The sequence below is a fragment of the Streptomyces luteolus genome (genome assembly GCF_029968015.1).
Classification (GTDB): Bacteria; Actinomycetota; Actinomycetes; order Streptomycetales; family Streptomycetaceae; genus Streptomyces; species Streptomyces luteolus.
In genome coordinates, this window is sequence record NZ_JASCIS010000058.1 from 1 (window position 1) to 44,911 (window position 44,911).

At 69.5% G+C, this 44,911-nt stretch carries 40 protein-coding genes and 3 pseudogenes; 22 read left to right on the plus strand and 21 right to left on the minus strand.

Annotated elements, in window-relative coordinates:
• The 4 genes from QIT00_RS34415 to pntB all read left to right on the plus strand — a co-directional run.
• On the plus strand, positions 1-130 hold a 130-nt coding region (locus QIT00_RS34415), incomplete at its 5' end, for an acyl-CoA dehydrogenase family protein (RefSeq protein WP_277952960.1).
• Positions 131-207: 77 nt separating this feature from the next.
• Entirely contained in the window at positions 208-591 is a 384-nt protein-coding gene (locus QIT00_RS34420; RefSeq protein WP_282539422.1) for a Zn-ribbon domain-containing OB-fold protein, read from the plus strand.
• A gap of 66 nt (positions 592-657) precedes the next feature.
• Entirely contained in the window at positions 658-2,190 is a 1,533-nt protein-coding gene (locus QIT00_RS34425) for a Re/Si-specific NAD(P)(+) transhydrogenase subunit alpha (protein ID WP_282539423.1), read from the plus strand.
• A gap of 1 nt (position 2,191) precedes the next feature.
• A complete protein-coding gene (pntB, locus tag QIT00_RS34430) occupies positions 2,192-3,661 on the plus strand; it encodes a Re/Si-specific NAD(P)(+) transhydrogenase subunit beta (RefSeq protein WP_282539424.1) in 1,470 nt (489 codons plus the stop codon).
• 45 nt (positions 3,662-3,706) lie between these two features.
• On the opposite strand, the gene QIT00_RS34435 is transcribed toward pntB, so the two are convergent.
• The gene (locus QIT00_RS34435; RefSeq protein WP_282539425.1) at positions 3,707-6,172 is read right to left on the minus strand and encodes a SpoIIE family protein phosphatase; all 2,466 of its coding nucleotides are present in this window, start codon (positions 6,170-6,172) and stop codon (positions 3,707-3,709) included.
• 137 nt (positions 6,173-6,309) lie between these two features.
• Here QIT00_RS34435 and QIT00_RS34440 point away from each other — a divergent pair, with 137 nt between their 5' ends.
• The 4 genes from QIT00_RS34440 (at position 6,310) to QIT00_RS34455 (ending at position 11,298) form a co-directional block, all read left to right on the plus strand.
• A complete protein-coding gene (locus tag QIT00_RS34440; RefSeq protein WP_282539426.1) occupies positions 6,310-8,121 on the plus strand; it encodes a helix-hairpin-helix domain-containing protein in 1,812 nt (603 codons plus the stop codon).
• 63 nt (positions 8,122-8,184) lie between these two features.
• Positions 8,185-8,643, plus strand: coding sequence for a nucleoside deaminase (locus tag QIT00_RS34445; protein ID WP_282539427.1), 459 nt, complete (start codon positions 8,185-8,187; stop codon positions 8,641-8,643).
• Between the two features lie 222 nt (positions 8,644-8,865).
• The gene (gene pruA / locus QIT00_RS34450) at positions 8,866-10,494 is read left to right on the plus strand and encodes an L-glutamate gamma-semialdehyde dehydrogenase (RefSeq protein WP_282539428.1); all 1,629 of its coding nucleotides are present in this window, start codon (positions 8,866-8,868) and stop codon (positions 10,492-10,494) included.
• A gap of 339 nt (positions 10,495-10,833) precedes the next feature.
• A complete protein-coding gene (locus QIT00_RS34455) occupies positions 10,834-11,298 on the plus strand; it encodes a subtilase-type protease inhibitor (protein ID WP_282539429.1) in 465 nt (154 codons plus the stop codon).
• 72 nt (positions 11,299-11,370) lie between these two features.
• Here the strand turns inward: QIT00_RS34455 and QIT00_RS34460 are convergent, their stop codons facing one another.
• From QIT00_RS34460 to QIT00_RS34485, 6 genes are read right to left on the minus strand one after another with little or no spacing between them, the layout of a single operon-like run.
• Positions 11,371-12,414, minus strand: coding sequence for an LLM class flavin-dependent oxidoreductase (locus QIT00_RS34460; RefSeq protein ID WP_282539430.1), 1,044 nt, complete (start codon positions 12,412-12,414; stop codon positions 11,371-11,373).
• Positions 12,411-12,659: a 2-hydroxymuconate tautomerase gene (locus QIT00_RS34465; RefSeq protein WP_282539431.1), complete on the minus strand. Its 249-nt coding sequence runs from the start codon at positions 12,657-12,659 to the stop codon at positions 12,411-12,413. The genes QIT00_RS34460 and QIT00_RS34465 overlap by 4 nt, the downstream gene beginning before the upstream one ends.
• 1 nt (position 12,660) lies before the next feature.
• Complete coding sequence (locus QIT00_RS34470) at positions 12,661-14,148, minus strand: aldehyde dehydrogenase (protein ID WP_282539432.1); 1,488 nt, start codon at positions 14,146-14,148, stop codon at positions 12,661-12,663.
• On the minus strand, positions 14,141-14,872 hold the full coding sequence (locus tag QIT00_RS34475; RefSeq protein WP_282539433.1) for an alpha/beta fold hydrolase: 732 nt from the start codon (positions 14,870-14,872) through the stop codon (positions 14,141-14,143). The genes QIT00_RS34470 and QIT00_RS34475 overlap by 8 nt, the downstream gene beginning before the upstream one ends.
• Before the next feature lie 8 nt (positions 14,873-14,880).
• Complete coding sequence (locus QIT00_RS34480) at positions 14,881-15,432, minus strand: amino acid synthesis family protein (RefSeq protein WP_282539434.1); 552 nt, start codon at positions 15,430-15,432, stop codon at positions 14,881-14,883.
• Complete coding sequence (locus tag QIT00_RS34485) at positions 15,429-16,004, minus strand: amino acid synthesis family protein (RefSeq protein ID WP_282539435.1); 576 nt, start codon at positions 16,002-16,004, stop codon at positions 15,429-15,431. Before QIT00_RS34485 ends, QIT00_RS34480 begins: the two co-directional genes overlap by 4 nt.
• A 352-nt stretch (positions 16,005-16,356) precedes the next feature.
• Here QIT00_RS34485 and QIT00_RS34490 point away from each other — a divergent pair, with 352 nt between their 5' ends.
• From QIT00_RS34490 to QIT00_RS34505, 4 genes are all read left to right on the plus strand, one after another.
• Entirely contained in the window at positions 16,357-17,961 is a 1,605-nt protein-coding gene (locus QIT00_RS34490; protein ID WP_282539436.1) for a BCCT family transporter, read from the plus strand.
• Entirely contained in the window at positions 17,948-18,373 is a 426-nt protein-coding gene (locus tag QIT00_RS34495; RefSeq protein ID WP_282539437.1) for an ester cyclase, read from the plus strand. Before QIT00_RS34490 ends, QIT00_RS34495 begins: the two co-directional genes overlap by 14 nt.
• Positions 18,374-18,480: 107 nt before the next feature.
• Entirely contained in the window at positions 18,481-18,984 is a 504-nt protein-coding gene (locus tag QIT00_RS34500; RefSeq protein ID WP_282539438.1) for a flavin reductase family protein, read from the plus strand.
• A 97-nt stretch (positions 18,985-19,081) separates the two neighbouring features.
• On the plus strand, positions 19,082-19,717 hold the full coding sequence (locus QIT00_RS34505; RefSeq protein ID WP_282539439.1) for a GntR family transcriptional regulator: 636 nt from the start codon (positions 19,082-19,084) through the stop codon (positions 19,715-19,717).
• On the opposite strand, the gene QIT00_RS39090 is transcribed toward QIT00_RS34505, so the two are convergent.
• Entirely contained in the window at positions 19,656-20,009 is a 354-nt protein-coding gene (locus tag QIT00_RS39090; RefSeq protein ID WP_408909911.1) for a hypothetical protein, read from the minus strand. The two genes, QIT00_RS34505 and QIT00_RS39090, sit on opposite strands and share 62 nt — an antisense overlap.
• Position 20,010: 1 nt before the next feature.
• Complete coding sequence (locus QIT00_RS34515; RefSeq protein ID WP_282539440.1) at positions 20,011-20,457, minus strand: MarR family winged helix-turn-helix transcriptional regulator; 447 nt, start codon at positions 20,455-20,457, stop codon at positions 20,011-20,013.
• A 97-nt stretch (positions 20,458-20,554) separates the two neighbouring features.
• On the opposite strand from QIT00_RS34515, the gene QIT00_RS34520 reads away from it, so the two are divergent.
• Positions 20,555-21,277 carry an SgcJ/EcaC family oxidoreductase gene (locus QIT00_RS34520; protein WP_282539441.1) on the plus strand — a complete coding sequence of 241 codons (723 nt, stop codon included), beginning with the start codon at positions 20,555-20,557 and terminating at the stop codon, positions 21,275-21,277.
• Between the two features lie 161 nt (positions 21,278-21,438).
• Positions 21,439-22,635: pseudogene (locus QIT00_RS34525) on the plus strand (serine hydrolase domain-containing protein).
• 90 nt (positions 22,636-22,725) lie between these two features.
• Here QIT00_RS34525 and QIT00_RS34530 read toward each other — a convergent pair.
• Positions 22,726-23,559, minus strand: coding sequence for a PIG-L family deacetylase (locus QIT00_RS34530; RefSeq protein ID WP_282539442.1), 834 nt, complete (start codon positions 23,557-23,559; stop codon positions 22,726-22,728).
• Positions 23,560-23,825: 266 nt separating this feature from the next.
• Complete coding sequence (locus QIT00_RS34535; RefSeq protein WP_282539443.1) at positions 23,826-24,587, minus strand: hypothetical protein; 762 nt, start codon at positions 24,585-24,587, stop codon at positions 23,826-23,828.
• Positions 24,588-24,718: 131 nt separating this feature from the next.
• On the opposite strand from QIT00_RS34535, the pseudogene QIT00_RS34540 reads away from it, so the two are divergent.
• The 4 genes and pseudogenes from QIT00_RS34540 to QIT00_RS34555 all read left to right on the plus strand — a co-directional run.
• Positions 24,719-25,015 (plus strand): annotated as a pseudogene (locus QIT00_RS34540) (toll/interleukin-1 receptor domain-containing protein); the annotation flags it as partial.
• A gap of 344 nt (positions 25,016-25,359) precedes the next feature.
• Positions 25,360-25,836: a hypothetical protein gene (locus tag QIT00_RS34545; RefSeq protein ID WP_282539460.1), complete on the plus strand. Its 477-nt coding sequence runs from the start codon at positions 25,360-25,362 to the stop codon at positions 25,834-25,836.
• Between the two features lie 191 nt (positions 25,837-26,027).
• The gene (locus QIT00_RS34550) at positions 26,028-26,525 is read left to right on the plus strand and encodes a WD40 repeat domain-containing protein (protein ID WP_282539444.1); all 498 of its coding nucleotides are present in this window, start codon (positions 26,028-26,030) and stop codon (positions 26,523-26,525) included.
• Complete coding sequence (locus QIT00_RS34555; protein ID WP_282539445.1) at positions 26,513-27,367, plus strand: WD40 repeat domain-containing protein; 855 nt, start codon at positions 26,513-26,515, stop codon at positions 27,365-27,367. Before QIT00_RS34550 ends, QIT00_RS34555 begins: the two co-directional genes overlap by 13 nt.
• Before the next feature lie 64 nt (positions 27,368-27,431).
• On the opposite strand, the gene QIT00_RS34560 is transcribed toward QIT00_RS34555, so the two are convergent.
• Together QIT00_RS34560 and QIT00_RS34565 are read right to left on the minus strand one after the other, a co-directional pair.
• Positions 27,432-29,024 carry an APC family permease gene (locus QIT00_RS34560; RefSeq protein ID WP_282539446.1) on the minus strand — a complete coding sequence of 531 codons (1,593 nt, stop codon included), beginning with the start codon at positions 29,022-29,024 and terminating at the stop codon, positions 27,432-27,434.
• A complete protein-coding gene (locus QIT00_RS34565) occupies positions 29,021-30,490 on the minus strand; it encodes an aldehyde dehydrogenase family protein (RefSeq protein WP_282539447.1) in 1,470 nt (489 codons plus the stop codon). The genes QIT00_RS34560 and QIT00_RS34565 overlap by 4 nt, the downstream gene beginning before the upstream one ends.
• 349 nt (positions 30,491-30,839) lie before the next feature.
• Here QIT00_RS34565 and QIT00_RS34570 point away from each other — a divergent pair, with 349 nt between their 5' ends.
• From QIT00_RS34570 to QIT00_RS34585, 4 genes are all read left to right on the plus strand, one after another.
• Positions 30,840-31,112, plus strand: a complete 273-nt coding sequence (locus QIT00_RS34570) for a hypothetical protein (RefSeq protein ID WP_282539448.1) — start codon at positions 30,840-30,842, stop codon at positions 31,110-31,112.
• Between the two features lie 249 nt (positions 31,113-31,361).
• Positions 31,362-32,648, plus strand: coding sequence for an extracellular catalytic domain type 1 short-chain-length polyhydroxyalkanoate depolymerase (locus QIT00_RS34575; RefSeq protein ID WP_282539449.1), 1,287 nt, complete (start codon positions 31,362-31,364; stop codon positions 32,646-32,648).
• A gap of 186 nt (positions 32,649-32,834) precedes the next feature.
• Positions 32,835-34,280, plus strand: a complete 1,446-nt coding sequence (locus QIT00_RS34580) for a tannase/feruloyl esterase family alpha/beta hydrolase (RefSeq protein WP_408909912.1) — start codon at positions 32,835-32,837, stop codon at positions 34,278-34,280.
• A 123-nt stretch (positions 34,281-34,403) separates the two neighbouring features.
• A complete protein-coding gene (locus QIT00_RS34585) occupies positions 34,404-35,351 on the plus strand; it encodes an NHL repeat-containing protein (protein ID WP_282539450.1) in 948 nt (315 codons plus the stop codon).
• Here the strand turns inward: QIT00_RS34585 and QIT00_RS34590 are convergent.
• From QIT00_RS34590 to QIT00_RS34625, 8 genes and pseudogenes are all read right to left on the minus strand, one after another.
• The gene (locus QIT00_RS34590; protein WP_282539451.1) at positions 35,341-37,254 is read right to left on the minus strand and encodes a helix-turn-helix domain-containing protein; all 1,914 of its coding nucleotides are present in this window, start codon (positions 37,252-37,254) and stop codon (positions 35,341-35,343) included. The genes QIT00_RS34585 and QIT00_RS34590 overlap by 11 nt on opposite strands.
• A gap of 86 nt (positions 37,255-37,340) precedes the next feature.
• Positions 37,341-38,702 carry an MFS transporter gene (locus QIT00_RS34595; protein WP_282539452.1) on the minus strand — a complete coding sequence of 454 codons (1,362 nt, stop codon included), beginning with the start codon at positions 38,700-38,702 and terminating at the stop codon, positions 37,341-37,343.
• A gap of 69 nt (positions 38,703-38,771) precedes the next feature.
• Positions 38,772-39,950 carry a thiolase family protein gene (locus QIT00_RS34600; protein ID WP_282539453.1) on the minus strand — a complete coding sequence of 393 codons (1,179 nt, stop codon included), beginning with the start codon at positions 39,948-39,950 and terminating at the stop codon, positions 38,772-38,774.
• A gap of 94 nt (positions 39,951-40,044) precedes the next feature.
• Complete coding sequence (locus QIT00_RS34605; protein ID WP_282539454.1) at positions 40,045-40,842, minus strand: 3-hydroxybutyrate dehydrogenase; 798 nt, start codon at positions 40,840-40,842, stop codon at positions 40,045-40,047.
• 263 nt (positions 40,843-41,105) lie between these two features.
• Positions 41,106-42,149: pseudogene (locus QIT00_RS34610) on the minus strand (extracellular catalytic domain type 1 short-chain-length polyhydroxyalkanoate depolymerase); the annotation flags it as partial.
• A 238-nt stretch (positions 42,150-42,387) separates the two neighbouring features.
• Entirely contained in the window at positions 42,388-43,044 is a 657-nt protein-coding gene (locus QIT00_RS34615; protein ID WP_282539455.1) for a CoA transferase subunit B, read from the minus strand.
• A 1-nt stretch (position 43,045) separates the two neighbouring features.
• Positions 43,046-43,828: a CoA transferase subunit A gene (locus QIT00_RS34620; RefSeq protein WP_282539456.1), complete on the minus strand. Its 783-nt coding sequence runs from the start codon at positions 43,826-43,828 to the stop codon at positions 43,046-43,048.
• 222 nt (positions 43,829-44,050) lie between these two features.
• Positions 44,051-44,740, minus strand: a complete 690-nt coding sequence (locus QIT00_RS34625) for a TetR/AcrR family transcriptional regulator (protein ID WP_282539457.1) — start codon at positions 44,738-44,740, stop codon at positions 44,051-44,053.
• Positions 44,741-44,911: the final 171 nt, after the last annotated feature.

A 44,911-nucleotide genomic window follows, 5' to 3' on the forward strand; every position in this document is an offset into this window, starting at 1 on the left:
GCTCCTCGGCGGCTACGGCTACACCCGGGACTACCCGGTCGAGCGCATGATGCGCGACGCCAAGATCACCCAGATCTACGAGGGCACCAACCAGGTCCAGCGCATCGTCATGGCCCGCAACCTGCCGTAGCCGTGCGGCAGTTGCTCGATCAGACCAGATCAGATCAGATCAGATCAGATCAGTAGGAGAGAAAGGGCGGCATCGCCATGCGCGTATCAACTGGCCTGAAAGGCGTGGAAGCTGAACCGTCGCCTCCGTTGGAGGAGCTTCGGTTCCAACGCTGTACCTGGTGCTCCACCGTGACCTTCCGGGCCCGCCTGCTCTGCCCCGTCTGCTCTTCCACCGATCTGCGGTGGGAGCGGGGCCCGGCGGCCGGGAAGGTCTGCGGCGTCATGCAGTTGGGCAGAAAAGGCCATGGGCCCCGGACGGTCATGGTGGTGGAGTTGGGCAGTGGGGTCAGGGTGCGCTGCGAGGTGGAAGACGCGCCGATCGGCCTCATCGCGTACGGGGCGCGAGTGACGGCCGTCGAGGCGGCACCGAACGGCGTCCCGGTGTTCCGCCTGGACCCGGTCAGGGACGAACGCTGGTGAACCCAGGATTCCTAGTCGAGTTGGAGGCAGGCCGATGACGGCAAGAACAGTGAACGGAGAGCCCTTGTGATCGTCGGAGTCCTCAAGGAAGCGCGGGCCGGTGAGAGTCGGGTCGCGGCCACGCCCGGCACGGTCGAGCAGATCCGCAAGCTGGGGTACGAGGTCGTCGTCGACTCGGGCGCGGGCCTCGCGTCGAGCTTCGCCGACAGCGCGTACGAGGCCGCGGGCGCGAGCATCGGCGAGGCGGCCGTGGCGGACGTGGTGCTCGGTGTGAACGCCCCGAGCGCTGTTCAGCTGGACGCGGTACGCGCGGAGGCGACGGTGATCGCCCTGTTCTCGGCCGCTTTCGACCCGGAAATGGTCGAGGAGTTGGCACGTCGTCCGTTCACGGCGCTGTCGATGGACGCGGTGCCGCGGATCAGCCGGGCGCAGTCGATGGATGTGCTGTCGTCGATGGCGAACATCGCCGGTTACCGGGCGGTGGTGGAGGCGGCGCACGACTTCGGCCGGTTCTTCACCGGGCAGGTGACGGCGGCGGGCAAGGTGCCTCCGGCGAAGGTCCTGGTCGCGGGTGCGGGTGTCGCCGGTCTCGCCGCGATCGGCGCCTCGGGCTCGCTCGGCGCGGTGGTGCGGGCGACGGACCCGCGGCCCGAAGTGGCCGAGCAGGTGCGGTCGTTGGGCGGCGAGTACCTGTCGATCGAGTCGCAGGAGGCCGAGGTCTCGGCGACGGGCTACGCCAAGGAGATGGGGGACGACTACAAGGCGCGCGAGGTCGAGCTGTATGCCGCGCAGTGCCGTGAGGTCGACATCGTCATCACGACCGCGCTGATCCCGGGCCGCCCCGCGCCGAAGTTGATCACCGCGGAGATGGTGGCGAGCATGAGGCCGGGTTCCGTGATCGTCGACATGGCGGCCGCCAACGGCGGCAACGTCGAGGGCACCGTGAAGGGCGAGAAGGCCGTCACGGAGAACGGTGTGACGATCATCGGCTACACCGACCTGGCCGGCCGACTTCCCGCGCAGGCCTCGCAGTTGTACGGCACGAACCTGGTCAACCTGCTCAAGCTGATGACGCCGGACCAGGACGCGCAGCTGGTCCTCGACTGGGACGACCCGGTCCAGCGCTCCATCACCGTCGTACGCCAGGGTGAGTTGGCGTGGCCGGCGCCGCCGGTGCAGGTCTCGGCGGCCCCGGCGCCGGAGGCTTCGGCGCAGCCCGTACAGGAGAAGCGGCCGGAGAAGGCGCCGATGACGGCGAAGCAGCGGTTCGGCGGGGTGGCCTTCGGGGCGCTCGCGCTGTTCCTCGCGGCCGCGTTCGCGCCGCCGGCGCTGCTGCCCCGCGTCACCGTCTTCGTGCTCGCGATCGTGATCGGCTACTACGTGATCGGGCATGTGCACCATGCGCTGCACACACCGCTGATGTCGGTGACGAACGCGATCTCCGGGATCATCGTGGTCGGCGCGATGCTGCAGATCGGGCACTCGTCGAGCACCGCCGTCATGGTGCTGTCGTTCGTGGCGATCCTTCTGGCCACCATCAACGTCGTCGGCGGCTTCGCGGTGACGCGTCGCATGCTCGGCATGTTCAGCAGGAGTTGAGATGACCGCGACCATCGCCGCTCAGGCGGCCTACCTCATTGCCGCGTTGCTGTTCATCCTTGCGCTCGCGGGTCTTTCGAAGCATGAGTCGGCGCGCCTTGGCAATGCGTTCGGCATGCTCGGCATGGGGGTCGCGCTGGTCGCGACGCTCGTGCTCGCGGCGGCCGGCGACCTCAGCGCCGCCGGGGTCGGGCTGCTTGCCGTCGCGATGCTGATCGGGGCAGCGATAGGCCTGCAACGGGCCCGCCGGGTCGAGATGACCGGGATGCCCGAACTCATCGCGCTGCTGCATTCGTTCGTCGGCCTCGCCGCCGTCCTCGTCGGCTGGAACGGCTTCCTGGCCGTCGAGAACCACCCGGGCGGCTCCGAGGCCAAGTCCCTTGACGCGCTCGGCACGCTCGGCATCCACCATGCCGAGGTGTTCATCGGGGTGTTCATCGGAGCGGTGACGTTCACCGGCTCCATCGTGGCGAACCTGAAGCTCGCCGCGAAGATCAACTCGAAGCCGTTGACGCTGCCCGGGAAGAACGCTCTGAACGTCGGCGCGCTCGTGCTGTTCGTCGCGCTGACGGTGTGGTTCGTGATCGCGCCGTCGCTGGGGCTGCTGATCGCGGTGACCGTGCTGGCGCTGGCGCTCGGCTGGCATCTGGTGGCGTCGATCGGCGGCGGTGACATGCCGGTCGTGGTGTCGATGCTCAACAGCTACTCGGGGTGGGCCGCGGCGGCTTCCGGCTTCCTCCTGGAGAACGACCTGCTGATCGTCACCGGCGCCCTGGTCGGCTCCTCGGGTGCGTACCTCTCGTACATCATGTGCAAGGCCATGAACCGCTCGTTCCTGTCCGTGATCGCGGGTGGCTTCGGCATCGAGGCGCCAGCGGGCTCGGATGTGGACTACGGCGAGCACACGGAGGTCACCGCCGCAGGTGTCGCCGAACTCCTCGCGTCGGCGCGGTCGGTGATCATCACCCCCGGGTACGGCATGGCGGTGGCGCAGGCGCAGTTCCCGGTCGCGGAGTTGACGTCGAAGCTGCGGGCGACGGGCGTGGACGTGCGGTTCGGCATCCACCCGGTCGCGGGTCGGCTGCCGGGTCACATGAACGTGCTGCTTGCCGAGGTGAAGGTGCCGTACGACATCGTCCTGGAGATGGACGAGATCAACGACGACTTCGCCGAGACGGACGTCGTGCTCGTGATCGGCGCCAACGACACGGTGAATCCGGCCGCGGCGGAGGACCCGGGCAGCCCGATCGCCGGTATGCCGGTGCTCAGTGTGTGGAACGCGGACAAGGTCATCGTGTTCAAGCGGTCGATGGCCTCCGGATACGCGGGAGTTCAGAACCCGCTGTTCTTCCGGGAGAACACCTCGATGCTGTTCGGCGACGCGAAGGACCGCGTCGAGGACATCGTGGGCGCGCTGGGGGCGCAGGGCCGACTCGCGGGCACCGGCGCTTCGGCAAGGGCGTCTGTGTGACCAGCGGCGACGGGCGGTACGGAACGTGGCTTCCGTCTGCTGTTCTCAGCGCGTGGCAGGAAGGGCCTGCTCGGTCCAGATGGTTTTGCCGGAGCGGGTGTAGCGCGTTCCCCACCTCTGGACGAGTTGCGCGACGATGAACAGGCCGCGCCCGCCTTCGTCTTCTTCGCCGCTGTGGCGCAGGTGCGGTGAGGTGTGGCCCCTGTCCGCGACCTCGCACAGGAGGGTGCGGTCCCGGATGAGGCGTACTTGGATCGGCCCTTCCGCGTACCTGACCGCGTTGGTCACCAGCTCGCTGACGACGAGTTCGGTCGCGAAGGACAGCTCTTCGAGGCCCCACTGGTGCAGCTGTCGGGTGGCCAGGTCCCGGGCGTGGCCCGCGGCGACCAGTTCCGCGGGCAGTTCCCATTCGGTGACCTGCGACGTGTCGAGTTCGCGGGTGCGGACGAGCAGCAGGGCGGTGTCGTCGGCGGTCGAGCCGTCCGGCAGCAGTTCCGCCACGGCCCGGTCGCACAGTACTTCGAGCGACGCGTTCCGGTCGCTGAGTACCTGTCCCAGGATTTCGAGCCCGTGATCGATGTCGCGGTCGCGGGCCTCGACGAGGCCGTCGGTGAAGAGAGCAAGGAGGCTGCCCACCGGCAGCTCGATCTCCATCGACTCGAACGGCAGGCCTCCGATTCCCAGGGGAGGTCCCGCGGGGAGGAGCGGGAAGGACAGCCGTCCGTCCGGCTCGACGACCGCGGGCGGCAGGTGCCCGGCCCTGGCCATGACGCAGCGCCTTGAGACCGGGTCGTAGACCGCGTACAGACAGGTCGCGCCGGTGGTCACATCGGCGTCGGTGCCGTGGGGCATGCCCAGCTCGCCCCACTGCTCCTCCACCGACTGCGCCACCAGATCGTCGAGCCGGGACAGCAGCTCGACGGGATCCAGGTCCATCTGGGCGAACGCGCGTACCGTCGTACGCAGCCGTCCCATGGTGGCGGCCGCCTGCAGACCGTGGCCGACCACGTCCCCGACCACGAGTCCGACCCGGGTTCCGGACAGCGGGATGACGTCGAACCAGTCACCGCCGACGCCTGTCATGTCGTCCGAGGGCAGGTAGCGGTAGGCCAGGTCGACCGCTGACTGCTCGGGCACGTGCTGCGGCAGCAACTGGCGCTGGAGGGCCAGGGACGCGGTGCGCTCGCGGGTGAAGCGGCGGGCGTTGTCGATGGACACAGCGGTACGGGCGACCAGCTCGTCGGCCAGCGCCACCTCGCCGCTGTCGAAGGTGGCCGAACCGGTGCCGCGCAGGAACGTGACGAGTCCGAGCGTGCTGTTCCCGGCCCGCAGCGGCACGACCAGGGCCGTGTCGTCGAGCACGAGACCGCCCGAGGAGAGGCTGCGATATTGCGGCGAGCCCGCCGGATACTCCACGGGTGAGTCGCTCACGGCGTTCACCGGGGGAGGGGGCGGAGACTGCTGTCCCGGCCGTCCGGCGCGCGGGGGAGGGGGCGGAGGCTGCTGCCCCGGCCGTCCGGCGCGCGTCTCCCGGTCGGCTTCCTCGGCCGAGCAGCGGGCGACCCGCACCAGGGACATCGCCGCCGGGCCGCCGGCGCTCGGCACCTCGCCTTCCAGGACCGCCCGCGCGAGGTCGACCGTGACCGTTTCGGCGAACTCCGGCACCGCCACCTCGGTGATCTTCTCGGCGGTGACCGTCACATCGAGGGCGGTTCCGATGCCGCGGCCCGCCTCGACGAGCAGGGCAAGCCGCTGCTGAGCCTTGTAGCGATCGGAGATGTCGAACGCGTCCTCGCACACTCCGAGTACGTGCCCGTCGGCGTCCTGGAGCCGGTAGTAGGCGCAGGACCAGACGTGCTCCGTTTCCGGGTCGCTGGGCGGCCGTCCCTGGAAGTGCAGGTCCAGATAGGGTTCTCCGGTATCCAGTACGTGATGCATGACCGCGTCGAGAGTGGGCGGATGCCCTGTGGTCACGAATCTCCCATCGGCGTACAGCTGATCGGCCCGAGTGCCGCGGAACTCGGCGAACGGCCGTCCGATCTCGCGTTCGTACATCGCGTTGCACCAGGTCAGGCGCAGTTCGGTGTCGTAGATGGCCAGGCCGAGGGGTGACTGGGTGGCCAGTCCGTGCAGGAGCGCGAGACGGGATTCCCACAGCCGGAGATCCTGCAGCTCCGTCGCGACGAGGACGCGCGCAGCCGTACCGGCGCCCGGCAGGGGGCACATCGCGGTGGCGACGATCAGCTCACGCCCGTCCCTGTGCCGGGCGGTACGGATCGCGTTTCCCTGGAACGGGGGAGGGAGCGGGGGAACGGAGGGCGTCGGTCCGGGTGCCAGGAAGGCGGCCAGGGACCGGCCGACGATCTCCTGAGGCTTGTAGGCGAGGAGCCGCTCCGCCGCGGGGCTCCAGCCGATGACCGTGTCCTGGGCGTCGACGACCACCGTGGCGGCCCTGGTGACGTCGAGCGGACCACGAAAGTCAGCGCCTTGCTCCGCGTTCGATGCTGTCATGGCGCCACATCAGCCCCGTTCATCCCCTACAGAATCAGCCGTCCCCGGGACAGGCACAACCGTGGTACGCCCACTCGACCGGCGGGAGCGACAGCACCGCATGCATGAACAGGGCGCTGCCTGCCTACTCGGAAGGCATGACTCGGTCCAACGACGAGGTCGCGGAGCTGCTCAGGGAGTACGCGGACCTGATCTCGATCACCGGCGGAGAGGCTTACAAGGCGCGCGTCTACGAGAAGGCCGCCCGCTCGATCGGCGGCTACCACGCCGACGTGTCCACCCTCGACGTCAAGGGCCTGCGGGAGATCCCCAACGTCGGCAAGTCGATCGCCGAGAAGATCGTCGAGTACTTCCGCAGCGGCAGCGTGCCCGCGGTCGAGGCGCTGCGGGCGAAGATCCCCGCCGGTGTCCGGCGACTGACCGCCATCCCCACGCTCGGCCCGACGAAGGCCTGCGTCCTGTACGAGGAGCTGGGCATCTCGTCCGTCGAGGAACTGGCCGACGCCATCCACGAGGAACGGCTGCGGGACCTGAAGGGGTTCGGGCCGAAGACGGAGGAGAACATCCTCCACGGCATCGAACTCCTCCAGGCCTCCGAGGAGCGGGTCCTGCTCGACACCGCCATGGACCTCGCCGACGACATCGTCACCGAGCTGTCCGGGGTGACCGGCTGTCTCCGCTGCACCCACGCGGGTTCGCTGCGCCGCTTCCGCGAGACGATCGGCGACATCGACGTCCTCGCCGCGGCCGGCACCTCCGCGCCGCTGATGCGGGCGTTCACCGAGCTGCCGTACGTCTCGGAGGTCATCGTGCACGGCGGTAAGAAGACGTCCATCCGTACCACCAGGGGCCTGTCCGCCGACCTGCGCGTCGTACCGCCGGACTCCTGGGGAGCGGCACTGCAGTACTTCACCGGCTCCAAGGCGCACAACATCCGCACCCGGGAACTGGCCGTCCACCAGAAGCTCAAGCTCTCCGAGTACGGACTGTTCGACACCGAGACCGAGGAGAAGATCGTCTCCGAGACCGAGGAGGAGGTATACGCGCGGCTCGGCCTGCCGTGGATCCCGCCCACACTGCGCGAGGACCGCGGTGAGATCGAGGCCGGGCTCCACGACGAACTGCCCGACCTGGTCGAGGAGGAGGACATCCGCGGCGACCTGCACACGCACACCGACCTCACCGACGGTCTCGCCCCACTGGAGGAGATGGTCGCCGCGGCCGCGGAACGCGGCTACGCCTACTACGCGATCACCGATCACGGCCCGGACCTCGCCATGCAGCGGATGACGGACGAGCGGATGCTGGCCCAGCGCGACCGTGTACGGGAACTCGACGGAGCCCTCGGCGGCAAGGGCGGCAAGGACGGAAAGGGCGGCAAGGGCGGAAAGGGCGGCAGGGGCGGCAAGGTCGGCACGGGCATGCGGCTGCTGCACGGCGTGGAGCTGAACATCGACACCCACGGCGAGGTGGACTGGCCGGAGGAGTTCCTGGCCGGGTTCGACTTGTGCGTGGCCTCGGTGCACTCGCACTTCAACCAGGGGCGTGAGGCGCTGACCAGGCGGATCGTACGGGCCTGCGAGAATCCGTACGTCAACATCATCGGCCACCCCACCACCCGCATCATCGGCAAGCGGCCGCCCGTCGACGCCGACCTCGACGAGATCTTCGCCGCGTGTGCGCGCACCGGCACCGCCCTGGAGATCAACGGCCATCCCGCCCGGCTCGATCTGCGCGACGAGGACATCCTGCGGGCCCGGCGGCACGGAGTGAAGTTCGCCATCGACAGCGACGCTCATTCCGTCCTCCACCTGGCCAACATGCGCTACGGCGTGGGGATGGCGCAGCGCGGCTGGCTCACCAAGGACGACGTGATCAACACCTGGCCGCGGACCCGCCTGCAGGGCTTCTTGCGCAAGGGAAGAAGCAGTCGGAAGTCCCGCGGTTGACCGAGCACTTCTGATGCGCACCGATGCACCTGATCCAACGAGCGGTTTCCCCGGGAGGCAACAGTGTCGGAATTCGATGAATCGATGAAGCACGCGATCGAGCAGGCGCGCCTGGGTGCTGCCGAGGGTGGAATTCCGATCGGTGCCGCACTCGTTTCCGGTGACGAGTTGCTGGCCGTGGGACGCAATCGTCGCGTCCAGCGAGCGAGCCCGACCCTGCATGCCGAAATCGACTGCTTGGAAAGGGCAGGGAGGCAGCCTGCCTCCGTTTATCGGCAGGCGACCCTCTTCACCACCCTGTCACCGTGTTACCTCTGCACGGGAGCGGTACTGCTCTACGGGATTCCCCGCGTCGTCATCGGCGAGAATCGCACGTACTCGACCAGCGAAGACTTGTTGCGCAGCCATGGCGTGGAGGTCGTAGTCCTCGATCTCGACGAGTGTGCCGAGCTGATGCGGGAATTCATCGCCGCCCGGCCTCAGCTGTGGCACGAGGACATCGGGAACGACTATCAGGGCTGATTCCGCCGCCTGAATCCGACGCCTGATTCCGGCGAGCGACCAGGTCCCGGCCCGTGAGGGGGACACCGGCCTCCGCGGGCCACCGGCGCGGTCGGCCAGGGGCTGCCATGCTGGTCCTGACAGGTGCGGACGTCGAGCGGCTCTCCGCTGCCGACGACCTCCTCCCAGCCTTGAACACCGCGCTGAGCGAACTCTCGGACGACCGTCCCAAGGAGGACCCTCATGGATGCCGTCACTGCGGTACCGGAGCCCCACAACGAGCCCATCAAGGGATACGCGCCCGGCTCGGCGGAGCGGGAGTCGCTGCAGCAGCGGATCGCGCAGCTGAAGTCCGAGCGCATCGACCTCACGCAGACCATCGGCGGCGTGCAGCGGCGCGGCGACGGCGAGCGGTTCGACGTGGTGCAGCCGCACGACCACGGTCACGTCCTCGGCACCGCCGCGCAGGCCACCTCCCAGGACGTGGCCGATGCCGTGCAGGCGGCCAAGGACGCCGCCCCCGACTGGGCCGCCATGTCCTTCGACGACCGCGCCGCGATCCTGCTCCGCGCCGCCGAGCTGCTCTCCGGGCCGTGGCGGGACACCATCAACGCCGCCACCATGCTTGGCCAGTCCAAGTCGGTGCAGCAGGCCGAGATCGACGCCGCCTGCGAACTCATCGACTTCCTGCGGTTCAACGTGCACTACGCGCGGCAGATCATCGCCGAACAGCCGCGCTCGGTTCCCGGCGAGTGGAACCGCATGGACTACCGCCCCCTGGACGGCTTCGTCACCGCGATCACACCGTTCAACTTCACCGCCATCGCGGGCAACCTGCCGACCGCCCCCGCGCTGATGGGAAACACGGTGGTGTGGAAGCCGACGCCCTCGCAGCAGTTCGCCGCACACTTCACGATGCGGCTCCTCGAAGCCGCCGGGCTGCCCGACGGCGTGATCAACCTCGTCACCGGCGACGGCCGGGCCGTCAGTGAGGTGGCCCTCGCCGACCCGGGCTTCGCCGGCCTGCACTTCACCGGCTCCACCGCCACGTTCAAGAAGCTGTGGCGCACCATCGGCGACAACCTCGACCGCTACGGCAGCTACCCGCGCATCGTCGGCGAGACCGGCGGCAAGGACTTCATCGTCGTGCACCCCTCGGCCCACCCCGCCCCGCTGGCCACCGCGTTCGCACGCGGCGCCTTCGAGTACCAGGGCCAGAAGTGCTCGGCGGCGTCCCGCGCGTACGTGCCGCGATCGCTCTGGGACGGCGGCCTGCGGGACGAGCTCGCCGACCTGACCCGCTCCGTCCGGTACGGCGACGTCAGCGACTTCTCCTTCTTCGGTGGCGCCGTCATCGACGCCCGCGCCTTCGCCAAACACAAGGCGGCCCTGGACCGCGCGGCGCGCACCGGCTCCATCGAGGTACTCGCCGGCGGCGGCTGCGACGACTCGACCGGCTACTTCGTCGAGCCCACCGTGCTGGTCTGCGACGACCCGGCCGACGAGGTGTTCACCACCGAGTACTTCGGGCCGATCATCGCCGTGCACGTCTACGAGGACGCCAAGTACGCCGAGATCCTCGACGTCGTCGACTCCTCCAGCCCGTACGCCCTGACCGGCGCGGTGTTCGCCACCGACCGCGGCGCGATCGACCAGGCGCACCGGAAGCTGCGCGGCGCGGCAGGCAACTTCTACGTCAACGACAAGCCCACCGGCTCGATCGTGTCCCGCCAGCCCTTCGGCGGCAGCCGGGCCTCCGGCACCAACGACAAGGCCGGGTCACTGATGAACATCCAGCGCTGGACCAGCCCGCGGGCCATCAAGGAGACCTGGGACGCCCCCGTCGGTCTCGACTACCCGCACATGGGCTGAACCCACCGAGCGCAGGAGCAGTTTCCGGTCGTTGACGGTAACGGCCGGTCGACGCGGTTGAGACGTGAACCTCTGTCTGCCCAGGTCAGGCCGTCGTTATGCGTTAAACCACCGGGTGGCACCCGCATGTCGGGCGCGCGTTCAGGGCCTTGCTCTCCGTGCTGGCCAGCGCAGTTTGCCCCCTGCTCACCGTTGACCGAACAGCGCCGTCCGGTAGTCGACGCCCAATTGGCGCTCACTCTCCGCAAGAGCAAGACTCCCCACCGCGACGAACACCCGCGTCGTCCATGTGTGAACTCCGTGGAAAACCTGCGGAGTTCAAGGAGAGAGGGAAACTTCATGCGTCATGTACTCGGGACGGTGGCCGCAGCCGCCACCGCCGCCGCTTGTCTGCTGACCGCGACGGCCGGAACGGCTGTGGCGCAGGACCGCTCTGACCGTCCCTCAGTACCGACCCTGGAAAAGGGGCTCTACGCACCGACCGATCTCGTCCTGGCCGTGGGCCGGGGTGCCGACGCCGCGACGATCACGGTGGAGCGCACAGTCACCCTCAGCTGTGCTCCGCGGCCCTCCGGCACCCACCCCGACGCGGCTGCGGCCTGCGCCGAACTGAAGGCTGTCGACGGCCGGTTCGGCGACCTGGCGCGCACCAGCACGAACGCCATGTGCACCAAGCAGTGGGCACCCGTGACGGTCTTCGCGACGGGGGTGTGGGAAGGCAGACGGGTCGGCTGGTCGACCACGTTCGCCAACGGCTGCACACGGGACGCGGCTCTCGCGAAGAGCGCGGCCCTGGCGTTCTGACGTAACGGCCTCAACTTCGGCGGGCGTTCGACCTCCCGAACGCCCGCCGGAGTATCGAAAGCCGGGCGGCCGTCACTGGAAGGCCGGCATGACCTCCTTGATGAACAGTTCCAGGGACTTGACCTTCTCCTCGTGGGGGAGGCCGGTGTCGATCCAGAAGCTGTACTCGTCGATGCCCATCTCCTCGTAGGCGCGCAGCCGTTGAACGACCTCGTCCGGGGTGCCGATCATCGCGGTCTTGTGCAGGGCCTCGGGGGCGAACTCGGGACGGTCCGCGAACTTCGACTCGGGGCTCGGCTCGAGGAAGCCGTCGACCGGGTCGATCTTGTTGCCGAACCAGGCGTCGAAGGTGCGGTAGAAGCGGTTGACGGCCTCCGCGGCCGGGCGCCAGCCCTCGGGCTCGTCGGGGGAGTGGACGTGGGTGTGGCGCAGGACCATCAGTTCGGGGCGCTCCACCTCCGGGTGGTTGGCCACCGCGGTGTCGAACTTGCCCTTGAGGTCGGCGACTTCCTCGTCCCCCTTCATCAGCGGGGTGACCATCACGTTGCAGCCCTGGGCCACGGCGAAGTCGTGCGAGCCGGGGTCGCGGGCGGCGATCCACATCGGCGGGGTGGGCTGCTGCACCGGCTTGGGCACGCTGGTCGAGGTCGGGAACTTCCAGATCTCGCCGTCGTGCGCGTAGTCGCCCTGCCACAGCGCCCGTACGGCGGGTACGAGCTCGCGCAGATGCTTGCCGCCGTCGCGCGCCGAGAGGCCGTCGGCGAGGCGGTCGAACTCGAACTGGTAGGCGCCGCGGGCGAGTCCGACCTCCATCCGGCCGTCGCTGATGACGTCGAGGAGCGCGCACTCGCCGGCGGCCCGTATCGGGTGCCAGAACGGGGCGATGATCGTACCCGCGCCGAGCCGGATGGTCGACGTCTTCGCGGCCAGGTGCGCGAGCAGCGGCATCGGGCTCGGGGAGATCGTGTACTCCATCGCGTGGTGCTCGCCGATCCACACGGTGCCGAACCCGCCGGCCTCGGCCATCAGGGCCAGCTCGGAGAGGTTCTCGAAGAGCTGCCGGTGGCTGACCTCCTCGTCCCGGCGCTCCATGTGCACGAACAACGAAAACCTCATGACTGCTCCTCGTGTGCGGGTGTGGCGAGTGCGGGGGTGCTCGGGCCGTTCAGCTCGGTGTCCATCTCGGTGAGGGTGATGTCACCGGTGGCCCAGTGCGTACGGGGGACTTCGTGGACGACGACCCGGATGTGCTCGGCGCGGGTGCCGGTGGTGTGCAGGACCGCGGTGTGCACCTCGTGCAGCAGGTCCCGGATCTGTTCCGGGGTACGGCCCTCGGCGAGGGTGATGGCGACCTGGGGCATGTCAGCTCCGCATCGTGAACGGGTCGGCCACGGGCTCCTCGCTCGTGTTGATCCACACGCTCTTGAGGCGCGTGTACTCCTTGATGGACTCGGTGCCGTGCTCGACGCCGACGCCGCTGTTCTTGAAGCCCTGCCGCGGAGACATCGGGGACATGGCCCGGTAGGTGTTGACCCACACGGTCCCGGCGTCCAGGCAGGCCGCCATGCGGTGCGCCCGCGCGAGGTTCTGCGTCCAGACCCCGGCCGCGAGCCCGTAGTCGGTGTCGTTGGCCAGGCGGACGGCCTCCTCCTCGGTGTCGAACGGCATCACGGCCAGGACGGGGCCGAAGATCTCCTCGCGTACGACCCGCATGTCGTTGTGGACGTCTACGAGCACCGTCGGCTCGTAGAACCAGCCCCCGAGGCCGCCGTCGGTGGGGTTGCCGCCGGTCAGCACGCGGGCGCCCTCCTCGCGACCGAGGTCGACGTACCCGGCGACCTTGTCCCGCTGCTCGGCGAAGGCCAGCGGGCCGAGTTCGGTGTGCTCGTCCATCGGGTCCCCGATCCGGATGGCCTTCGCGCGCTGTGTGACGCGCTCGACCAGCTCGTCGTAGACCGACCGGTGCGCGAGGACGCGGCTGCCCGCGATGCAGGTCTGCCCGGCGGCGGCGAAGATGCCTGCTACCACGCCCATCGCCGCGTTCGGGATGTTCGCGTCGTCGAAGACGATGTTCGGTGACTTGCCGCCGAGTTCGAGCGTGGAGCCGATGAAACGGCTCGCGGTCACCGCGGCGATACGGGAGCCGGTGGCCGTGGAGCCGGTGAAGGAGATCTTCGCCAGGTCGCGGTGGTCGACCAGGGCCTGCCCCGCCTCGGCACCGAACCCGGTGACGACATTGACAGCGCCCGGCGGGAAGCCCGCCTCCAGGGCGAGTTCGGCGAGCTTGAGGACGGTCGCCGAGGTGTACTCGGAGGGCTTGATCACCACGGTGTTGCCCGCGCAGAGCGCCGGGGCCAGCTTGCTGCTGGTCAGCGTCAGCGGAGAGTTCCACGGGGTGATGGCGCCGACGACGCCGAGGGGTTCGCGGGCCGTGTAGTTGAGCACCTGGCGGTCGGAGGTGGGGACGAAGTCGCCGTGGATCTTGTCGGCGAGGCCCGCGTAATAGTGGAAGTACTCGGGCAGCGTGGCGAGTTGGCCGCGCATCTCACGCAGCAGCTTGCCGTTGTCCCGTGTCTCCATCCGCGCGAGCTCCTCGGCGTTCTCGGCGATCAGCTCACCGAGGCGGCGCAGCAGATGCCCCCGCTTGGTCTGGCTGAGGTTCCGCCAGCGCGGGTCCTCGAAGGCGAGGCGGGCGGCGGCCACGGCCCCGTCGACGTCGGCGGCGTTCCCGCGCGCCGCCCGGTAGAGGGGCTGCCGGGTGGCGGGGTTGGTGGACTCGAAGTACGCGCCCGACGAGGGCTCCACCCACGTACCGCCGATGAAGTGCTGCAGCGTGGTGAGTTCAGACATGTGCGCTCTCTCCGATGAACGTGGTGAGGGAGTCGACGAACGCCTGCGGGCGTTCGACGGGCAGCATGTGCCGCGCCCCGGGGACGACGACCGCTCGGCCGCGCGGCAGCGCCGCGGCGAGCCGGTGCGTCATCTCGGGCGTGGAGCCGGGGTCCTCCGCACCCGTGACAGCGAGCGCGGGTACGGCGATGTCGCCCAGGTGCGGGGCGAGTTCGGCGTCCGCGGTCGCGAAGACGCGGTAGCAGCCGAGGAAGGACCGCACGTCGTTGGCGAGCAACGTCGCTTCCGTACGGGCGATCCGGTCGGCGTCGACGTCCGTGCCCGCGTACCACCGCTCCATGGAGGCGGCCGCGCTCGCCGCGAAGTCGGCCTCCGCGGCGCGCAGCCGGCCGAGGACGGACGCGCGCTCCCCGGACGTCCGCGCGCACACCGAGCTGACCGACGTGAGCGTGGCCGTCAACTCCGGCCGGTGCAGGGCGAGTTGTTGTACGACGAGAGCGCCGAGCGAGAACCCGACCAGGTGCGCGCCGACCGGGATCTCACCGGCGACGCCGTCGGCCAGCTCGGCGAGCGTCACCCCGTCGTGCACAGGTGGGCGCGAGCTGTGGCCAGGCAGGTCGGGGGTGATCACGGCGAAGCGGTCGGCGAGGAGCGCGGCCGCGGGCTCCCACATGGTGTGGTCGAGCCCGACGCCGTGCAGCAGCACCAGGGGCGGCTTGGTCATACGGGGGCCTACTGTTCGGTGGAGAGCGGGGCCAGGCGCTGCTGCGGGCGGCCCTGGGCCGCGGCGGCGAGCGCGATGACGATCTCGTTCGGGTGCGGGGCGTCGGGGATGCGGACCTCGATGGTCTGGTGGTGCGAGCGGATCGTGGCGTCGGTGATGTGCTTCAGCGGGATGTCGAAGACCACACCGGCCGGTCCGCGCTTCTCCACGGCGGGCAGCAGGGTGGTGGCGTTCGCGGCCTTGCGGAAGTGGTCGCCGAACTTCAGCGTGTGGATCAGCGCCGAGCCGTGCTCGACCTCGCCGTCCAGGCCGACAATCGCAGCCTTGCCGTACGCCTCGGCGGGGCCCTGCAGGGCGTCGAGCACCTCGGGGGCGAGCAGCGCGCCGACATCGGAGGCGGTGGCGTCGATGCCGGGGTTCAGGTCTTCGACGAAGCCCTGCCCGGCCCACGGGTTCTCGATGATCGCGGCGACGACGGCGACCCGTGCGGGCGGGCTGACCGGACGGCCGCCCTCGCTGCGGATCTCTTCGACGTAGGTCACGATCTTGCGCACGTTCATGAGGGAACTACCTCCAGGGTTTTGGTGGTGACGACGGGGTCGGTCAGGCGGTCCCCGATGCGGGGGTGCGGGCGCGGGCCGGTGGACGCGGCCGCGATGACGACGAGTTCGTCGGCGCGCGGTGCGTCGGGGACCCGGGCGCCGACGGTCTGGTAGTGGCTGCGGGTCGCGGCGTGTGTCTTGTGCCAGAGCGGGACGACCAGGGTCTCGCCCGCCTCGGCCCGGGTATCGGCGAAGCAGATGATCGACTTGCCCTCCAGGTACTCGCGGACGAGATTGCCGAAGTACGGGGTATGGATCAGCGCCCCGGCGTGTTCGATCTCGCCCGCCGTGCCGACGACGGCCGCCTTCCCGAACGCCTCGACGGCGTCGACGCCTCCCAGTGCGCCGACGAGGCGGTCCGTGAGGAGCTTCGCGAGCGCCGGGGCGATGCGCAGCTGCTCCGCGGCGAGATCGACGCCCGGTCCGGAGCCCACCCAGGGATTCCGGATGACGGCGGCGACGCTGGCCCGCCGGGCCGGTCGCGCGGGTGCCTGGCCGGCCTCGGTGAGGACGGCCTCCTGGTGGAGCACGAGCTTGCGGAGACCGATGCCCTCGTCCGCAAGGGCGGAGGAATCAGAGTAACGGGATTGATCAGACAGATCAGAAGGATGTAGACGATCCTGGATGCGCTCTTGCATGCCACAGGACGTTAGACATCCCGCGAAGCGTCGGTCAAGAGGATGGCGGCGACGAATCTCCCGGCCCATCGAGAAACCCCGCAAATGAACCCTCCATACGCCGCTGAACTGCAGCTGAACCTCTCGCGGGGAGAGCTTCGCGTTTCGGTGCCGCCGACCCCTTGACGCTCAATCTGCGACATGCCTTACTGCTTCTTGCATGCCAACGCCGTGGCCTATTGGCCCCGCGTACTCAAGGAGTTTCATGGCCAGCCACCTTCCAGCAGACCCGGAGACGCCCTCCGCACCGTCGCCGGGGAGCACTGCCGCAGCCACCGCGGACGACCCCACCGCCAGCCCCGAGAGTGGTCGTGAACTCGGTTCCGTTTTCTGGGCCTCCATCGGCCTGTCCGCCGTCATCGTGGCCTGGGCGGTGCTTTTCACGGACAACCTGAACAAGGTCACCAGCGCCTCCCTGAACTGGGTCACGGGCACCTTCGGCTGGACCTATCTGCTGGTCACCCTCGCCATCCTGGTGTTCCTGGTGTTCCTCGCCTTCAGCCCCGCCGGAAGCGTCCGGCTCGGCAAGGACACCGACCGCCCCGAGTTCTCCACGCCGGCCTGGATCGCCATGATCCTCAGCGCCGTCATGGGCATCGGCCTCATCTCGTACGGTGTCGCCGAGCCGATCTCGCACCTCTCCACCCCGCCGCACGGGCTCGCCGAGCCGAGCACACCGGCAGCGGCGGTGCGCGCCCTGCAGTACTCCTACTTCGACTGGGGCCTGCACGCCTGGGCGGTCTTCGCGGTCTTCGGCCTCGCCATCGCGTACTCGACCCATCGCAAGCAACGCCGCACTCTGGTCAGCCAGTTGTTCGTGCCGCTGCTCGGTGACCGTGTCAACGGCCCTGCCGGCAAGGCCATCGACGTACTCGCCGTGTTCGCGACGCTCTTCGGCACCACGACCTCGCTCGGCCTGGGCGCGCTCCAGATCAACAACGGCCTGGGCACGCTGTTCGGCATCCCGGTCAACTCGGTGACCCAGGTGATCGTCATCGCCGCTGTCACCTCACTCTTCACACTCTCCGCGGTGACCGGCGTCAGCAAGGGCATCAAGCTGCTGAGCCAGGGCAGTTCACTGCTCGCCGCCGGACTGTTCGTGTTCATGCTGGCGGTCGGCCCCACCGTCTTCCTCGCCAACCTGTACATCGAGTCCGTGGGTCACTGGGCCACCGACTTCTTCCGGATGAGCCTGCAGGGAACCGCGTTCGGCGGGCTCGAATGGATGCAGCTGTGGACCTACTTCATGATGGCCTGGTGGGTCTCCTGGGGCGCCTTCGTCGGCGTCTTCCTCGCCCGGATCTCGCGCGGACGCACCGTCCGAGGCTTCATCGTCGGCGTCCTCGCCGTGCCGAGCGTCGTGTTCTTCACCTGGTTCACGGTCTTCGGCGGTACGGCGATCCACGTGGACCTCTACGAGGGCGGCGACATCGCCCAGCGGACCGCGGCCGACATCAACAGCGCCTTCTTCGCCACGCTCGACCACTTCCCGTTCGCCTCGGTCACCTCGGTGATCGCGATCGTCCTGGTCGTGATGTTCTTCGTCTCCGGCGCCGACGCCAATACGTACGTCCTGTCCATGATGACGTCCGACGGCTCGCTCACACCGCGCCGTTCCGTGCTCATCCTCTGGGGAGTGCTCACCGGCGTCACCGCCATCGTCCTCATGCTCGCGGGCGGACTGAACGCCCTGCAGAACACCGTCATCGTGACGTCCCTGCCCTTCCTCGTGATCATCGCCGGACTGGCCGTGTCCTTCTGGAAGGAACTGGACGCAGACCGAAAGGAAACGACCCATGTCGCACGCTGAAGCCCGCCGCCTGCTCATCGAGAAGGTGTGGAACGCGGCCTGGGGCGAGGGCGACGCCGACGCACTCGACACGCTCCTCGACCCCGCCTACCTCCGGCACGGCTCGGACCCCCGGCCGCAGAACCTGACCGCGTTCAAGGCCGCGATCGTCTCCACCCGGGCCGCGTTCCCCGACCTGACCACGACCGTCGACGACATCGTCGTCGACGGCGACCGCGCCGCCATCCGCTGGCACAGCAGCGGCACCCACCTGCACTCCTTCCTCGGCGTCCCGGCCACCCGCCGCCGCGTCGACGTCAGCGGCGCCACCTTCGCCCGCTTCCAGGGCGACCGGATCGCCGAAGAGCACGTCACGTGGGATCCGCGGGCACTGCTCTCGGCTCTCGGCATCATCCCCGTAGGACAGGACTGACGCGCGTGCGGGACGGCGACGGCGCACCCGCCCGGCAGACCAGCCACACGGCAAGACCAGAACGACAAGGCCAGAACGACAAGGCCAGAACGACAAGGAGCACGCACATGACCGCACTCGCCGCGAAGCCCGACACCGACGTGATGAAGCAGGTCAACCGACAGTTCGTCACCGGCGTCACGGTCGTCACCGCGATGGACGGGGACACCCCGAGAGGGCTTGCGGTCAACGCCTTCTCCAGCATCTCGCTCGACCCCGCGACCGTGATGGTGTGCGTCCAGCGCACCTCGTCCACCCACGACTGCCTGTTCCGGGCGGACCACCTCGCCATCAACTTCCTTTCCACGGACCAGCTCGATGTCGTCGGCAGGTTCGCGAGCAAGTCCGACGACAAGTTCAAGGACCTGGACTGGGAGAGCGGACCGTACGGCAGCCCGCTGATCGCCCGGAGCAGCGCGCGGATGGAGGTCGAGATCCGCGAGAGGCTGCAGGCCAGCACCCACACCGTGTTCATCTGCCGGGTGGTGCACGCCTCCGTGACGGAGCTGCCCGCGATGGTCTACAGCGCGGGTAAGTTCTACGACGGTGGCGCGCTCGCCCCCCTGGCATGACCGGCGGGCCGCTCGCGAGACGGAGGAGGAGTCGGTGAACAGCGGAAAGAGTGCCCCACAGTCTGGGTCCTCCCGGCACGAGGCCGGGGGAGGGTCGATGCAGGGCCGGGTGATAGCCGCGATGCGGCGGCGCATCATCGAGGGCGACATCCAGCCGGGAGCCCCCCTCTCGGAGCTCGCCCTCGCCGACGAGTTCGGAGTCAGCCGTACGCCGGTACGCGAGGCCCTCAAGCAGTTGCAGACCGAGGGGCTCGTCGAAATCCGCCCACGCGTCGGGACGTTCGTCACCACCCCGTCACGCCGCGAGATCACCGAGCTCTTCGAGATGAAGGAGCTCCTGGAGGGCGCCGCCGCCCGCCTCCTCGCCCAGCGCGGCCGGGTCCCGGAGCTCGACCTCCTGGAACGCAACCTGCGCGAGGCCGACGAAGCGGTGGCCCGCGACGACCGAGAGCGGTACGCCGAACTGGTCCGGGAGTTCCACGACCTCCTCATCGCCGGCGCCGACAACAGCAAGCTGGAAGCGCACTACCGCATGCTGATGAACCAGCTCGCCTACTCGCGCTTGGTGAAGACCTCGCTGAGCCGGCCGGGCCGCGCCCTGCAGTCGGACCGTGAACACCATCGCGTACTCGAACTGATCCTGGAGAAGGACGGCGACAGCGCCGAACAGGTCATGCGCGAACACGTCCGCGCCAGCCGCCGTGCGTTGCTGGCGGGCCTGCGCGACAGGTGACCGCGGAACCTGGACCGTCAGGACCGCGCTCAGGAGCCCGACAAGCCCGACGTGGCGTCCCCGGACATCGGGTTCTCCCCGCGCTGATGCCGCTGGACGAGCCGTAGTTGACGACCGCAGCGCCCGCCTTCGCCTTCCCGCCCGCGCCAGCCCCTGGGGCACCGGTCGCCAGATCGCGGTAGCCGTCACCGTTGAAGTTGTCGGCGGGGCCCGACGCGGCCGCTGGCTTCCGGTGAGCCTCCAGGGTTGTACGGAGTACGCCGCTCAGCCCTTGAGCCCGCCGCACCCGCACATCACTCGGAGCGCAACTGCTCGGCGGATTCCCGGTACGCCTCGGTCGCGCGGGTGAAGTAGTCGAAGAGGACCTCGAGTTGCTCCGGCGTGTAGCCGCCGAGAATGTCGCCGATCCTCTGGCGAGCGGGGGCCATGACGCGGTCGAGGTCCGCGGGTTCACTGACCGGCTCAACCGTCACCTTGCGCCGGTCGCCCGGGTCGGGCACGCGGCGCACGTAGCCCGCGTGCTCCAGGCGGTCGATCAGGCGGGTGGTCGGCCCGGTCGTCAGGCCGGTGCGGGCGGACAGTTCGCCGGGGGTCATCGCACCGGTCAGCTGCAGGATGTTCAGCGCGTACAGATCGGTGGCGCCGAGGTCACAGGCGCGGGCGCTCGCGTGGCTGTGCAGCAACACCGCGCTGAGGTACTGGCGGTAGATCCGGCTCGCGTCGGGGCGCATCGACGGCATTGACAACGGTTCTCTCACTCCCTAATCTCTTCTTCGAAGAAGAGAAATCTTCTACGAAGCAACTTCCTCCGCGAAGTTATCACGGGAGGGCTCCACCATGAACGCCACCAGCGCCAGCACCAGCACGAGCAGGACCAGCAACCCGCACTCCGAACAGGCTGAGCAGACCGACGGGTTCACCATCGCTCCGGCCCCGAAGAGCCGTCGTCGTCGCATCAGAATCATCCTGGGCGTCACCGCACTGACGCTCGTCGCGGCCGTAGGAGGCGGATATCTGTGGCTCCATGCCACCTCCGACGCGAAGAACCTCGGCGTGAGCGACTGCAACGCGGTCAAGCCCGTAGTCACCGCCACCCCGTCCGGCACCGCGACCGCCGACGACCAGCAGGCGGTCTGCCGCACCCTGAACTCGATGAAGGACGCGTGGGCCCGGCACGACGCCACCGCGTACGGCGACCAGTTCACCCGGGACGCCACCTACACCAGCTACGTCGGCACCGTCTACCAGGGCCGCCGCGACATAACCGAAGGCCACCGCGCCCTGTTCGCCGGATTTCTCAAGGGCACCAAGCTCTCCGACTCGTGGCTCGGCATCCGCTTCTACGGCCCCGACACCGCCGTGGCCACCAGCCGCGGCGACACCTACGAGGGCGAGGAGCCGAAGGCGGCCGACCTGTCCAAGACGCAGACCTACACACTGGTCCGCCAGGCCGACGACACATGGCGCATCGCCGCGTTCCAGAACACCAAGCGCCAGCGCGTCCTGGAACGCATCTCCTTCCTCTTCTCGCCCGACACCAAGCCCGCGGCCGAGAAGTGACCCCGCGCGGCGGCGGCCACGACACGCTGACAGCGCCGGCAACGGGACGATGGTGCCGAACGAGTGGACTTCCTGACGGGAACGGGCAGTCGAGTCTGCGGCGCGGGCCGAGGTGGTCATGTTCGTGACGTCCGCCCCCTGTCTGGAAGAGACGCCCCCGAATGAGACGTTCCACCTCCCGCCGCACCCTCTGCGCAGCCCTGCTCGTCGCGTCCTTGTGGGCGCCGACGGCTGCCCATCCCGCCGCGGCCGATCAGCGGCCGATCGCCGCCCACCCCGACAAGGGCGACTGTCCGAACAGCCTGGGACACAAGCTCACGTCCCGGCTCGACAAGGCCATGGACGACGTCGGAAGGAAGGCGGACATCCCCGGGGCCGTCGTCGGTCTGTAGCTGCCGGGCCAGGGCTGCTACGTCCGGTCCATGGGCGTCGCCGACACCAGGACCGGCGAGCCGATGTCCGCCGACTCCTTCGTCCGGATCGGCAGCGAGACCAAGACGTTCACCGTCACCGCACTCCTCGAGCTCGTGGACGAAGGCCGGGTCAAGCTGGACGATCCGATCTCCAAGTACGTCAAGGGCGTGCCCAAGGGCCACCGCATCACGCTGCGCCAGCTCGCGGGGATGCGCAGCGGCCTGTTCCCGTACACCGAGGACGCCGACTTCATCCACGACCTGCTGAGCGACCCGCAGCGCACCTTCACTCCGCGCCAGTCCCTCGCGTACGGCTTCAAGCACCGCAACACCTTCGCCCCGGGCAAGAAGTTCCAGTACTCCAACACCAACCTCGTCCTGCTGGGCCTGGTGATCGAAAAGGTGAGCGGCCACCGGCTCGCCGACTTCATCCACCACCGCGTACTGCGCCCGGCGCACCTGCGTCACACACTGTTCCCGCGGGGCAACGAGTTCCCCCACCCTCACCCGCGCGGCTACACCGACCAGACACTGAGCGGTGAGGTCGCGGACGCGACGGACTGGAACCCCAGCTGGGCCTGGGCGGCCGGGGCGATGATCTCGAACCTGCGCGATCTGCGGCACTGGGCCAAGTCCGTCGCCACCGGGCAGCTGCTCAGCCCCAGGACCCAGAAGGAGCGGCTCAAGACGCTGCCCACCGGTTTCCCCGGTACCAGCTACGGTCTCGGCATCTTCAAGACCAACGGCTGGATCGGGCACAACGGCTCCATCCCGGGCTACGAGACCGTGACGGTCTACCTGCCCTCGAAGAAGGCCACCCTGGTGATCATGATGAACACCGACATCACGAGCCAGGGCCAGGAGCCGTCCACCCTGCTCGCCCGTGCGATCACCGCGGTCGCCACCCCGAAGAACGTCTACGACGGTTCGGCCACCGCGCCCTAGTCCACGCTCGGCAGGTGGGGCGCCTACGCAGACGCGCAGGCGCCCCACCTGCTGTCTCAGCCGTCGGGGCGGCGAGATGTGAAGCCACGATCAGCGCAATCCGGCGAAGAGGTCGTTCTCGGGTACGGGTACGCCGGTGGCGTCCTTGACGCGTACGTAGGTCTCCATGCCCATCAACTCGCCGAACCTCTCCTTGCCCATCTTGAGGAAGAAGATGTTCTCGCCCTGACTGGCGTGCGCGGCCAGCGCGTCGAACTTCTGACCGCTGAACGCGGTGGTGTCCACCCACGTGGTGATCTCGTCGTCGGGGAGTCCCATTTCGGCCATCGCGGCGGCCTCGGCGGGATCCGGCTCCGGCATGTCCGGGTGGAACTCGCGCATGATCTCCCCGAACCGCTGCATCCCCGAACGGGGCATCGTCGACCAGTACACCTTCGGTGTCAGCTCGGTCATCTCCAGCGCGGCCATCGTGATGCGGTGGGCCTGGATGTGGTCGGGGTGGCCGTAGAAGCCGTTCTCGTCGTAGGTGACGACCACATCGGGCCGGTAGTGCCGCATGAGTTCCGCGAGTCGGGCGGCGCCTTGCTCCACGGGGGTCTGCCAGAAGGAGTCCGGGGCGTCGTTGCTCGGCCAGCCGATCATCCCGGAGTCGGCGTAGTCCAGCGTCTCCAGGTCGCTGACCTTCAGGACTTCGCAGCTCGCCTCGAGTTCTCGCCGACGCATCGAGGCGACGGCCGCCGGATCGTGCCCGGGATCGCCCGGCTTGACACCGCCCGGTCCGTCACCGCAACCGCCGTCGGTACAGGTCACCAGAACCGTGCGGATGCCCTCCGCCGCGTACCGGGCGAGGACTCCTCCGGTTCCGGTGGCCTCGTCGTCGGGGTGGGCGTGTACTGCCATGAGGGTCAAGGGGCGGTCAGTCATGAATCACAGTCCTCCTGCGGAAATACGTGTATGTCCGGGTGCGCGGCGGACGTACCGCGATCCCGGGGACCGGGTCCTCGTGGGGAGGGCGACCCTGTGGTCACTGTGCTCCCCGTCCGAGGCGCCGGTCCCTCGTGTCATGCAACCGTGCAGGCCCGGCCGGCTGTTCCCGGGTCGGCCGATCGACCTTCGACAAACTGGACGTTGAGGCCTGGGGCTCCCACTGAATCGCGCCGACTGAGAGGGGGTCACCGTCTCCGGGACAGTTACCGCGCGCCAGGACCGCTGCCGGCCGCGGGCATCGTGCCCCCCGCGGTTCTGCCGTCGGAGGGCCGGGGGGCGGGGACGTAACGGACGAGGGGCTCTGGTTCACGGACCCCGGCCAGGCGGGCGGAACCGATCGCGTAGTCGTGGATGGCGTGCTGCACCCGCTGGAGTTCGGCTCGGCAGGCGGCGTTGTCCGGCCAGGCGGATTCCGGGCTGTCGGGGTGCGCCCTTTCGAACTCCCGCAGCCGTGGGTGCCATTGGGACAGGAACGGCCTCAACTCCCGGTTCAGCATAGTGATCGCGAGATACTCGACCGTCTGCCCACCCGGGACCGGGGCGGAGGGGCGAGCGGCCTTCAACGTCTCCCGCGCTGTGCCGAACAGCCCGTACATCGACGTGAGCGCCTCCCGGACAACGCCCTCGTCGCCCACCAGTGGCTGCGTGGAGACCCGGGTCACGGTCTCGACGAACATGCGCCAGGCGACCTGGCGGGAGTCGTTGTTGACAGCGAAGGTGAGCTCGCTCAGCTGCGGGATCGAGACCTTCACCTCGGTGAGCTGGGCGAGCCGCCGGTACCACTGCACCGCGAGGACGGTCACAGCCCCGACCACGCCGCCCGTGACCACGAACAGGATGCGGCTGGTCACCTGCGTGAGGCTGAAGACTCCCAGCCCCGCGAGCGAGCCGACCGCCGTCGCCGCGACGATCCGGGCGATCAGGCCGCCGCTGCTCCGCCAACGACGTATCGATCGCCTGCACACGTGCGGGCACCCGTACGCTTTCGACACCGGACTCCTCACCGGCTCAACGGGCATGGTACGCATGGGAGTTGGCCCAGCGCGTCAGAGACGTCATGGGCACAGGGAAGGGATACGGGGATACGGGGGACGCCATGAGCGATGCCGTGGAAGAGGCCGAGGCGCGAGCCGCGGCGCCGGACAGCTTGACGCAGCGCGACGCCTTCATCTCGTACAGCCAGAGCAAGAACAAGCCGCTCGCGAAGCAGCTGCAGCGAGGGCTTGAGCGGCTGGCCGTCTCGCGCTTCCGACCCATGCGGATGAGCGTGTTCCGCGACGTCACCAGCCTGCCCGCGAACCACGACCTGTGGCAGTCGATCCAGCGTGAACTGGCATGCTCCCGCTACCTCATCCTGCTCGCCTCCCCAGAAGCCGCCGCCTCGCCCTGGGTGGCCAAGGAAGTCGACTACTGGCTGCGGGAGCGCGACACGGAGCACCTGCTCATCGCCGTGGCGAGCGGTGAGATCGAATGGGACGACGGGGCAGGCGACTTCGACTGGCGGAAGACCACGTGCCTCCCACGGAACTTGGCGGGCCACTTCACGTCCGTACCGCTCTGGGTGGACCTCCGTGAGATCGAGGGAAGCCACCGCTCCCTGCGCTACCCGCCGTTCCGCGCCGCGGTCGCCCCCCTGGCCGCGCCGTTGCACGGCCGTCCGAAGGAGGCGTTGGAGCACGACGACTTCAGGCAACTCCGCTCGTCAAACGGCTCAGCTGGTCGAGCGTCGCCCTGCTCGTGGCACTGCTCGTCCTCGCGGTCTACGGCTTCTTCGACGCCAGCAGGCAGCGCGACCAGGCCGTGGCGCAGGCCCGCATCTCCGCCTCGCAGGCGCTGGCCGCCCGCTCCGGGCAACTGCTCGCGACCAGTCCCAACCAGGCCGCGCAGTACGCCCTTTACGCCGAGGAGACCCGGTCCACCCCCGAGTCCCGGCGCGCCCTGGCCCAAGCCGTGGCCGCCGCGCCGTACGCCAAGCGGCGCCTGCGCGCGGATGTCGATTCAGTGACGGGACACGAGGGCGCGGGCAGGCCGGCCGCGACGGACGTCGTCCTCAGCGCGGACGGTTCGACCGCCGCGTACTCCTCCGTTTTCGATTCTGCCGAGGGCATTCGCCTCTACGACGTGCGCTCCGCCCGGCAGTTGCGCGTACTGCACGCCAGGGGCACACCCAGAGCGCTCAGCCGGGACGGCCGCGTCCTGGCCACGGAGGTCTAGCTCAACCGGGTCCCGGTGTGGGACACCCAGACCTGCAAGCTCCTCAACACCATGGCGGCAGGACACACCAAGGATCTGCCGAGGGCCGCGCACGGGCTCGGAGCCCTCGCCCTCTCGCCTGTGGGCGTAAGGAGTCCCGCGAGTTCCTGACGGAATCGGCGCGCTGGAAGGACGCCCAGGCCCTGCCAGGAATGACCGGCGACACCTCGGACCCCTGGAAGTACAACGAGGTCCTGCTCTTCGACGGTGCGCGCAAGGCCCTGGCCCGGACGTCGGAGCGCGCCGAGGTGTGGGACCTGGAACAGCGCCGCCGTACCGCCGGACGGCCCTTGGGCGTGCACCAGGACATGGCGGTCGCCGACGGCGAGGGGAACTTCGTGCTGGGCGGGCAGGACGGTGCGGTCCGCCTGTACGACTCCGCACTGAAGCCCGGCACGACACTGGGCCGGATGGCGCGGACGGCCGGCAGCCTCGCGATGTCGGCCGATGGCGCCCAGGTGGCCGTGGCCTCGTACGGGGGCGAGTTCACCCTCTTCACGACCGGAGCCAGGCGGGGCCTGGCAAATCCCCCTCGACAACACCGGCCGCCGGCTCGGCGGGATTCCGTACGCCAACCTGTCCGTGAACGTGTCGGACACGGCGTACGCGCTCAGCGGGAACAAAGCGGTACGTCGGCATGCAGAGCGTGACGCGCGGCCTGGGGAAGGAGGGCGGGCGGTTCACCATCTGGGACCTGCGGAGCGGGAAACGGGCGGACTGCGGTGTGGACATCGACGGCGTCTACGACGATCTGATCCGCCCGGCCGTCCACTTCCTCCCGGGCGACCGGTACGTGGTCGGCCTCTGGAACGGCTCCGTGGACGTGCTCGACACCCGCACCTGCACCCGCAGCGCGGTGCTGCCTGAACCCGAGGACGGCTCCCTCTCCCTCGCCCTGAGCGGGGACCGCGGAACCCTGGTCGTCCTCGACCGGAGCGGCAACGACGTCGACACCTGGCGCTGGGACGGCGACCGGGCCTTCGAGCACGCCGCCCACACCACCCTGCCGCAAGAGGCCGAGCCCATCGGCATCAGCGTCGACCACGAGGGGAACCAGGCGGCCTTCTCCGACCTGGAGAGCCATGCGTACGTCGTACGCCTCGATTCCGGGCAGCGTGTGCGTGCCACCGGGAACCTGCCACGCGACACCCATGACGTGGCCTTGAGCCGGGACGGCAGTCTGCTGATACAGGGGTTCAGCACCCGGACCGACCGGGGGGTGCGCATCCTGGACGCGGCCACGGGCGACCAGCTCGACGTGTGGCACACGGACCCACCGGCCGCCTCCGCGAAGCCGGAAGCCCCCATGCAGGTGGTGCCCGGCCCCGCCGACGACATCCTCACCCTCGGCCCGGACCGCAAGGTCGTCCGCCGCACCGTCGGCGTGGAGGCATGGCGAGACCTGCTGTGCGGCCTGGTCAGCCAGCCCCTGCCCGCCCGAGAACGAGACCGCTACCTGAAGGGCCTGAACGTGGAGGCGCCTTGCCGCTGAGGGCGCGATGCGGATGGCATCGCAGGTGCCGGCTGGAGCGAAGACACAGGCTGGTGTCGACTCGTCAGGGATTGCCGGGGGGCGGCGAGGTCGGTGAGGTCGGTGGGGGCGGTGGCTGGAAGCGGTGCTCGGCGAGTACGCCTGTCTTATGGCGCTGCACGAACCAGTAGTAGGCGAAGCCGCCGAGCGCGACGATGCCGATGAACAGGAACGCGCCCCACCGCAGATACCAGTGCTGCGGTCCGGTCGCGTTGTACACCTCGGCGCGCGGCCAGGCCAGGTTCAGGGCCATGGCCGTGCCCCAGAGCACGGCGAGGATGTTGATGGGCAGGCCGAACCTGCCGAGCGAGAACTTCCCCTGGGCGGGCTGCCATTGGCCGCGCAGCCGCTTGATCAGCATGGGCACGGTGACCATCAGGTAGGCCACGTAGATCATGATGATCGCGATGCTGGTGATGACCGAGAAGATCTGCGGCTGGTTGATGTTGATCACCAGGATGACGACACCGACCACACCGATCAGCACGGCGGGGATCACCGGCGTCTGGAAGCGGGGACTGACGCGGGCGAGCACGGAACCGGCCGGCAGGTTGTTGTCCCGGGCCATCGCGAACATCAGCCGGATGCCGGCGGCGTGCACGGCCAGGACGCAGACGGTGATGGCGATGACGACGCACCACAGGAAGATCTCACCGATGGTCGAACCGAGCGTCTCCAGAACCACGTACTGCAGACCGCCCGTGGACAACTCCTTGGCCTGAAGGTCCGGGACGGCGAGCAGAGCGAAGAGCAGGATGAAGCCGCCGATGAGGAACGACGCGATGAGGGCGCGCAGGATCGCGCGGGGCGCGTTGCGGCTCGGGTCGTGGGACTCCTCACCGAGGGACGACGCCGTGTCGAAGCCGTACATCACGTAGGCGGAGGCCAGCGAGGCGGTGAGGAACGCTCCGAGGTACCCGAGGTTCTGGCCGCTGCCGAGGCCGTACGTCTCCGTCAGCGCGGTGTTGGGGCCGCGGGTGATGTGGGCTGCGAGGAAGATGATCAGCGCGACGGCGGCGATGAGTTCGATGAAGACGCCCGCCGAGTTGATCCGGGCCATGAGCTGCACACCGAAGGCGTTGACGAGGGTGGAGAAGAGGATGAGCACGGTGCCGAGCAGGACGGCGTTGGCCGCCGCGTCGGTCTCGCCGGTGCCGTCACCGACGAACTGGAACCAGTCGGAGATCTGCGGCAGCGTGATCTGGTAGGCGAGCGCCACGGCGGACAGGGTCACCATGGTGGCCGTCGTCATCATCCAGCCGCCGAGCCAGCCGACGTGCGGGCCGCCCAGGCTCTTGGCCCAGTTGTAGACGGACCCCGCGACCGGGTAGCGGGCGGCCAGCTCGCAGAAGCACAGGGCCACCATCAACTGGCCCAGAAAGACCATCGGCCACGACCACCAGTACGCGGGGCCGCCGAAGGTGACGCCGAAGAAGAACAGCTGGAAGGTGCCGGTCAGGATCGAGATGTAGCTGACCCCGGCGGCAAAGGTGTGGAAGTTGCCCAGCGTCCGCTTGAGTTCCGGGCGGTAGCCGAGCTCGCCGAGGGCGTCGTCGTCGTGCTCACCCTGGCTCCTGCTGGGCACGGGGTCGGGGCCGGAACCGGTGTCCGTACTCATTCGAACCACCTCTGCGGAGTCGGGGCGAGATTGCGCCAGACGTGCTTGGCCTCCTGGTACTCGGCCAGGCCCGCCGGGCCCAGCTCGCGACCGAAGCCTGACTGCTTCATTCCGCCCCATTCCGCCTGCGGCACGTACGGATGGAAGTCGTTGATCCATACGGTTCCCGCGCGCAGCCGGTTCGCCACCCGCTGGGCCTTGCCGATGTCCTGCGACCAGACGGCACCCGCGAGTCCGTAGACCGTGCCGTTGGCGAGCGTGAGCGCCTCCTCCTCGTCCCGGAACCGCTCGACGGTGAGCACCGGGCCGAAGGACTCGTCGGCGACCACGGACATGCTGGGCGTGCACTCGTCCAGGACCGTCGGCAGGTAGTAGTAGCCGTCCCGCAGTGCCGGATCGTCGGGGCGGGTGCCGCCGCAGCGCAGCACCGCACCCTCGGCGAGGCCGGCCGCCACGTACGCCTCGACCTTGTCCCGGTGCGCGGCGGAGATCAGCGGGCCGGTGCGGGCGTGCTCGTCGAAGGGGCCGCCGAGCGGGATCCGCCGGGCGCGCTCGACCACCGCGTCGACGAACGCGTCATGGAGGTCGTCCTGGACCAGGAGCCGCGCCCCGGCCGAGCAGACCTGCCCCGAGTGCAGGAAGATCGCCATCAGGGCGTAGTCGACGGCCGCTTCGAAGTCGGCGTCTGCGAAGACGATGTTGGGGTTCTTGCCGCCGAGTTCAAGGGCGACCTTCTTCACGGTGGGGGCCGCGGCGGCCATGATGCGGCGACCGGTGACGAGCCCGCCGGTGAACGACACCAGGTCGACCCGGCGGTCCTCGCTGAGCGGCGCGCCCGCGGTGGGGCCCGCGCCGAGGATCAGGTTGGCGGCCCCGTCCGGCAGCCCCGCCTCGGCGAGCAGCCGCATCAGGATGATCGCGGTGTGCGGGGTCAGCTCGCTGGGCTTCAGGACGAACGTGTTGCCCGCGCCGAGCGCCGGGGCGACCTTCCAGGCGGTCTGCAGCAGCGGGTAGTTCCACGGGGTGATCAGCGAGCACACCCCGACCGGCTCGTGCACCACCCGGCTGTCCACCTCTGGGCTGCCGGCGTCGACGATCCGGTCGCTGCCGCCCGCCGCCGTCAGGTTGCCGAAGTAGCGGAAGCAGTTGGCGATGTCGTCCATGTCGTACTCGCTCTCCACGAGCCGCTTCCCGGTGTCCAGGGATTCGGCGCGGGCGAGCGCGTCCTTGTCGCGTTCGAGCAGGTCGGCGACGCGCAGCAGCAGTCGGCCGCGTTCGGCGGCCGGGGTGTCGGGCCACGGGCCGTGGTCGAACGCCTCGCGTGCGGCGGCGATCGCCGCGGCGGCGTCCTTCGGTCCGGCCTCGTCGACGGTCGCGACCAGGGTGTTGTCGGCGGGACAGCGGATCTCCCGCACCTGCCCGTCCACTGCAGTGGTCCACTGACCGCCGATGAACAGCTCCGGCATGGCGTCCCTCCGGTTCGGATGCGCGGAGACGATCCGACTGAAATCGGCCGGGTCGACTCCGTGTTCACCCGTCGGCGGAACGTGCTCCGTCTCCAGACGATAGGGAGGGTGGGCCTTCGGCGCATCACGGAAGCCACCGCTCAGGGGCGGCTGGGCACGGAGAGCGGGCGCAGAGGTGATGCCCTTCGGCCCAGCAGCAGGGGACTTTCGTCACCGGCATCCCCCTTATTTCGCTCTTAGGTTTGGGGGTCTGCGGCAACCCCCAACAGGACGTCGTCCGGATGGACGGCTGCCCCTGAGCAGGTTTCCCGCCGCCGCTACCGCACAGCGCTTGAGAGAGATCCTTCCTATGCCCGACCGCCTTGACACCGACTCCCTGCGCCCGCGCTTCGAGATGGTGGTGAACCGCTACGGGGCGACCCTGGGTACGCGCCCCAGTTCCCAGGCGCGCCGCCTGAACATCATCGAGACTCGCTCGGCCTCCACCGTGGACCGGGCGATCAAGGTGGCGGGCGAGCTCGCCCGGGAGCACAACATGATCATCCGCTACCAACTCGCCCGCCGGGCGAACGGAATGACGTACTACCCCTGCGTCAGGGCCCGGAAGGCACCTCAACGCTGACGGCCCGCGCTTCGGGCCCCACCAGCCGCACTCGTTCCGCCCACTGCCTTAGCAGATCGTGAAAAGAGGCGGCAAGGGTGCTGAACCGGTCAGGTTCCCCCTCGGTTGTAGCTGCCCGAACCATGTCGGGAGCCCCGCCGCGGCTCTTACGGTGACCGGCATCTCGGTACCGGCCGCCCGTAGGGACGGCGGGGCTGAGGCCGCGGAACCAGAAGGGGCCCGCGCCGCCTACAGACGGGGGAAGGCCGCATGCCGCCGTACGGATCGCCAGCACAGCCCAGCAGAAGTACCGGACCCAGCAGGCACCGCAGAGGCCGAGGACGGCTGCCCGTGCTCGGGTCGCTCGTCTTCGCCGCCGTACTGGCCGCGATCGCGGCGCTGTTCGCTCCGGTCTCCCGGGCCGACGCGGCTCCCGCACTGGAACCGGTTGCGAACTTCGGTGCCAACCCTGGCGCGTTGAACATGTACGTCTACAAACCCGCCTCGCTGCCCGACAACGCGCCGGTCGTGGTGGCGCTGCACGGCTGCAAGCAGAACGCGCAGATCTACGCGGACAACGCCGGGCTGACCAAGTTCGCCGACCGGAACCAGTTCATGCTGGTCTTCGCCGAGCAGACGCAGTCCAACAACTGGGACAAGTGCTTCAACTGGTTCCAGCCCACCGACAACAAGCGCGGCCAGGGCGAAGCGGCCTCGATCCGGCAGATGGTCGCGCACGCCGACCAGTCCCTCGGGGCCGACGGGTCACGCGCCTACGTGACGGGTCTGTCCGCCGGCGGCGTCATGACCTCCGTGATGCTCTCCACCTACCCCGAGGTGTTCAAGGCGGGCGCGGTCGTCGCCGGGATCCCCTACGGCTGCACCGACGGCAACAGCCCGTTCACCTGCATGAACCCTGGTGTGGACGGCACTCCCGAGGAGTGGGCGAAGCGCGTACGCGACGCGCACCCGGGCTACCAGGGCCCGTGGCCGCGTATGGCCATCTGGGCGGCCGACAACGACACCAAGGTGGTGCCGAAGAACGCCGATGAACTGCGCGACCAGTGGACCGCGCTGCACGGCCTCGACCAGGAGCCGGACAAGTCCGACACCCTCCCTCCGAACGACACCCGCCGGGATCAGTACCTCGCCCAGGACGGCAGCGTGGCCGTCGAGGTGAACAAGGTGCCCGTGATCGGCCACGGCCTCCCAGTGGATCCGGGCAGCGGTGAGCAGCAGTGCGGTACCGCGACGACATACTTCTTCGACTCGATCTGCTCCAGCTACTGGATCACCGGCTTCTTCGGCCTCTCCGAAGGCAGCCCCGGCCCGGACCCGACCCCCACCCCGAGCCAGAGCACGACCCCGCCCGCCGCGGCCTGCTTCACGGCGAACAACTACGAGCAGGTCAAGGCCGGCCGGGCCACCACCTCCGGCGGCTACGTCTACGCCAAGGGCTCCGAGCAGGAGATGGGGCTCTACAACACCGCCACCACCCACACACTGAAGGAATCGCCGACCGGCTACTTCACGATCTCCGACGACCGCTGCCCCTGACCCGAGGCATCGCATGACGGTACTTGTCCTACGCCACCGGCCACGCCGACGAACGGGCGTTGCCGGTGGACGGAGGCCGCCGTCCTGAACCGAGAGCTCCGTCGCGTCCCGGACCAGTCGACACCTTCCGTACCGCCGATCGTTCACCGCCGATCGTTCACCACCGACCGACCAGGGGAGAAGCCCATGCGTCCGAGAGCCGGCGTCACCGTGCTGGCCAGTGTCCTGCTGGTGGCCGCGAGTTCCGCGAGTTCCGCGAGTTCCGCGAGTTCCGCGAGTTCCGCGAGTTCCGCGAGTTCCGTGGGTTCCGCGAGTTCCGCGAGTTCTGCTCCCGCCGGGCAGTCGGCGAGCCATGCGGGTACCTGTGCGGGCCAACGCGACGTCCGGGTGCCGGGCGCGCGTCATCAGACCTCTGCCTGTCTGCCGGATCTGACCACGTCCGCGCTCACCGGCACCCGCTACACCGACCGGTCGGACTGGATATCCCTTCAGGCCAAGGACTCGAAGAACCCCTCAGGCGTGCCGGGCGTCCAGGTGGACGGCTACTTCCCCGACACCTCGCGCCTGAACGCCACGCACGGCTGGAACCACGACTCCCAGTTCGTGATCCGGCTGCCCGAGAACTGGAACGGCGGCCTGATCGTCACCGGTGCCCCCGGGGTGCGCAAGCAGTACTCCCTCGACTCCCTCATCTCCGACTGGGTCCTGGCCCAGGGCTACGCGTTCGCCGCCACCGACAAGGGCAACAGCGGGCCGGACTTCTACACCGACGGGACCCGGCCCGGCGACGCGATCGTGGAGTGGAACCGGCGCACCACGCAGCTCACCAGGGCCGCGAAGTCCGTGGTCGCGCAGGCCTACGGCAAGGCCCCGCGCCGCACCTACATGACCGGCATCTCCAACGGCGGCTACCTGACCCGCTGGCAGTTGGAGAACCACCCCGAGCTGTACGACGGCGGAGTGGACTGGGAAGGCACCCTGTGGACCGCCCGGGGAGCCAACATTCTGCGCCAACTGCCCACCGCTGTGGCCCGGCAGGAGGGTGAGGCCACGGACGACGACATGTACCGCGTGGGCTACGCGCGCGGCAGCGAGTTCCTGTGGCCCTACCACGAGAAGGCCTACTGGGGCTTCACGCAGAAGACGTACCGAGCCGAGCTCGACCCCGGCTACGACCGTGCCTGCCCGGGACCCTCCGCAGGCACGACGCCCGAGGAGATTCTGGCGCCCTGCGCCTCGGACGCCGCGTACGACTACGCGGACCGGCCAGCGTCCGTGCACCGGGCCGTGGAGCGGATCGCGCTGACGGGCCGGATCGGCAGGCCGATGCTCACCCTGCACGGAGACCTGGACGCACTGCTCCCGATCGCCACCGACTCCGACGTGTACGCGGACATTGTCGCCGAGAAGAACCGGGACCGGCTGCACCGCTACTACACAGTCGAGGACGGCACCCACGTGGACAGCCTCTACGACACACACCCGGAACGGCTGCGGCCCATGCTGCCCTGCTATCGGAGCGCCCTCGGCGCACTCACCGCCTGGGTCGAGCACGGCGACGCCCCGCCCGCCGGCGGCACCGTCGAACGTCCCGCCACCGGCGATGTGGTGAACACCTGCTCCCTGGACTGACCGGTGGCCGTGCCCGTACCCGCTGATCCGGCCGCGAGGAGGCCCGACATGACTGGCTCGACCGGCTCAACTGGTTCGACCGGCTCAACTGGTTCGACCGGCTCAACTGGTTCGACTGGTTCCGTGACACGTCGAACGGTGCTGCGGGCGGGCGCCACCGCCACCGCTCTGCTCACTCCACTGGGTCCGGCCGCCCACGCGGTGGACCGTGGCAGCCCCTGGCCGACCACCCTCCCGCTGCCCGACGGCTTCCAGCCGGAGGGCATCGCCATCGGCGCCGCTCCGTACGCGTACTTCGGGTCGCTGTCCGGCGGAGACATCTACCGCAGCGAGCTCGCCACCGGCCGCGGCCGTGTCATCAGCACCGGACCCGGCGCCGGGCACCAGTCCGTCGGGCTCAAGCTCGACAGCCGTGAGCGGTTGTTCATCGCCGGCGGTTACGGGCGCGAGGTCCGTGTGGTCGACGTACGCGACGGTCGGCCCTTGCGGGCCTGGCCGGTGGGCGACAGCACCACGATGGCCAACGACCTCGTCCTCACACCGCACGCGGCCTACGTCACCGACTCCTCCAACCCATGCCTCTTCGTGCTGCCGCTCGGCCCGAACGGGGAGCTGCCGGGTGAGCCCCGCACGTTGCCGTTGAGCGGCGAATGGGTGCAGCACCCGGACGGCGGGGCCACCGGTTACGGCATCGAACGCACCCCGGACGGACAGGCGTTGCTGGTCGTCAACGCGTGGGCCGGCGCGCTGTTCCGGGTCGATCCGGCCACGGGCCACGCACGCCGGGTGCCGCACACGGGCCCCGCCCTGGTCAACGGCGACGGGCTGCTGCTGCTCGGGCGCACGCTGTACGTCGTGCAACAGGCGCAGAACGCCGTCGACGTGCTGCGGATCGACGAGGGCGGAACCCGCGCCGAGGCCGTAGCCCGGATCACCGACGCACGCTTCAGGATCCCCACGACCGCGGCTGCCTACGGGCGGCGCGTCTATCTGCCCAACGCGCGTTTCGACGTCCAGCCGACGCCTTCCACCGCGTACGAGGCAGTAGCCGTACGAGCCGTCAGCCCGTAGGCCGTACGGGAACGATCTGGTGCAGGCGCAGGGCCAGTCGCAGTTCGAGGGTGTGCTCGGGTGCCTGCCAGTCGTCGCCGAGGAGGCGGGCGATCCGGTCGAGACGCTGGATCACGGTGTTGACGTGGACGTGCAGGGCTTCCCTGGCCTTGGTCGGGCTCATGCCGCTGGCGAAGTAGACCTGGAGGGTGTGCACCAGGTCGCTGCCGCGCTGGGCGTCGTAGTCGAGGACCGGGCCGAGCGTGCGTCGTACGTAGGCGTGCAGGTCCGCGTCCTGGCCGAGGAGCATGCCGACGAAGCCGAGGTCGGGCAGGGCGCTGCCGACTCCGGTGTGGCCCAGGGCGCGCAGCGACGACAGGCATCGCAGCGCGTCCGTGTGGGTCCGGGCGATGGCGGCCGCCCCTCCGGCGGGGCCCGCGGCGCCGACGGTGACCGGCGCGCCGATCTCGTGGCCGAGTTCCTTGGCCAGGTCCTGGGCGCAGTCGCTGGGGGCGGCGCTGGGCAGGAGCAGCACGACATGGTCGTGATGGACACCGGCCAGGCCGCGGCGGGCGCGGGCGCTGCGCCGGGCCGCCTGGTGGACGAGCTGGCGCAGCGCGGGATCCGCGTGGGTGACGAAGACCGAGTGCGGCCGGTTGAGGTCGAGGTGGAGGCGCCGGGCCCGGTCGCTGAGGGCGGCGGGGTTCCCCGACGCGGACAGCAGGTCGCCGAGGAGTTCGCCCCGTACCTGGTCCTCTGCCTCGGTGACCGAGTGGCGCAGGAGGAGCAGCAGGGCGGTGACGACGGCCGCCCGTTCGAAGATCCGGCGGTCGGCCTCGCCGAGGTCGGCGCGGCCGGTCAGCACGATGTGGCCGAGCAGTTCGGGGCCGGCGAGGACGGCACAGACCCACGTGCCGTTCAGGGGTACGGCGCGGCCGCTGGAGCGGGACGCCGCGATGGCCTGCGTCGGCGGTGGCTGTGCCTCGGTGTCGACGCGGGCGAGCTCGGTGCCTTCCGCGTCGTGGATGAGGGTGCCGCCGTGCAGCAGGGCGCCGATCTCGGTGGCGACCTCGGTGAAGTCGCCGCCGCGCAGGACGAGTTCGGTGAGCCGGTCGTGTGCCTCTTCCGCGCGGTGGAGTGCCTGGCTGTGTTCCTGGATGGTCTGCGAGGCGGTGTTCAGGTCGACCAGGGCGGCCCGCGTCTCCTCGATCATCCGCGCGCTGTCGATGGCGATGGCGGCGTGGTCGGCGAGCGAGGAGAGCAGCGCCACCTCCTCGGGGCTGAAGTCGCGCGGTGCGCGGTCGGCCGCGTAGAGGACCCCGATGACCTTGGTGCCCTGGCGCAGTGGGACTCCCAGAATGGCCCGCAACCCCTCGTCCACCACCGCGCTGTCGATGGGACGGGTGTGCTGGAAGCGGGGGTCGTCCTGGTAGTCGCCGGTCACGTACGGGTGGGCGGTCTGCGCGACGAGTCCGCCGAGGCCCTCGCCCATGCCGAGGCGCACCTGCTGGAAGGCGGCGGAGATGGAGCCGTCGGTGACCCGCATGTAGGTGTCGCCCGCGGTGTCGTCGTTCAGCGACAGATAGGCCAGATCGGTGCGGAGCAGCAGCCGCGCGCGGTGCACGATGGCCCGCAGCACCGCGTCGAGGTCGTGCAGCGCGGCGAGGTCGCTCGCGGTGTCGAACAGTGCGGTCAGTTCGTCCTCGCGCCGCCGGTGCTGGCTCAGGGTGCGGCGGATCCGCAGCGCCGTGCCGGTGGCGTCCTCGATCGCCGTGACCTCCCGGTCGGTGGCGCCGCCCGCGCGGGCCTCGGCCGCGGGCCGCGCGAGGTGCTCGGCCGGTGCGCCCTGGGCGAGCAGGTCGAGCAGCGCGCGGAGCGCGGTCCACGCGGCGTCGCTGCCGGCGGATGCTGAGGAGCGAGGCATACGACGGTCACCTCCAGGGGTGGCTGCCCGCTGTGCCTCCCCCTCGGCGGCACAGCGGGCAGTCGTACGGTGGGCCGTTGGGCCGGTCAGTGGGTGGGCGCCGACGCGGAGTCCGTCGACCGGCCCGGCACTGCGCTGCTGCCGCTGAGACTGCGGCCGCGGGTCTCCCTGGCCACGAGAACGGCCACCGTGGTGATGAGGACAGTGGCGCACAGGTAGAGAGCGACCGGCGTCGAGGAGCCGTAGTCCTTGAGGAGCTCGACGGCGATGATCGGGGCGAGCGCGCCGCCGATGATGGACGCCAGCTGGGACCCCATCGAGGCGCCGGAGTAGCGGACCTTGGTGTCGAACATCTCCGAGATGAACGCCGCCTGCGGCCCGTACATCGCACCGTGGAAGAGGAGCCCGATCGTGACCGCGAGGGTGATGACGGTGAACGACTCGGAGTCGACCATCCCGAAGAAGACGAACGCCCACACGGCCATGCCGACCGAGCCGACCAGGGTGACCGGCCGGCGTCCGACACGGTCCGAGAGAGCACCCCAGGCCGGGATGGTCACGAAGTGCACGACGGACGCGATCAGCACGGCGTTCAGAGCGGTGCTCTTGGGCAGCTCCAGGTGCACGGTGACGTAGACGAGCAGGAACGCGGTGAGGATGTAGTACGAGACGTTCTCGCCGAACCGGGTGCCGATCGCGGTCAGCACGCCGCGCCAGTTGTGCCGGAACACCTCGACGACCGGGGCCTTCTCCTTGACGCCCTCCTGCGCGGCCTGCGCCTCGGCCTTGGCCTGGGCCTCCAGGAACACCGGCGACTCCGACACCGACACGCGTATCCACAGCCCGATGACGACGAGGAGACCGGACAGCAGGAAGGGGACGCGCCAGCCCCAGGCCAGGAAGGTCTGCTCCGACTGCACCGCGGCGAGCAACGCGAGCACACCGGTGGCCAGCAGGTTGCCTCCCGGCGCTCCGGCCTGCGGCCACGAGGCCCAGAAGCCGCGGTGCTTGTCGCCGCCGTGCTCGGAGACGATGAGCACCGCGCCGCCCCACTCGCCGCCGAGGGCGAAGCCCTGGATCAGCCGCAGCAGGGTGAGCAGGATGGGCGCGCCGACGCCGATGCTGGCGTGGGTGGGCAGCAGGCCCATGGCGAACGTGGAGCCGCCCATCAGGACCAGACTCAGCACCAGGAGCTTCTTGCGCCCGATCTTGTCGCCGAAGTGCCCGAAGACGACACCGCCAAGGGGACGGGCGGCGAAGCCGATGGCGTACGTGAGGAAGGCGAGCAGCGTTCCGACGAGCGGGTCGCTGGCCGGAAAGAAGAGCGTGTTGAAGACCAGGGCGGCGGCCGAGCCGTAGAGGAAGAAGTCGTACCACTCGATGGTGGTGCCGATCAGGCTCGCGCTGACGATACGGCCGATACCACCGCGGGCGGGTTGTTGGGACATGCCTTGATCACCGTTCTCTCATGACGGACCGGAAAATCTCTTGTGGCGGACCGGAAGGCCCAGCGGGACTCAGACCCTGCGGAAGAGCGCGGCGAGGGCCTGGCCGCCGCCGATGCACAGGGTGGCGACGCCGAGTTCGAGGTCGCGGCGGACGAGATCCTTGGCGACGCGCAGGGCGAGGACGGCCCCGGTCGCGCCGACCGGGTGGCCGAGCGCGATGGCTCCGCCGTAGGGGTTCGTCCTGGCCGGATCGAGCGCGGCGTCCCGGATGACGGCGACGGCCTGGGCGGCGAACGCCTCGTTCAGCTCGACGATGCCGATGTCGCCGGGACGGGTCCCCGTCTGTGCGAACAGCTTCCGCAGCGCGAGGACCGGCGCGTAACCCATCAGATGCGGCTCCATGGCCGCCGTCGCCACTGCTTCCACGCTCACCAGGCCCGACAGGCCCTTCTCGGCAGCCACCGACTCGCGGGCGAGTACGAGTGCGGCGGCGCCGTCGTTGATGCCGGAGGAGTTGCCGGCCGTGACGGAGCCTCCTTCCTCGAAGGCCGCCGGCAGCTTGCCGAGGCTCTGCACCGTGGTGTCGGGCCGAGGGTGTTCGTCCTGCCCGACGACGACCGGCTTACGGCCGCCCACCTCGACGGCGACGATCTCCTCGGCGAAGGCGGTGCGCGCCTGGCTGGTGGCGGCGCGGCGCTGGCTCTCGGCCGCGAACTCGTCCTGCTGCTCGCGGCTGACGCCGTAGCGGCTCGCCACGTTCTCGGCGGTGACGCCCATGGGCACCTGGCTGAACGGGTCGGTCAGCAGACCGACGGTGCCGTCGACGAGGGTGCGGTCGCCCAGGCGGTACCCGTCGCGTGCGCCGAAGTCGAGGAACGGCATGCGGGACATGTTCTCGTCGCCGCCGGCCACCATCACGTCGGCGCCGCCCCAGCGCATCTGCATCGCGGCCGACCAGACGGCCTGCAGCCCGCTGCCGCAGAGCCGGTTGACGGTGTAGGCGGCAGTGGCCTTGTCCAGTCCTGCCGCCAGGGCCACCCGGCGCGCGTTGTACGCGTCCGGTCCGACCTGCCCGATGCAGCCCATGACGACTTCGTCGACGTCCGCGCCGTCGACACGGGCGCGGGCGAGCGCCTCGCGTACGGCGGTGGCGCCGAGTTCGTGGGCAGGTACGGCTTTGAGGGACTTCCCGAAGCTGCCGATGGGGGTTCTTGCCCCGTCGACGATGACGATCTTCTCTGCGTTCATCAGGGTGCTCATTTCGGCCGGGTCGGTCGTGAGCCGCCGGTCCTGTCGGCTCGGGTGGGTCAGCTCGGTGTCGGTGCGCCCTCGGGTGCTCGGCTCAGCTGGCGGTCCAGCCGCCGTCCACCGGCAGGGAAGCGCCGGTGATGAAGGAGGAGTGCGGGCCGCACAGCCACAACGCCGCGGCGGCGACCTCCGCCGGCTCGATCAGCCGCTTGGCCGCGGAGCGCCGCAGGAAGACATCGCCGACCACTTCGTCCTCGCTGATGCCGTGTGCCGACGCCTGGTCGGCGATCTGCGCCTCCACCAGCGGTGTGCGTACGTAGGCGGGGTTGAGGCAGTTGCTCGTCACCCCGTGCTCGGCTCCCTCCAGGGCGGTGACCTTGCTCAGGCCTTCCAGGGCGTGCTTGGCGGCGACGTAGGCGGACTTGAAGGGGCTGGCCCGCAGTCCGTGGACGCTGGAGACGTTCACTACGCGGCCCCAGCCGCGCTCGTACATGTGCGGGAGGGTCTGGCGCAGCAGCAGGAATGGTGCGGTGACCATGACCTTCTGGATCAGGTCGAAGCGTTCCGGCGGGAAGTCCTGGAGCGGGGCGATGTGCTGCAGCCCGGCGTTGTTGACGAGGATGTCGACGTTCCTGGGCAGGGCCTGGACGGCGTCGGGCTCGGAGAGGTCGGCCGGGTGGGCTTCGCCGCCGATGTCCTCGGCCACGGCCTTCGCCGCGTCCGCGTTCAGGTCCACCACCAGAACCCGGGCCCCGGCGCCGGCCAGAGCCACCGCGCAGGCCCTGCCGATCCCGCTCGCGGCGCCGGTCACCATCGCTGTCCGGCCCGTCAGGTCCACCGGAACGTCGCTGTGGGGCGAGCCGGCGGCAGAGGGTGTGTATGTGCTCGTCATGGCCGGAAACGTAGGGGCACAGGCCGGGACTGTTCTATGTGTGGAGCCCCTATACCCGGAATCGTTCCTGTGGGCTCACACCACAAGATGGTGGCTGGCCCTTCAGAACGGCCCGTCTCCCACCCGACGCAATCCGGACATGCCGGCGCAGGGGCCCCGGGTGGGTGCCCCTGCGCAGGCGGGTGGACGGAGCGTCCAGGTGAGGGACGCGGACCGTCAACGGAGACGGAGTGACGCGATTCCGGTCACTTGCCCTGGTCGGCCAGGCCGAAGAATTCGGTGATCCAGTGGCTGGAGCAGATGGAGTCGAGGAAGTGTTCACCGGCGGTGCCGCACTGCTGCTCCCCGCTGCCCGGGTCCACCGGGAGGCCGTGGCCGATGCCGGGGACCTTGTTCACCTCGACCGCGACGTTCCCGTCCTTGGTCAGGTACTGGTCCCGGGGAGTGTTGTTGGGACCGATGGTGTCGGACTTGTCCGGCTTCTGGTCGAGGCCGTGCACCGCGGTCCACTGGTCCCGCAGTTCATCGGCGTTCTTCGGCACCACCTTGGTGTCGTTGTCCCCGTGCCAGACGGCCATGCGCGGCCACGGGCCCTCGTACCCGGGGTGTGCGTCCCGCACATGCTTGGCCCATTCCTCGGGGGTCTGGTCCACGCCGGGGCTCATGCAGGTGAACGGGCTGTTGCCGTCGGTGCAGCCGTAGGGGATTCCGGCGACGACCGCACCGGCCTTGAACACCTCGGGGTACGTGGAGAGCATGACCGAGGTCATGACGCCGCCGGCGGACAGGCCCGTCGCGTAGGCGCGCGACCCGTCGGCCCCGAGGGACTGGTCGGCGTGCGCGACCATCTGCCGGATCGAGGCCGCTTCGCCCTGGCCGCGCTTGTTGTCGGTGGGCTGGAACCAGTTGAAGCACTTGTTGCCGTTGTTGGACGAGTTCGTCTCCGGGAAGACGACCATGAACTTGTTCCGGTCCGCGAGTGTGGTCAGCCCGGAGTTGTCCGCGTAGGTCTGCGCGTCCTGGGTGCAGCCGTGCAGGGCCACCACCACCGGCGCGTTGTCGGGCAGCGAGGCGGGCTTGTAGGCGTACATGTTCAACTCGCCCGGATTGGCCCCGAAGTCGGAGACCTTCTCCAGGGTGACTGCGGCGTCCGCCTGCGAGGCGGGCGCGAACAGGGCGGCGATCGCGGCCAGCGCGGCGGCGACGACGAGTGATCCCAGTACGGGAGCCCGTCGACGCCTTCTGCGGTGTCTGCTGATCGGTGCGGTGGGCTCTGGCGATGGCAGTGGCGGTCCGTACGACGGCACGGGGCCTCCCCTCGATAGGCGACGCGGGACCGTCCCGGTCCCGCGACCCCAGTCCGCCACCCACATGGGTGCCTGGAGACTGAGGTGCCGATCACCGTAGGAGCGTGCGAGGGGGCCCTGAAATGGTCCTCAGGGCCACAACCCGTCCGGACACTGGCCAGCTCCATACCCTTGACCCTGTTCGAGCCGGGCTGTTAGGAGCGCCGGGGGCGAGTGCCGCCACCGCATTCGCCGTTTCTCATGCGGCGACCACCGCCACCTCCCGGGCCACCGCCACCTCGGATGCCGTGGCCGCGCGCACCTCGTCCACGCTCACGCCCGGCGCCAACTCCCGTAGCACGAAACCCTCCGGAGTGATGTCCAGGACCGCGAGATCGGTGATCACCCGCTGGACCACGCCCCAACCCGTCAGCGGCAGAGTGCACTCCTCGACCAGCTTGGGCGACCCGTCCCTCGCGGTGTGCTCCATCAGCACGATGACGCGACGCGCACCATGAACGAGGTCCATCGCCCCGCCCATGCCCTTCACCATCTTGCCGGGGATCAGCCAGTTCGCCAGGTCCCCGAAGGCGGACACCTGCATGGCGCCGAGGACCGCCACATCGACATGACCGCCGCGGATCATGCCGAAGGACAGCGCGGAATCGAAGAACGAGGCACCGCCGACCGTCGTCACGGTCTCCTTGCCCGCATTGATGAGGTCGGCGGACACACCGTCGTCATCCGGGTACGGGCCCACTCCCAGAATCCCGTTCTCCGAGTGCAACACCACCTCCACGCCGTCCGGAACGTGGTTGGGGATCAGCGTGGGAAGGCCGATGCCCAGATTCACGTACGAGCCGTCGGACAGCTCACGCGCGGCCCGAGCCGCCATCTGCTCACGGTTCAACGCCATGTCACACACCGACTTCCTGACGCGCCCGCACGGTGCGCCGCTCGATTCGCTTCTGCGCTGCGGGGTCGCTCGCGGCGATCGGCACCACGCGCTGCACGAAGATCCCCGGCAGATGTACCTGGTCCGGATCGAGGTCGCCCGGTTCGACCAGTTCCTCCACCTCGGCCACCGCGATCCGGCCGGCCATGGCAACCAGAGGGTTGAAGTTCCGCGCCGAGGAATGGAATACGAGGTTGCCGTGCCGGTCTCCTGCCGCGGCACGCACCAGCGCGAAGTCCGTGGTGATCGCCTCTTCCAGGAGGTACTCACGGCCGCCGAAGGCCTTGGTCTCCTTGGGCGGCGAGGCGACCGCCACCGTGCCGTCGGGCCGATAGCGCCAGGGCAGCCCGCCTTCGGCGATCGACGTGCCCACTCCGGCGGGGGTGTAGAACCCGGGAATCCCGGCCCCACCCGCGCGCAGCCGCTCCGCCAGGGTGCCCTGGGGCACCAACTCCACTTCCAGCTCGCCCTCGAGGTACTGCCGGGCGAACTCCTTGTTCTCTCCCACGTACGAGCTGGTCACCCGCGCGATACGGGACTCTCGCAGCAGCAGGCCGAGCCCCCAGTCGTCGACCCCGCAGTTGTTGGAGACCACCCGCAGCCCCCTCACCGCACGTTCGAGCACGGCGTGGATCAGCACGCCGGGGATGCCGCACAGCCCGAAACCACCCACGGCGAGCGATGCTCCGTCCGGGATGTCCCCCACGGCGTCGGCCGCGTCAACGACCACCTTGTCCATTCCCACCAGCAAACCTCCTGGACCACCCGGGCAGTCGGCGCCCCCGGCCCACAGCCAGGCGGTACGACGCCGAATTGACGGTGTGACTCTAGGAACCCCGTCCGGTGCGGAGCGATGGTGTCCCGGAACATAACCTCGCGGGCGCATATGTAAGAGCAAACTGCTGAAGGCTCCGCCATCGCGCCGCGTCGAGCAGCTCTGCGAGGCTGGTCCGTATGGTCGCCAGGCCTACAACGGCCGCTGTCCGTCCTCGACGAGGCGCCGCAGCGCGGGAAGCAGCGCGTCGAGGTCCTGTCCCGTTCTGAACGCCACGACGGTGGAGCCTTGTTGGTCCTCGCCCGAGCGGGCGTCGGGTGTGGGAAACAGTCTGAGCACCTCGCGCATCGCCTCGTCGACTTCGGCGACAGGGTCGGCGGACTCTCCTCTGAGCCAACGGCGCAGCACGTGGTTGTGGGCGGCGGCGACGGACGCCGCCATGAGCTCGGCCCTCAGGGACGCCGCCTCCGTGGGGTCGCCCATCCAGTCCGCGATGAACTCCCGGAACAGCCGCTGGTACCGCGCCACGCTGGCGATCTCCCGGTCCCGCAGCGTGGCCACTTTGCTGGTCAGGGCGTACCGCCTGCGCGCGAGCTCGCCTTCGTCGATGTAGTGCAGCAGCACCAGTCGGACAGCGTCCGAGACGGCGACCAGGGCCGTGCTGTGACTTGAGGTCGCCAGGCGGTCCCTGATCAGTTCGAGCAGCCGATCGTGGTCAGGGAAGATCACCGCTTCCTTGGACCGGTAGTGACGGAAGAACGTGGTGCGCCCAAGCCCGGCCCGCTCGGCGATGTCATCGACGGTCGTCTGCTCGTAACCCCGCTCGTCGAACAGGGCGAACGCCGCGTCCGCGAGCCTGATCGCTGCCGAAGGTCTGCTCATGGTCGGACATCCTTTCCCGCCCCGGCGGTCGAAGGCCACTTGCCTTCATCAACGGTACTGAGTACCGTCTCAAAGGTATCCAGTACTGTGCCGTGTACGCCTCGACTTGCCTACGCAGCGACCCCATGACCCCTTCTGACAGGTCAACGGAGTGGAAAACCAGTGACTGCA

Excerpts from the sequence above, each read along its gene's own strand:
- QIT00_RS34420 (WP_282539422.1), top strand. The coding sequence starts at position 208 with ATGCGCGTATCAACTGGCCTGAAAGGCGTGGAAGCTGAACCGTCGCCT.
- pntB (WP_282539424.1), top strand. The coding sequence starts at position 2,192 with ATGACCGCGACCATCGCCGCTCAGGCGGCCTACCTCATTGCCGCGTTG.
- QIT00_RS34435 (WP_282539425.1), bottom strand. The coding sequence starts at position 6,172 with ATGACAGCATCGAACGCGGAGCAAGGCGCTGACTTTCGTGGTCCGCTC.
- QIT00_RS34440 (WP_282539426.1), top strand. The coding sequence starts at position 6,310 with ATGACTCGGTCCAACGACGAGGTCGCGGAGCTGCTCAGGGAGTACGCG.
- pruA (WP_282539428.1), top strand. The coding sequence starts at position 8,866 with ATGGATGCCGTCACTGCGGTACCGGAGCCCCACAACGAGCCCATCAAG.
- QIT00_RS34455 (WP_282539429.1), top strand. The coding sequence starts at position 10,834 with ATGCGTCATGTACTCGGGACGGTGGCCGCAGCCGCCACCGCCGCCGCT.
- QIT00_RS34460 (WP_282539430.1), bottom strand. The coding sequence starts at position 12,414 with ATGAGGTTTTCGTTGTTCGTGCACATGGAGCGCCGGGACGAGGAGGTC.
- QIT00_RS34465 (WP_282539431.1), bottom strand. The coding sequence starts at position 12,659 with ATGCCCCAGGTCGCCATCACCCTCGCCGAGGGCCGTACCCCGGAACAG.
- QIT00_RS34470 (WP_282539432.1), bottom strand. The coding sequence starts at position 14,148 with ATGTCTGAACTCACCACGCTGCAGCACTTCATCGGCGGTACGTGGGTG.
- QIT00_RS34475 (WP_282539433.1), bottom strand. The coding sequence starts at position 14,872 with ATGACCAAGCCGCCCCTGGTGCTGCTGCACGGCGTCGGGCTCGACCAC.
- QIT00_RS34480 (WP_282539434.1), bottom strand. The coding sequence starts at position 15,432 with ATGAACGTGCGCAAGATCGTGACCTACGTCGAAGAGATCCGCAGCGAG.
- QIT00_RS34490 (WP_282539436.1), top strand. The coding sequence starts at position 16,357 with ATGGCCAGCCACCTTCCAGCAGACCCGGAGACGCCCTCCGCACCGTCG.
- QIT00_RS34495 (WP_282539437.1), top strand. The coding sequence starts at position 17,948 with ATGTCGCACGCTGAAGCCCGCCGCCTGCTCATCGAGAAGGTGTGGAAC.
- QIT00_RS34500 (WP_282539438.1), top strand. The coding sequence starts at position 18,481 with ATGACCGCACTCGCCGCGAAGCCCGACACCGACGTGATGAAGCAGGTC.
- QIT00_RS34505 (WP_282539439.1), top strand. The coding sequence starts at position 19,082 with ATGCAGGGCCGGGTGATAGCCGCGATGCGGCGGCGCATCATCGAGGGC.
- QIT00_RS34515 (WP_282539440.1), bottom strand. The coding sequence starts at position 20,457 with ATGCCGTCGATGCGCCCCGACGCGAGCCGGATCTACCGCCAGTACCTC.
- QIT00_RS34520 (WP_282539441.1), top strand. The coding sequence starts at position 20,555 with ATGAACGCCACCAGCGCCAGCACCAGCACGAGCAGGACCAGCAACCCG.
- QIT00_RS34530 (WP_282539442.1), bottom strand. The coding sequence starts at position 23,559 with ATGACTGACCGCCCCTTGACCCTCATGGCAGTACACGCCCACCCCGAC.
- QIT00_RS34550 (WP_282539444.1), top strand. The coding sequence starts at position 26,028 with ATGACCGGCGACACCTCGGACCCCTGGAAGTACAACGAGGTCCTGCTC.
- QIT00_RS34555 (WP_282539445.1), top strand. The coding sequence starts at position 26,513 with ATGCAGAGCGTGACGCGCGGCCTGGGGAAGGAGGGCGGGCGGTTCACC.
- QIT00_RS34560 (WP_282539446.1), bottom strand. The coding sequence starts at position 29,024 with ATGAGTACGGACACCGGTTCCGGCCCCGACCCCGTGCCCAGCAGGAGC.
- QIT00_RS34565 (WP_282539447.1), bottom strand. The coding sequence starts at position 30,490 with ATGCCGGAGCTGTTCATCGGCGGTCAGTGGACCACTGCAGTGGACGGG.
- QIT00_RS34570 (WP_282539448.1), top strand. The coding sequence starts at position 30,840 with ATGCCCGACCGCCTTGACACCGACTCCCTGCGCCCGCGCTTCGAGATG.
- QIT00_RS34575 (WP_282539449.1), top strand. The coding sequence starts at position 31,362 with ATGCCGCCGTACGGATCGCCAGCACAGCCCAGCAGAAGTACCGGACCC.
- QIT00_RS34580 (WP_408909912.1), top strand. The coding sequence starts at position 32,835 with ATGCGTCCGAGAGCCGGCGTCACCGTGCTGGCCAGTGTCCTGCTGGTG.
- QIT00_RS34590 (WP_282539451.1), bottom strand. The coding sequence starts at position 37,254 with ATGCCTCGCTCCTCAGCATCCGCCGGCAGCGACGCCGCGTGGACCGCG.
- QIT00_RS34595 (WP_282539452.1), bottom strand. The coding sequence starts at position 38,702 with ATGTCCCAACAACCCGCCCGCGGTGGTATCGGCCGTATCGTCAGCGCG.
- QIT00_RS34600 (WP_282539453.1), bottom strand. The coding sequence starts at position 39,950 with ATGAACGCAGAGAAGATCGTCATCGTCGACGGGGCAAGAACCCCCATC.
- QIT00_RS34605 (WP_282539454.1), bottom strand. The coding sequence starts at position 40,842 with ATGACGAGCACATACACACCCTCTGCCGCCGGCTCGCCCCACAGCGAC.
- QIT00_RS34615 (WP_282539455.1), bottom strand. The coding sequence starts at position 43,044 with ATGGCGTTGAACCGTGAGCAGATGGCGGCTCGGGCCGCGCGTGAGCTG.
- QIT00_RS34625 (WP_282539457.1), bottom strand. The coding sequence starts at position 44,740 with ATGAGCAGACCTTCGGCAGCGATCAGGCTCGCGGACGCGGCGTTCGCC.